The 54911-nt window shown below is 69.8% G+C and carries 59 protein-coding genes (2 of these 59 cut by a window edge); 30 read left to right on the top strand and 29 right to left on the bottom strand.

Annotated elements, in window-relative coordinates:
- From ACFWNN_RS31100 to ACFWNN_RS31090, 3 genes are all read left to right on the top strand, one after another.
- Positions 1–2092, top strand: the 3' portion of a protein-coding gene (locus tag ACFWNN_RS31100; RefSeq protein WP_382443487.1) for a sigma-70 family RNA polymerase sigma factor. Its footprint begins 158 nt before the window's first position; 2092 of the gene's 2250 nt are visible here — the last part of the coding sequence; its start codon lies beyond the left edge, outside the window; its stop codon occupies positions 2090–2092.
- A gap of 112 nt (positions 2093–2204) precedes the next feature.
- Positions 2205–2804, top strand: a complete 600-nt coding sequence (locus ACFWNN_RS31095; protein WP_382443538.1) for a GtrA family protein — start codon at positions 2205–2207, stop codon at positions 2802–2804.
- Positions 2734–3267 (top strand): GtrA family protein, encoded by a 534-nt coding sequence (locus tag ACFWNN_RS31090; protein WP_382443486.1) that lies wholly within the window; start codon positions 2734–2736, stop codon positions 3265–3267. Before ACFWNN_RS31095 ends, ACFWNN_RS31090 begins: the two co-directional genes overlap by 71 nt.
- A 435-nt stretch (positions 3268–3702) precedes the next feature.
- On the opposite strand, the gene ACFWNN_RS31085 is transcribed toward ACFWNN_RS31090, so the two are convergent.
- Positions 3703–4977: an ATP-binding protein gene (locus ACFWNN_RS31085; protein WP_382443485.1), complete on the bottom strand. Its 1275-nt coding sequence runs from the start codon at positions 4975–4977 to the stop codon at positions 3703–3705.
- Positions 4977–5651, bottom strand: a complete 675-nt coding sequence (locus ACFWNN_RS31080; RefSeq protein ID WP_285644049.1) for a response regulator transcription factor — start codon at positions 5649–5651, stop codon at positions 4977–4979. The genes ACFWNN_RS31085 and ACFWNN_RS31080 overlap by 1 nt, the downstream gene beginning before the upstream one ends.
- 32 nt (positions 5652–5683) lie before the next feature.
- On the opposite strand from ACFWNN_RS31080, the gene hisN reads away from it, so the two are divergent.
- Entirely contained in the window at positions 5684–6463 is a 780-nt protein-coding gene (gene hisN / locus ACFWNN_RS31075; protein WP_382443484.1) for a histidinol-phosphatase, read from the top strand.
- On the opposite strand, the gene ACFWNN_RS31070 is transcribed toward hisN, so the two are convergent.
- From ACFWNN_RS31070 to ACFWNN_RS31055, 4 genes are read right to left on the bottom strand one after another with little or no spacing between them, the layout of a single operon-like run.
- A complete protein-coding gene (locus tag ACFWNN_RS31070; RefSeq protein ID WP_382443483.1) occupies positions 6444–6698 on the bottom strand; it encodes a hypothetical protein in 255 nt (84 codons plus the stop codon). The genes hisN and ACFWNN_RS31070 overlap by 20 nt on opposite strands.
- Complete coding sequence (locus ACFWNN_RS31065) at positions 6695–9343, bottom strand: TNT domain-containing protein (RefSeq protein WP_382443482.1); 2649 nt, start codon at positions 9341–9343, stop codon at positions 6695–6697. Before ACFWNN_RS31065 ends, ACFWNN_RS31070 begins: the two co-directional genes overlap by 4 nt.
- A 1-nt stretch (position 9344) precedes the next feature.
- Positions 9345–9659: a WXG100 family type VII secretion target gene (locus ACFWNN_RS31060; protein WP_382443481.1), complete on the bottom strand. Its 315-nt coding sequence runs from the start codon at positions 9657–9659 to the stop codon at positions 9345–9347.
- Positions 9656–10141 carry a YbaB/EbfC family nucleoid-associated protein gene (locus ACFWNN_RS31055; protein ID WP_382443480.1) on the bottom strand — a complete coding sequence of 162 codons (486 nt, stop codon included), beginning with the start codon at positions 10139–10141 and terminating at the stop codon, positions 9656–9658. Before ACFWNN_RS31055 ends, ACFWNN_RS31060 begins: the two co-directional genes overlap by 4 nt.
- A gap of 97 nt (positions 10142–10238) precedes the next feature.
- On the opposite strand from ACFWNN_RS31055, the gene ACFWNN_RS31050 reads away from it, so the two are divergent.
- The gene (locus tag ACFWNN_RS31050; protein WP_382443479.1) at positions 10239–10676 is read left to right on the top strand and encodes a MaoC family dehydratase; all 438 of its coding nucleotides are present in this window, start codon (positions 10239–10241) and stop codon (positions 10674–10676) included.
- Between the two features lies 1 nt (position 10677).
- Here the strand turns inward: ACFWNN_RS31050 and ACFWNN_RS31045 are convergent, their stop codons facing one another.
- From ACFWNN_RS31045 to ACFWNN_RS31035, 3 genes are read right to left on the bottom strand one after another with little or no spacing between them, the layout of a single operon-like run.
- The gene (locus ACFWNN_RS31045) at positions 10678–11607 is read right to left on the bottom strand and encodes a hydroxymethylglutaryl-CoA lyase (protein WP_382443478.1); all 930 of its coding nucleotides are present in this window, start codon (positions 11605–11607) and stop codon (positions 10678–10680) included.
- A complete protein-coding gene (locus tag ACFWNN_RS31040; protein ID WP_285644059.1) occupies positions 11594–12118 on the bottom strand; it encodes a PH domain-containing protein in 525 nt (174 codons plus the stop codon). The genes ACFWNN_RS31045 and ACFWNN_RS31040 overlap by 14 nt, the downstream gene beginning before the upstream one ends.
- 14 nt (positions 12119–12132) lie before the next feature.
- A complete protein-coding gene (locus tag ACFWNN_RS31035; RefSeq protein WP_382443477.1) occupies positions 12133–12930 on the bottom strand; it encodes a biotin--[acetyl-CoA-carboxylase] ligase in 798 nt (265 codons plus the stop codon).
- Positions 12931–13047: 117 nt separating this feature from the next.
- Between ACFWNN_RS31035 and ACFWNN_RS31030 the strand changes: the two genes are divergently transcribed.
- Together ACFWNN_RS31030 and ACFWNN_RS31025 are read left to right on the top strand one after the other, a co-directional pair.
- Entirely contained in the window at positions 13048–14685 is a 1638-nt protein-coding gene (locus ACFWNN_RS31030; protein WP_382443476.1) for an acyl-CoA carboxylase subunit beta, read from the top strand.
- Entirely contained in the window at positions 14682–14906 is a 225-nt protein-coding gene (locus ACFWNN_RS31025; RefSeq protein ID WP_382443475.1) for an acyl-CoA carboxylase subunit epsilon, read from the top strand. Before ACFWNN_RS31030 ends, ACFWNN_RS31025 begins: the two co-directional genes overlap by 4 nt.
- A 63-nt stretch (positions 14907–14969) precedes the next feature.
- Here the strand turns inward: ACFWNN_RS31025 and ACFWNN_RS31020 are convergent, their stop codons facing one another.
- The 3 genes from ACFWNN_RS31020 to ACFWNN_RS31010 form a co-directional block, all read right to left on the bottom strand.
- On the bottom strand, positions 14970–15305 hold the full coding sequence (locus tag ACFWNN_RS31020; RefSeq protein ID WP_382443474.1) for a hypothetical protein: 336 nt from the start codon (positions 15303–15305) through the stop codon (positions 14970–14972).
- Positions 15302–16168 carry a hypothetical protein gene (locus tag ACFWNN_RS31015; RefSeq protein WP_382443473.1) on the bottom strand — a complete coding sequence of 289 codons (867 nt, stop codon included), beginning with the start codon at positions 16166–16168 and terminating at the stop codon, positions 15302–15304. The genes ACFWNN_RS31020 and ACFWNN_RS31015 overlap by 4 nt, the downstream gene beginning before the upstream one ends.
- Before the next feature lie 243 nt (positions 16169–16411).
- A complete protein-coding gene (locus ACFWNN_RS31010; protein WP_382443472.1) occupies positions 16412–16678 on the bottom strand; it encodes a hypothetical protein in 267 nt (88 codons plus the stop codon).
- A gap of 155 nt (positions 16679–16833) precedes the next feature.
- Here ACFWNN_RS31010 and ACFWNN_RS31005 point away from each other — a divergent pair, with 155 nt between their 5' ends.
- From ACFWNN_RS31005 to ACFWNN_RS30995, 3 genes are all read left to right on the top strand, one after another.
- Positions 16834–18285 carry an MFS transporter gene (locus ACFWNN_RS31005; RefSeq protein ID WP_382443537.1) on the top strand — a complete coding sequence of 484 codons (1452 nt, stop codon included), beginning with the start codon at positions 16834–16836 and terminating at the stop codon, positions 18283–18285.
- Positions 18245–18844, top strand: coding sequence for a Maf family protein (locus ACFWNN_RS31000; protein WP_382443471.1), 600 nt, complete (start codon positions 18245–18247; stop codon positions 18842–18844). Before ACFWNN_RS31005 ends, ACFWNN_RS31000 begins: the two co-directional genes overlap by 41 nt.
- 185 nt (positions 18845–19029) lie before the next feature.
- Complete coding sequence (locus tag ACFWNN_RS30995) at positions 19030–20316, top strand: dicarboxylate/amino acid:cation symporter (RefSeq protein WP_382443470.1); 1287 nt, start codon at positions 19030–19032, stop codon at positions 20314–20316.
- Here the strand turns inward: ACFWNN_RS30995 and ACFWNN_RS30990 are convergent.
- Entirely contained in the window at positions 20313–20969 is a 657-nt protein-coding gene (locus tag ACFWNN_RS30990) for a hypothetical protein (protein WP_382443469.1), read from the bottom strand. The genes ACFWNN_RS30995 and ACFWNN_RS30990 overlap by 4 nt on opposite strands.
- A gap of 134 nt (positions 20970–21103) precedes the next feature.
- On the opposite strand from ACFWNN_RS30990, the gene ACFWNN_RS30985 reads away from it, so the two are divergent.
- The 8 genes from ACFWNN_RS30985 to ACFWNN_RS30950 all read left to right on the top strand — a co-directional run bounded on the left by ACFWNN_RS30985 (position 21104) and on the right by ACFWNN_RS30950 (position 27743).
- Entirely contained in the window at positions 21104–22870 is a 1767-nt protein-coding gene (locus ACFWNN_RS30985) for an acetyl/propionyl/methylcrotonyl-CoA carboxylase subunit alpha (RefSeq protein ID WP_382443468.1), read from the top strand.
- Positions 22871–22913: 43 nt separating this feature from the next.
- Positions 22914–23300, top strand: coding sequence for a DUF1707 domain-containing protein (locus ACFWNN_RS30980; RefSeq protein ID WP_382443467.1), 387 nt, complete (start codon positions 22914–22916; stop codon positions 23298–23300).
- Positions 23279–24049: an HAD-IA family hydrolase gene (locus ACFWNN_RS30975; RefSeq protein ID WP_382443466.1), complete on the top strand. Its 771-nt coding sequence runs from the start codon at positions 23279–23281 to the stop codon at positions 24047–24049. Before ACFWNN_RS30980 ends, ACFWNN_RS30975 begins: the two co-directional genes overlap by 22 nt.
- Before the next feature lie 54 nt (positions 24050–24103).
- A complete protein-coding gene (locus ACFWNN_RS30970) occupies positions 24104–24670 on the top strand; it encodes a GNAT family N-acetyltransferase (protein WP_382443465.1) in 567 nt (188 codons plus the stop codon).
- A gap of 6 nt (positions 24671–24676) precedes the next feature.
- Entirely contained in the window at positions 24677–25261 is a 585-nt protein-coding gene (locus tag ACFWNN_RS30965; protein WP_382443464.1) for a DUF3558 domain-containing protein, read from the top strand.
- A 97-nt stretch (positions 25262–25358) separates the two neighbouring features.
- On the top strand, positions 25359–25724 hold the full coding sequence (locus ACFWNN_RS30960) for a transcriptional regulator (RefSeq protein WP_285644080.1): 366 nt from the start codon (positions 25359–25361) through the stop codon (positions 25722–25724).
- 1 nt (position 25725) lies between these two features.
- Positions 25726–26931, top strand: coding sequence for a PPE domain-containing protein (locus tag ACFWNN_RS30955; protein ID WP_382443463.1), 1206 nt, complete (start codon positions 25726–25728; stop codon positions 26929–26931).
- Positions 26931–27743, top strand: coding sequence for an ESX secretion-associated protein EspG (locus ACFWNN_RS30950; RefSeq protein WP_382443462.1), 813 nt, complete (start codon positions 26931–26933; stop codon positions 27741–27743). Before ACFWNN_RS30955 ends, ACFWNN_RS30950 begins: the two co-directional genes overlap by 1 nt.
- A 577-nt stretch (positions 27744–28320) precedes the next feature.
- On the opposite strand, the gene ACFWNN_RS30945 is transcribed toward ACFWNN_RS30950, so the two are convergent.
- Positions 28321–28770 (bottom strand): gamma-glutamylcyclotransferase family protein, encoded by a 450-nt coding sequence (locus ACFWNN_RS30945; protein WP_030478530.1) that lies wholly within the window; start codon positions 28768–28770, stop codon positions 28321–28323.
- Positions 28771–28879: 109 nt separating this feature from the next.
- Here ACFWNN_RS30945 and ACFWNN_RS30940 point away from each other — a divergent pair, with 109 nt between their 5' ends.
- The 3 genes from ACFWNN_RS30940 (at position 28880) to ACFWNN_RS30930 (ending at position 31526) form a co-directional block, all read left to right on the top strand.
- Positions 28880–30283, top strand: coding sequence for an NAD(P)H-quinone dehydrogenase (locus ACFWNN_RS30940; protein WP_382443461.1), 1404 nt, complete (start codon positions 28880–28882; stop codon positions 30281–30283).
- Positions 30284–30346: 63 nt separating this feature from the next.
- Positions 30347–30925 (top strand): hypothetical protein, encoded by a 579-nt coding sequence (locus tag ACFWNN_RS30935; RefSeq protein WP_382443460.1) that lies wholly within the window; start codon positions 30347–30349, stop codon positions 30923–30925.
- Positions 30926–31013: 88 nt separating this feature from the next.
- Entirely contained in the window at positions 31014–31526 is a 513-nt protein-coding gene (locus ACFWNN_RS30930; protein WP_382443536.1) for a sortase domain-bontaining protein, read from the top strand.
- A gap of 98 nt (positions 31527–31624) precedes the next feature.
- Here ACFWNN_RS30930 and glpK read toward each other — a convergent pair whose 3' ends face one another.
- Both glpK and ACFWNN_RS30920 read right to left on the bottom strand, forming a co-directional pair.
- A complete protein-coding gene (glpK, locus tag ACFWNN_RS30925) occupies positions 31625–33133 on the bottom strand; it encodes a glycerol kinase GlpK (protein WP_382443459.1) in 1509 nt (502 codons plus the stop codon).
- Positions 33134–33146: 13 nt separating this feature from the next.
- Complete coding sequence (locus ACFWNN_RS30920; RefSeq protein ID WP_382443458.1) at positions 33147–33890, bottom strand: MIP/aquaporin family protein; 744 nt, start codon at positions 33888–33890, stop codon at positions 33147–33149.
- A 286-nt stretch (positions 33891–34176) separates the two neighbouring features.
- On the opposite strand from ACFWNN_RS30920, the gene ACFWNN_RS30915 reads away from it, so the two are divergent.
- On the top strand, positions 34177–35886 hold the full coding sequence (locus ACFWNN_RS30915) for a glycerol-3-phosphate dehydrogenase/oxidase (protein ID WP_382443535.1): 1710 nt from the start codon (positions 34177–34179) through the stop codon (positions 35884–35886).
- Between the two features lie 19 nt (positions 35887–35905).
- The gene (locus tag ACFWNN_RS30910; RefSeq protein WP_382443457.1) at positions 35906–37318 is read left to right on the top strand and encodes an alkaline phosphatase D family protein; all 1413 of its coding nucleotides are present in this window, start codon (positions 35906–35908) and stop codon (positions 37316–37318) included.
- Here the strand turns inward: ACFWNN_RS30910 and ACFWNN_RS30905 are convergent.
- The 6 genes from ACFWNN_RS30905 to ACFWNN_RS30880 all read right to left on the bottom strand — a co-directional run bounded on the left by ACFWNN_RS30905 (position 37315) and on the right by ACFWNN_RS30880 (position 45227).
- The gene (locus ACFWNN_RS30905) at positions 37315–38592 is read right to left on the bottom strand and encodes a M20 family metallopeptidase (RefSeq protein WP_382443456.1); all 1278 of its coding nucleotides are present in this window, start codon (positions 38590–38592) and stop codon (positions 37315–37317) included. The genes ACFWNN_RS30910 and ACFWNN_RS30905 overlap by 4 nt on opposite strands.
- Entirely contained in the window at positions 38589–39761 is a 1173-nt protein-coding gene (locus ACFWNN_RS30900) for a M20 family metallopeptidase (RefSeq protein WP_382443455.1), read from the bottom strand. The genes ACFWNN_RS30905 and ACFWNN_RS30900 overlap by 4 nt, the downstream gene beginning before the upstream one ends.
- 208 nt (positions 39762–39969) lie before the next feature.
- A complete protein-coding gene (locus ACFWNN_RS30895; protein WP_382443454.1) occupies positions 39970–40260 on the bottom strand; it encodes a hypothetical protein in 291 nt (96 codons plus the stop codon).
- A 56-nt stretch (positions 40261–40316) separates the two neighbouring features.
- Positions 40317–41309: a methylmalonyl Co-A mutase-associated GTPase MeaB gene (meaB, locus tag ACFWNN_RS30890; protein ID WP_382443453.1), complete on the bottom strand. Its 993-nt coding sequence runs from the start codon at positions 41307–41309 to the stop codon at positions 40317–40319.
- The gene (gene scpA / locus ACFWNN_RS30885) at positions 41302–43437 is read right to left on the bottom strand and encodes a methylmalonyl-CoA mutase (protein WP_382443452.1); all 2136 of its coding nucleotides are present in this window, start codon (positions 43435–43437) and stop codon (positions 41302–41304) included. Before scpA ends, meaB begins: the two co-directional genes overlap by 8 nt.
- On the bottom strand, positions 43434–45227 hold the full coding sequence (locus ACFWNN_RS30880; RefSeq protein ID WP_382443451.1) for a methylmalonyl-CoA mutase family protein: 1794 nt from the start codon (positions 45225–45227) through the stop codon (positions 43434–43436). Before ACFWNN_RS30880 ends, scpA begins: the two co-directional genes overlap by 4 nt.
- A gap of 114 nt (positions 45228–45341) precedes the next feature.
- Here ACFWNN_RS30880 and ACFWNN_RS30875 point away from each other — a divergent pair, with 114 nt between their 5' ends.
- The 3 genes from ACFWNN_RS30875 to ACFWNN_RS30865 all read left to right on the top strand — a co-directional run bounded on the left by ACFWNN_RS30875 (position 45342) and on the right by ACFWNN_RS30865 (position 49519).
- Complete coding sequence (locus ACFWNN_RS30875; protein ID WP_382443450.1) at positions 45342–46955, top strand: serine/threonine-protein kinase; 1614 nt, start codon at positions 45342–45344, stop codon at positions 46953–46955.
- Between the two features lie 171 nt (positions 46956–47126).
- On the top strand, positions 47127–47918 hold the full coding sequence (locus ACFWNN_RS30870; RefSeq protein ID WP_382443449.1) for a purine-nucleoside phosphorylase: 792 nt from the start codon (positions 47127–47129) through the stop codon (positions 47916–47918).
- Entirely contained in the window at positions 47915–49519 is a 1605-nt protein-coding gene (locus tag ACFWNN_RS30865) for a phospho-sugar mutase (RefSeq protein ID WP_382443448.1), read from the top strand. The genes ACFWNN_RS30870 and ACFWNN_RS30865 overlap by 4 nt, the downstream gene beginning before the upstream one ends.
- On the opposite strand, the gene ACFWNN_RS30860 is transcribed toward ACFWNN_RS30865, so the two are convergent.
- Both ACFWNN_RS30860 and ACFWNN_RS30855 read right to left on the bottom strand, forming a co-directional pair.
- The gene (locus tag ACFWNN_RS30860) at positions 49516–49854 is read right to left on the bottom strand and encodes a hypothetical protein (RefSeq protein ID WP_382443447.1); all 339 of its coding nucleotides are present in this window, start codon (positions 49852–49854) and stop codon (positions 49516–49518) included. The genes ACFWNN_RS30865 and ACFWNN_RS30860 overlap by 4 nt on opposite strands.
- A 21-nt stretch (positions 49855–49875) precedes the next feature.
- Positions 49876–50502, bottom strand: coding sequence for a class I SAM-dependent methyltransferase (locus tag ACFWNN_RS30855; RefSeq protein ID WP_382443446.1), 627 nt, complete (start codon positions 50500–50502; stop codon positions 49876–49878).
- 20 nt (positions 50503–50522) lie between these two features.
- On the opposite strand from ACFWNN_RS30855, the gene ACFWNN_RS30850 reads away from it, so the two are divergent.
- From ACFWNN_RS30850 to ACFWNN_RS30840, 3 genes are all read left to right on the top strand, one after another.
- Positions 50523–50981, top strand: coding sequence for a hypothetical protein (locus ACFWNN_RS30850; protein WP_382443445.1), 459 nt, complete (start codon positions 50523–50525; stop codon positions 50979–50981).
- Between the two features lie 46 nt (positions 50982–51027).
- Positions 51028–51495 (top strand): hypothetical protein, encoded by a 468-nt coding sequence (locus ACFWNN_RS30845; RefSeq protein WP_382443444.1) that lies wholly within the window; start codon positions 51028–51030, stop codon positions 51493–51495.
- 64 nt (positions 51496–51559) lie between these two features.
- Complete coding sequence (locus ACFWNN_RS30840; RefSeq protein WP_382443443.1) at positions 51560–52012, top strand: flavodoxin family protein; 453 nt, start codon at positions 51560–51562, stop codon at positions 52010–52012.
- 70 nt (positions 52013–52082) lie between these two features.
- On the opposite strand, the gene ACFWNN_RS30835 is transcribed toward ACFWNN_RS30840, so the two are convergent.
- From ACFWNN_RS30835 to ACFWNN_RS30820, 4 genes are read right to left on the bottom strand one after another with little or no spacing between them, the layout of a single operon-like run.
- Positions 52083–53000: an aldo/keto reductase gene (locus ACFWNN_RS30835; RefSeq protein ID WP_382443534.1), complete on the bottom strand. Its 918-nt coding sequence runs from the start codon at positions 52998–53000 to the stop codon at positions 52083–52085.
- A gap of 47 nt (positions 53001–53047) precedes the next feature.
- Positions 53048–53425: a MerR family transcriptional regulator gene (locus ACFWNN_RS30830; protein WP_382443442.1), complete on the bottom strand. Its 378-nt coding sequence runs from the start codon at positions 53423–53425 to the stop codon at positions 53048–53050.
- A gap of 34 nt (positions 53426–53459) precedes the next feature.
- Entirely contained in the window at positions 53460–53846 is a 387-nt protein-coding gene (locus tag ACFWNN_RS30825) for a type II toxin-antitoxin system death-on-curing family toxin (RefSeq protein ID WP_089914793.1), read from the bottom strand.
- Between the two features lie 32 nt (positions 53847–53878).
- Complete coding sequence (locus ACFWNN_RS30820) at positions 53879–54085, bottom strand: type II toxin-antitoxin system VapB family antitoxin (RefSeq protein WP_382443441.1); 207 nt, start codon at positions 54083–54085, stop codon at positions 53879–53881.
- 55 nt (positions 54086–54140) lie between these two features.
- Between ACFWNN_RS30820 and ACFWNN_RS30815 the strand changes: the two genes are divergently transcribed.
- Positions 54141–54740, top strand: a complete 600-nt coding sequence (locus ACFWNN_RS30815; protein ID WP_382443440.1) for a TetR/AcrR family transcriptional regulator — start codon at positions 54141–54143, stop codon at positions 54738–54740.
- A gap of 92 nt (positions 54741–54832) precedes the next feature.
- On the opposite strand, the gene ACFWNN_RS30810 is transcribed toward ACFWNN_RS30815, so the two are convergent.
- A protein-coding gene (locus tag ACFWNN_RS30810; RefSeq protein WP_382443439.1) for a glycoside hydrolase family 18 protein crosses the window boundary here: on the bottom strand, positions 54833–54911 show its 3' portion. It continues 1223 nt past the right edge of the window; the window shows 79 of its 1302 coding nt (coding positions 1224–1302); its start codon lies off the right edge, out of view — the gene reads right to left on this strand; it ends in the stop codon at positions 54833–54835.

Raw genomic sequence — 54911 nt, 5'->3', positions numbered from 1 at the left:
CGACGACCTCGTCTCCGAGGCGTTCGCCAAGGTCCTGGACACGCTCCGGGCCGGTCGCGGGCCCGACTCGGCGTTCCGCGCGTACCTGCTCACGGCGTTGCGCCACACCGCGTACGACAAGACCCGCCGCGACAAGAAGGTCGACCTCACCGAGGACATGACCGAGGTCGCGCCGCCCGTCGCGTTCAGCGACACGGCGGTGGCCGGGCTCGAGAAGTCGATGGCCGCGCGGGCGTTCGCGGCCCTGCCCGAGCGCTGGCAGATGGTGCTGTGGCACACCGAGATCGAGGGCCAGTCGCCCGCCGAGGTCGCGCCCCTGCTCGGGCTGACGGCCAACGGCGTGTCCGCGCTCGCCTACCGCGCGCGTGAGGGTCTGAAGCAGCAGTACCTCCAGATGCACCTGGCCGAGACCGCCACGGAGCGGTGCAAGGCGACCGTCGACCGGCTGGGCGCGTGGACCCGCGGAGGGTTGTCCAAGCGCGAGGCGACGCAGGTCGAGGCGCACCTCGACGAGTGCGGGCGGTGCCGGGCGCTGGCCGCCGAGCTCGCGGACGTCAACGGGGCGCTGCGGATCTTCGTCGCGCCGCTCGTGCTGGGCATCGGCGCGACCGCGTACCTGGTCACGGCCGGGACGACCACCGCCGTCGTCGGCGCCGGTGCCGCCGCGGGTGGGGCCGGTGCCGTGGGTGCCGCGATTCCTCGTCAGCTCGCGACGGTCGGTGGGTCGGCGGCCGCGGTGGCCGCCGCCGTGGCGATCGCGCTGGCCGCCGCCGGTGGCGGGGAGCAGCAGGTGCCCGCCGTGCAGGCCGTGCAGCCGCCGCCCGCTCAGACGCAGGTGCAGACGCCCCGGCCGCCCGTTCCGCCGCAGCCCCCTGCTCCCACGCCTCCCGCGCCCAGTCCCACGACCGAACCGCCGGCGCCGACGACCGAGGAGCCTCCCCCGGTGGCTCCGCCCGCGCCGCCGCCCGCCCCCGAACCTCCCGCACCGGAGCCGCCCGCTCCGGCGCCGCCGTCGCTCACGCCGACAGTTCCGAGCGGGTACACGCTGACTCCTGGCGAGGAGCCCAAGGACTTCCCGATCACCGTGCGCAACACCGGTGGCACGGCCGCGCCGCCCGCGAGCATGGTGCTGAACCTGCCGCCCGGCGTCGTGTCGACGGGTGGGCCCGCCGGATTCGGCGGCATGCGCCTCGTGCAGCCGGACGGTTCCGCTGACCAGACCGTCCAGTGCCCCGCCGGGACCGGCACGATCACCTGCGTCACGCCCGCCGGGATCGCGCCGGGCGGGCAGGCGACGTTCCAGTTCCGGCTGCGGGCGACCGACACGGCCGTGCCGGGGACGATCACCGGTGTGATCAGCGCGGGCTCGGCGATCTCGGTCAACGTGAGCGTGCAGGTCAACGTGCCGCCGGTGAACGACGACATCGACCTGACGGTGCAGACCTGGCAGGACGTGTTCTGGTACCACCCGCGCACGGACGTCGAGGTGCGGAACAAGGGGCCTCGCGCAGGCACGTTGAAGCTCGACGTGACGTCCACGAAGAACCTCGTGGTGTTCGCGCCGTTCCGGCAGTGCCAGCAGCAGGGTGAGAACGCGATCCGCTGCGTCGCGGACCTGCCGCGGGACGAGCGGTTCCGGATGTCGTTCTGGGCGTTCGGGCGCGAGGGCGGCGAGATCACCGTGACGGCGACGCTCGGCAACGCCACGAAGTCCGTGACCGTGCCGGTGAAGGGGTGGCCCGGCAACCCGCCGGGCGAGGAGCCGCCGAACCCGCCGACGACGACGGTGACCACGCCGCCGACGCAGACCACGGAGCCGACCAAGCCGACCCGTCCGACCGAGCCGACGACGCCGTCGACGACCACGCCGGGGTCGACCACCGAGCCGACGAAGCCCACGGTGCCGGTGGAGACGCCGACCGTTCCGACGGTTCCGACCGTGCCCACTGTGCCGACGTTGCCGACGCCGACGTTGCCTCCGACGACCACGCCGCCGCGTTCGGAGGAGCCGTGCGAACCGCCGCACGGCCTGCTCCCCGGACTGATCGGCGGCATCATCGGCTGGCCGGACTGCGAACCCCCGCGAAGTTGATCAAATGTTGATCTTCGTTCGTCACTGAACGTGCAGGTGGCGCGCCTCTGGGTGGCGGAAAGTAACACCCGGAGGCAGCCGCCGTTACCTTGATCCGTAAGCTGGCGAGGTGCTGCCAGTCGTCCGCCGGGCCATGAGCCGGCTGCCCGAACCACTCCAGTTCCTGCTGCACAAGCACCGCGAGTTGATCAGATTCGCCCTGGTCGGCGGCACGACGTTCCTGATCGACAACGGCGTCTGGTACGCGCTCAAGCTCACCGTGCTGACCGACAAGGTCGTCACGGCGAAGGTCATCGGCGTCCTGGTGGCGATCATCGCCTCGTACGTCCTGTCCCGCGAGTGGTCCTTCCACACCCGCGGCGGCCGCGAACGCCACCACGAGGCAGCCCTGTTCTTCCTGGTCAGCGGCCTGGGCGTGGGCATCAACATCCTGCCGCTGTGGCTGTCGCGGCACCTGTTCGGCTTCCAGGCGCCGTTCGTCTCGGTGCTCACCGAAGAGGTCGCGGACTTCGTCTCCGGCTCCATCATCGGCATGCTGCTCGCCACGGGCTTCAAGTTCTGGGCCATGCGCCGCTGGGTCTTCCCCGACGCCGGCGCGCGTCCGGACCGCCGCGTTCACCCGATCTCCGTAGACTCGCCCCGTGTCCCTAGGCGAAACAGTGATCTCGCGGTTCCCGGAGCCAATTCGGTCGATCGCGCTGAAGCATCGTGAGCTAGTCAAGTTCGCCCTGGTCGGGGGCACCTGCTTCGTGATCGACACGGTCCTGTTCTTCGGGATCAAGACCGTGGTGCTGCCGAACAACCCCGTGACGGCGAAGATCATCGCGACGCTGGTGGCGACGATCGTGTCGTACATCCTGAATCGGGAGTGGTCGTTCCGGACCCGTGGGGGGCGGGAGCGGCATCACGAGGCTCTGTTGTTCTTCTTTGTGAACGGTGTCGGGATCGTGTTGAACTCGGCGCCGTTGTGGGTTTCGCGGTATTTGTTCCATCTTCAGGAGCCGCATGTTTCGCGGTTTGCTGAGGAGGTTTCGGACTTTTTGAGTGCGCAGATCATCGGGACGTTGATCGCTATGGCGTTTCGGTGGTATGGGTACAAGAACTGGGTGTTTCCCGAGGAGAACGTGCGGGGTGGGCGTTCGGATTCGGATGAGGAAGCTTTGGGGCATTCCTGAGTTTGTTGGTTCGGCTGCGGTTGCGAGGGTGGTCGGGTTGAGTCTCGACGAAAGACCCTGGGTGTGCGATTGCGGCTTGACTTCGGGGCCCTTGCGAGGCGCTCATCGGCCGGAAAAGGCCGGGCTGAAAAGCGCCCGGCCGAGCTCGAGAAGCTAGCACCTCGCACCCAAAGTCAAGCCCCAATCGCCTTGAGCGGTGGAACCGGCTCCCAGTCCTGCATCAGCCCGTTCGGGCTCGCTTCGCTTCGCAACGCCAGGTCTCGTAGGTGGTGGGCTTTGCGTTGACGGCAGCCGGTTGAGAGCGCGCGCCAGGCCAAGACGGTGGTCACCTTGCGTTCGCGACTGCGGTTTCGTCGGAGTGTCAGACCCCGTCTGTACGTTGGGTCGCGGGGGAGCCTGAGTGCGAGGGGACGCCTGCGTTAGCGTGCGCTGGGGCTAGCGCGGGGTGCTTGGGGTCTTCCAGGAGATGCCGACCACGTCCTGGGCCTTCGGTTTGGGCAGGAAGACCGCGAACGTCGCCGGGCGGGCCGTGGAGAGTTCCAGGCGGCCGCCGTCTGCGTCCACCAGGGCTCTGGCCAGGGCCAGGCCCACGCCTGTCGAGCCTCCGCCGGAGACTCCTCGTTCGAAGATGTGAGCTGCCAGGTCGTCGGGGACTCCTGCGCCTCCGTCGCTCACCTCCACCACGACGGTGCCCTCTTCGCTTCTCGCTGAGACGACCACTGAGCCTTCGCCGTGGCGCAGGGCGTTGTCCAGGAGGACGCCGATCGCTTCTCGCAGGCGGGCTGGAGTGGCTCTGGCCAGGAGGCCGTCCGGGACTCGGACTCGGAGGGCTCTGCCCTGGCTGCGCACCTGTTCGCGCCATTCCTCGGCGATCAGGGTGAGGGCCGGGCGGAGTTCCAGGGGTTCTGCGCCTACTGCTCGGGCTGCTCTCGCTGCTGCCAGGAGTTCGTCCAGGACTGCGGCCAGGCGTTCTGCCTGTTCCAGGGCTGCTCTGGCTTCGGCTGCCGTGTCTGGTTCCGGGTGTTCGGCGAGGGCTTCCAGGCGTAGTTGGAGGGCCGTCAGGCGGCTGCGAAGTTGGTGGGAGACGTCGCCCACCAGTTCGCGTTCGCGTTGGACCAGGCGGGCCAGGGCCGTCGCTGAGGTGTCCAGGGCTTCGGAGACCGCGTCGAGTTCCTGGATGTTGTAGCGCTGGCCGTCTGCCCTGAAGTCGCCTGCTCCCAGGCGGGAGGCTCTCGCTGCCACGTGGCCCAGGGGGCGGGCAAGCGTTTGCGCCGTTACCAGCGCGACGATGGTGCCGGTGCCCACGGAGACAGCGAGCAGGAGCAGGACCAGGCCTGCTACCTGGGCCTGTTGGGTGTGCATCGGGCCCGACGGGATCTCCAGGCGGACCGTGCCCTGCTGGGCGATGGGGAGTTCCACTGCCAGCGGGTCGTCGCCTGGCGATGGGCCGGTTACCTCGGTGTCGCCTCTGGAGGTGACGGTCAGGCGGCCGTCCGCCGGGATGGCGACCCGGACTCCCTCGATGCTCAGGGGTTCCTGCTTGGCCAGTTGGTCGTCGAGGGCCGTGGCGATCTGCTGGGCCTGCTGGTTGAGGGTGCCCTGGGCGGTGTCCTCGACCAGGGTCAGCGCCGAGTAGCCGAGGGGCAGGCCCAGGACGATGCCGGTGACGGCGACCGCGAGCAGGATCGCCCGCAGGATCCGGCGGCGCACTAGTCGGCGTTGAAGCGGAAGCCGCGGCCGCGGACGGTCGCGATTCGCTTCTCCGCGGAGTTCGGGGTGCCGTCGCCCAGCTTCCGGCGCAGCCAGGACATGTGCATGTCGAGGGTCTTGCTGCCCTTGAGGTCCGGGTCGTTCCAGACCTCGGAGAGGATCTCGTCGCGGCTCACGACCTGGCCCGCTCGCTGGATCAGGACCTTGAGGAGCTCGAACTCCTTGTTGGCCAGCTGGATCTCGCCGCCGTCGACGGTGACGCGGCGGGCGGCCAGGTCGACGCGGACGCCGTTGACCTCCAGGGTGCCGGGGGCCCGGCGGCGGAGCAGGGCTCGGATGCGTGCCATCAGCTCGGCCAGGCGGAACGGTTTGGCGACGTAGTCGTCGGCGCCCGCGTCGAGGCCCACCACGAAGTCGACCTCGTCGGCACGGGCGGTGAGCATCAGGACGGGGACGCTCCTGCCGCTCTGCCTCAGCCTCCTGCACACCTCGAGGCCGTCCATGCCGGGAAGGCCGAGGTCCAGCACCAGGAGGTCGATGCCTCCGGCGATGGCGGCCTCGAAGGCCTGCGGTCCGTCTCCGACGACCTGCACCGAATAGCCCTCCCGCGTCAGGGCGCGAGAGAGCGGTTCCGCGATGGCCGGGTCGTCCTCGGCCAGCAACACCACGCTCACGGGCCCCAGCGTATTCGTGGAACGATCGCCGCGTGTCACGCCACGATGCTGATCTCGAACTGGCCCTCCGCCTCGCCGACGCCGCCGACGCGATCACCGCGACCCGGTTCCGCGCTCACGACCTCGCCGTGGAGCGCAAGCCGGACCGCACGCCCGTCACCGACGCCGACGTCGCGGTCGAGGACGCGGTCCGCGCGTTGCTCGCCGCCGAACGTCCCGACGACGTCGTCATGGGCGAGGAGCGGGGCGGCACGCTGGACGCGTCCCGCGTCTGGGTGCTCGACCCGATCGACGGCACCAAGAACTTCCTGCGCGGCGTGCCGATCTGGGCCACGCTGATCGCCCTGGTGGTCGACGGCGTGCCGGTGGTCGGTGCGGTGTCCGCGCCCGCGCTCGGCCGTCGCTGGTGGGCGGCTGCCGGTGGGGGCGCGTTCGCGTCGGACGCGTCCGGTGAGCGCGCGATCTCCGTGTCCGGGGTGCGCGCGCTCGAGGACGCGTACGTGTCGACGACCGACATCAAGTCGTGGGTGACGTACCACTCACGTGAGGCGTGGCTGCGGTTGGTGGACGCGACCTGGGAGAGCCGCGCGTTCGGCGACTTCTACCAGCACTGCCTGGTCGCCGAGGGCGCGATCGACCTCGCACCCGAGTGCATCGCGAACCCGTGGGACATCGCCCCGTTCCAGGTCCTGGTGACCGAGGCGGGTGGCCGTTTCACCTCGCTCGACGGCGAGGAGCGCTACGACGCCGGCAGCGTGCTGACGTCGAACGGCCACCTGCACGAGGCCGCGCTCAAGCTGTTGGCACGGTAAGGCTTCCGCGCGCGACCTGGGCCCAGGCCAGCCGGCCGAAGAGGTAGTGGCACGCCACGCTCTCGTCGTCGAACCGGGCCCAGTCGTAGCGGTTGCCCTGCTCCTGCCAGAACACCTCGAAGCCCGTCTCGTCGGCGAGCAGGCACCAGCGCTGGTCCGTCTCCTCGCCGAGGCTGACGACGTCGTCCGGCACGCCGATCTTCGTCAGCCACTCGGGCAGCTGTTCGACGTTCATGCGGTGATCTCCGTGAGGTAGCCGAGCGCGACGAGGTCCGCGACGGGGTAGGTGGTGCGGTACCGGCTGCCGCCGCCGGGCTGGCCGAACCAGGGTGCGCTGATCGTGCGGTGCACCGGCAGGTCCTTCTCGACCCGGTACACCCGGTAGCCCTCGGCCGCGGCCTGTGGAGGCAGCGAGCGCTGGGCGAACGGGGTGCCGGCGGCGCTCAGCACACGGCCTTCCGGCGTGCCGAACCTGTCCAGCTCGGTGCCCGCCGTGAGGACCTCGGCCTGGCTGTCCTCGTAGCCGCCCTCGCGTTCGGCCGGCCAGCGCGGGGTGCCGTCCTCGTGCTGGAAGAGGACCTCCCAGTCGCGTTCGTGCATGCCGGCGAGCCCGTCGTGGCCTTCGAGCAGCGCCTGGACGGCCGGGTGATCCACGCCGAGCCCGTCGGACGGCGAGGTCGGCTGTGCGGTGGAGAGATCGACCGCCTGCGGGTGGTCGCCGGGCGCGAACCTCGGGACCGGCTGCTCCTCCGGGGCCTGCGGAGGCGGTGGGAGCTGGCGGGCCGGCTTCGGGGCGAGGCGGGGTGCCCTGCCCGCGCTGAGGAAGATGGCCATGAACCAGCTGCCCGCGGCCGCCGCCGTGTAGGTGTGCCGGGCGATCTCGCCCGCCAGGCCCGGGTCGGCCAGGGCCAGGTTCTCGCGGTTCTCCAGGCGGTCGCTCAGGGCGTGCGAAACGCTGTGCGTGCCGAAGTCCGCGGTGGTCGCCATGGGGCCCGCGGCCGGGCGGGCGCCGAGGTCGACGTCCGCGCCGGGGGCGGCCGGGGTGGCGATGGTGTCACCGAGCCGGCGTTCGCCCTGGTCGTCGACGGTGGTGAGGTCGCCGTCGAGGACGGTGTCGGCGGTGTCCTTCGACAGGTCCTTCGCGGTGGCGTCCTTGGCCGCCACCGGGCCCGACGCGGTCTGCGCCTGGGCCGCGGTCTGGCCCTGCGGTCCCGGCTGGGCACCGGACTGGCCGCCGAACTGGGCCGTCGTCGCCTGGGTGCCGGGCAGCAGCGGTGCGCCGGACTTGGCCGCAACGGCCTGGGCACCCTGCGCGCCCTGCTTGAGCTCGCCGGAACCGGACTTGAGCTCGCCCGCCTTCGCCTCGGCGGCGGCCTTCGGGTCGCTCGACTTGGCGTCGGTCGGCTTCGCGGCCTGCTGGCTCTGCTGGGCGGCCTGGGCCTGCTGGTTCGCCTGGGCCTGCTGGCCGGGCGTCTGCTGACCCACCACGGCGCCGGCCTGAGCCGCCGCCGCCGGAACGCCGCTGACGGCACCACCCACGGGGCCGCCGATCGGTCCGCCGACCGGCGCGCCACCCATCGGGCTGCCCAGCGCCGGACCGGCCGGGGCGGCCGGAGCGGCGGCTGCCGGAGCCGCCGCGGCTGCGGCGGGGGCCGCGGCAGCGGCCTGGCCGGGGAGTTCGCCGCCGCGGATCAGCGGCGAGTCGAGGACTGCGGCACCGGACGCCTGGGTCGTGCCCTCGGCGACGGGGCCGAGGGTGCCGTGGACGCTCGGGATCGTGTCCGCCACCGCGTGGGCGACCGGGGCGACGACGGGCTGGGCCGCGTTGGCCACCAGGCCGGGAAGAGGGGCCGGGCCCCTGCCCTCGCCGCGGCCCTGGTCGGCTCCGTTGCCGGGACCGTTGCCGTCGCCGAGGATCGGGCCGACGGCTTCGCGGCCGCCGGGCACCGTGTCCACCATCGGGTGCAGCGCCTGGGCGACGGGAGCGGCGGCCGGAGCTACGGTGTGCGCGATCGGCGCGGCGACCTCACCCACCGCACCCACGACCGGGGCGACGACGGGAGCGACCGGAGCCGTCACGGCGCCGACGACCGGGGCGACCGCTTCGGTCACCGGCGCGACGACCGCGGCGACCGGTGCGACAACGGGTGCCACTGCGCCCGCGACAGGTGCGACCGCGCCCGCGACGGGGGCGAGGACGTTGCCCGCGGCGTTCGTGACCGGGGCGGCCACGTCGGTGACCACGCCCGCGACGGGCGCGACCACTCCGCCGACGATGTTCGTGACGGGCGACAACAAGCCACCGCCGCCACCACCACCGCCGGGGCCGTGGGCTCCGGGCGCGGTGTTGACGGGCGGGGCGCCGCCCTGGGTCATGTCGATGCCGCTGTCCAGCCGGATGGCCGAGGTCAGCAGGGTGTTGAGGTTCGCGACGTTGGCGGCGGCGCCCTTGGTCAGGGTGTCGAGGCCCGCGAGGGCGTTGGGGTTGCCGGCGCTGGCCGAGGCCGTGGCGGCGTCGTTGTTCTTGGCCAGCGTGACCAGTTCGCGGACGATCTGGACCTTCGCGGCGCCCACCTGCACGGCGGCGTGCTCGAGGCGGTCGGCGGCGGCGTGGCAGCCCTTGGCGGCGCGCTGGAAGTCGCCGTCGGGGGCCACGACCTTGGCCCACCGGCCGCGCGCGGCGTCGCCGGTCGCGCCCGTCACGCCACCGAGCGCGCGGCTCGCGGCGCCGTCGGACGTGGTGCCCAGACTCTTGATCTTGTCGCCCGCCTCGCGCCACGCGGTGGCGCTGGAACGCATGGCGTCCTCGTCGGCCTTCGGCCACGTGACGCCCGCCTTGGCGGCGATGGCGGTGAGTTCGGCGGGAAGCTCGATGCCCATGTCAGCCGTCCAACCTTCTCATCCCGGACGCGTTGGTCTCCTCGACGTGCCGATACGTGGCGGCGGTGGAGGCGAGCTTGTCGCCCACGTCCCCCAGCGTCGCCGAAAGCCCCGACAGCGCACCGGAAGCGGCACCGGCGGGCTGCTCGTGCGAAGCGGCGAAGCTGCGGCCGATGGCGTCGTCTCCCCAGCAGGCGCCGAACCCGGCGAGGGCGCGGTCCAGCACGCCGGCGATCTCGGTCGCCTGCCCGGCGAAGCCCTTCATGTCGCGCGCGCCCGCGTCCAGCCGTTCGAGATCGGCCGAGTACCCGGTCATCGGACCCTCCTGTTGATGAGCTCGGAGTCGAGCCAGCTCTCCCGCTGTTCGTTGTCCTCGTCGTCGTCGGCCCGGCGGCGCACGGGCTGCTGCCCGAGGTCGACGGTCTCGTACTCGGAGATCTCGTACTCGGACGGCTGCAGGTCGGCGGTTCCGGCGACCAGCGCGGCGGGGTCCGTGGCGGTGGGCAGCACGGCGCTCAACGCCTGGTAGGTCTCCTCGGCCGCGCTCGCGGCGGCCGCGGCGACCGTCCGCACGATCAGCTCGGCCAACTGCTCCGGCCGATGCCTGCGGTACGCCATCTCGGAGAGTTCGAGGGCCACGAGCTTCCCGCCGGTGCCGACGGTCGCCTCGACCGTCCCGTCCGGACTGGAGGCGCGCCCGGACACGGCAGCGAGGTCGCGCTGCACCGACACCAGCTGTTCGCGGCTGCGCCGGTAGTCGGCCAGCAGCTCCTCGACCTGCGCACGGTGGTCGTCCACCGAGTCCCCCTCACACGCATAGCCCTGGGCTCGGGCTTTAGGACGCCGTCGACCGTAGATCGGTTCCCAGCGGATTCAGTTACGTAGAATCAACGAGATGATCGCCTTCGAGGATCTGCCCGCAGGCCGCATCATCCCGCTTGGCGACCTGACCGTCGACCGGGACGACATGCTGGACTTCGCGAAGAAGTTCGACCCGCAGCCCTTCCACCTCGACGAGGAAGCCGGGAGGAACTCGATTTTCGGCGGTTTGTCCGCATCCGGCTGGTACACCGCGTCGCTGTGGATGCGCCGCTGGGTGGACGTGGTCCTCGCCGACTCCACCTCGCAGGGCTCGCCGGGCGGCCGCGAGCTCTCGTGGCTCGCGCCCGTCTACCCCGGCGACACGCTGACGTTCGCGGCGGAGGTCCTGAGCGCTCGCCTGTCGAAGAAGCGCCCGGACCTCGGCCTGGTGGAGTTCGCGGGAACGGCGGTGAAGGGCGACCAGCCGGTCTTCCGGTTCATCGCGACGGGCATGTTCACCGCCCGCGGCTGACTTACTTGGAGAGCGCCCGCACCACGCGTGACGGGCTCGGCCGGCCGAGCTGCTCGGCCATCCACACCGACGTCTCGACGAGCTTGTCGAGGTCGACCCCGGTCTCGACGCCGAGGCCGTCGAGCATCCACACGAGGTCCTCGGTGGCGAGGTTCCCGGTGGCCGACTCGGCGTAGGGACACCCGCCCAGACCGCCGGCGGACGAGTCCACAGTCGTTACGCCGCAACGCAAAGCGGCGAGCGTGTTGGACAGCGCCTGCCCGTACGTGTCGTGGAAGTGCACGGCCAGCGAGGACACGTCGCGGAACCCGGCGAGCACCGACTCGACCTGTCCCGGCGTGGCCACGCCGATCGTGTCGCCCAGCGACACCTGCGAGCACCCCATGCCGAGCAGCCGTTCACCGACGGCCACGACCTGGGACTGCGCGACGGGCCCCTCCCAGGGGTCGCCGAAGCACATGGACACGTACCCGCGCACGGACATCCCGGCTTCGAGTGCGCGCGCCACGGTCGGTTCGAACATCTCGAACTGCGAGTCCAGCGTCCGGTTGAGGTTGCGCGACGCGAACGTCTCCGTGGCGGACGCGAAGATAGCGATGTGCGTGACGCCGGCTTCCAGAGCCCGGTCCAGCCCGCGCTCGTTCGGCACCAGCACGGGGTAGATCACGCCGGGAGCGGGCTTGAGCCCGGCCAGGACCTCGGCGGCGTCGGCCAGCTGCGGCACCCACTTCGGGTGCACGAACGACGTGGCCTCCAGAACGGACAGTCCGGAGGCGGCCAGCCGGTCCAGGAACTCCAGCTTCACCGCGACGGGCACGACCGCCGACTCGTTCTGCAGCCCGTCGCGCGCCCCGACCTCCCAGATCGTGACGGCGGACGGGAGGGACGCGCCGGGCACGACGTCCGGCAGGCCGACCTCACGCGCGCCCATCGAGCCGCCTCGGCTGGAAGTCGTCCTCGGGGTTGTCGTTGACCTCGCGGTAGAGCATGGTGTGCACCTTCTCGACGGACGGGATGTCGTCGAACTCGAGCGGCTCGTCCGAGGCCGACTCGATGATCAACGTGCCGCAGCCCAGCAGCCTGTCCACGAAAGAGTGCTCGAAGCGCACGCTGTTGACACGGGCCAAAGGGATGTCGAGGCCTGTGCGCTTGAACACGCCCTCGCGGTACATCACGCGGTCCGAAGTGATGATGAAGTGCGTCGTCCGCCAGCGCAGCAACGGCGTGACCGTCAGCCACAGCACCAGCACGACCGCGACGACGGCCAGCGCGATCAGGGCGATGAAGCCCCACGACTGGCCGCCGACGAGGCCCGCGAGATAGGTGCCCAGCGCGACCACCACCAGCAGCCAGAACACCGGGAAGATCAACATCTTCCAGTGGGGGTGCTTGTGGATCACGACGTGCTCGCCGGAGCTCAGCAGGTCGTCGGGGTACGCCATGGCGCCAACCCTAACTACGCCGGACGCAAATGCACCACGTCACCAGCGGACACGCCGTGGTCCACCCCATCGGTGCCGCGCACCACCAGCGTCCCGTCCGGCTCGATGCGCTGCGCAACTCCCTGAAGCTGAACACCACCTGAAAGTTCCACGCGGACGTTCTGGCCGAGCGTCGACGAGTGCTCGGCGTACTCCTCCAGCACCCCGGACTCCACGGCGTCGCCCTCGTTCTTGCGCCACACGCCTTCCAGCCCGGCCAGCTCGACCAGCAGCCGGAACGCGAGCTCGGTGCGGTCCAGCTCGTCCGCGCCCTGGTCCTCGAACGACGTGGGCGCGAGCCCGCCGGGCGCCGCCTCCACGCCGGCCGGCAGCTTCGCCACGTTCAGGCCGATGCCCACGACGACCGAGCCGTCGGCGGTGATCTCGGAGAGGATGCCCGCGCCCTTGCCGGGCGTGGAGCCGAGCAGCAGGTCGTTGGGCCACTTCAGGGTCGCCTCGACACCGACCGACTGGGCGACGCGCACGAGCGCCAGCCCGGCGATCAGGTTGAGCCACGGCAGCCGCGCGGGAGCCACGTCCGGCCGGAACAGCACGCTGACGTAGAGGCCGCCCTGCGGCGACGACCAGCTGCGGCCGCGGCGGCCCTGCCCGGCGGTCTGCTCCAGCGCGATCAGCACGGTGCGGTCGGCGGCACCGGAGTCCGCGAGGTCCGCGTTGGTGGAGGCCGTGCTCTCGACGACGTCGAGGGCGGCGAACGGGCCGTTGGGTGCGACGAGCCTGGAGCGCAGCTCTGCGGCGTCGAGTGTGGTCATCGGGCCAGGCTATTGGAAGCGAAGAGAGTACGTGCGATCAGAGATGACCAACAGGTTGCCGTGACCTGGACAACTGCACGGGGCAGTTCAGCAATGGTCTCGTTAGGCTGCGAGCCCATGAGCAGTGCGACCGAGCCGATCGGGAACGTCCCCGCGAACGCGCCCGACGTCCACACCACCGCGGGCAAGCTCGTTGACCTCTACCGGCGCAACGACGAGGCGGTTCACGCCGGCTCGGAACGCGCTGTCGAGAAGCAGCACGCGAAGGGCAAGAAGACAGCCCGCGAGCGCATCGACCTCCTGCTCGACCCCGGCTCGTTCGTCGAGCTGGACGAGCTCGCCCGGCACCGCTCGACCAACTTCGGCCAGGAGAAGAACCGTCCCTACGGCGACGGCGTCGTGACGGGCTACGGCACCGTCGACGGCCGTCCGGTGTGCGTGTTCTCCCAGGACGTCACGGTCTTCGGCGGCTCGCTCGGCGAGGTCTACGGCGAGAAGATCGTCAAGGTCATGGATCTGGCGATCAAGACGGGCCGCCCGATCGTCGGCATCAACGAGGGTGGCGGCGCGCGCATCCAGGAGGGCGTCGTCTCGCTCGGCCTCTACGGCGAGATCTTCTCCCGCAACGTCAAGGCGTCCGGCGTGATCCCGCAGATCTCGCTGATCATGGGCTCGAACGCCGGCGGGCACGTCTACTCCCCCGCGCTGACCGACTTCGTGGTGATGGTCGACCAGACCTCGCACATGTTCATCACCGGCCCGGACGTCATCAAGACCGTCACCGGTGAAGACGTGACGATGGAGGAGCTGGGCGGCGGTCGCACGCACAACACCAAGTCCGGCAACGCCCACTACCTCGGCTCCGACGAGGAAGACGCGATCGCGTACGTCAAGGAACTGCTGTCGTACCTGCCGTCGAACAACCTGAGCGAGACCCCGGCGTTCGAGGGCACGCTCGCCCAGGGCGCGATCTCCGACTCGATCACCGACGAGGACCGCGAGCTCGACACGCTCATCCCGGACTCCGCGAACCAGCCGTACGACATGCACGAGGTCATCAACCGCGTGCTCGACGACGGCGACTTCCTCGAGGTGCAGCCGCTGTTCGCGCCGAACATCCTGGTCGGCTTCGGCCGCGTGGACGGGCAGTCGGTGGGCGTCGTCGCGAACCAGCCCACCCAGTTCGCGGGCTGCCTCGACATCGACGCCTCCGAGAAGGCCGCGCGGTTCGTGCGCACCTGCGACGCGTTCAACATCCCCGTGCTCACGTTCGTGGACGTGCCCGGCTTCCTGCCCGGCACGGACCAGGAGTGGAACGGCATCATCCGGCGCGGCGCCAAGCTGATCTACGCCTACGCCGAGGCCACCGTGCCGCTGGTCACCGTCATCACGCGCAAGGCGTACGGCGGCGCGTACGACGTCATGGGCTCCAAGCACCTCGGCGCCGACATCAACCTCGCGTGGCCGACCGCGCAGATCGCCGTCATGGGCGCTTCGGGCGCGGCGAACATCGTGCACCGCAAGACGCTGGCCGCGGCCGGTGCCGCCGGTGAGGACGTCGACGCGTTGCGGGCCCAGCTCCAGCAGGAGTACGAGGACACGCTCTGCAACCCGTACGTGGCGGCCGAGCGCGGGTACGTCGACTCGGTGATCCCGCCGTCGTTCACGCGTGGGTACGTCGCGCGCGCGTTGGCGATGCTGCGGGACAAGCGTGAGACGCTGCCGCCCAAGAAGCACGGGAACATCCCGCTGTGACCGCGCCGGAGGAGAACGTGCCGCTGCTGAAGGTGGTCAAGGGCACGCCCGACGACCACCAGCTGGCCGCGTTGACCGCCGTCGTCGCCGGGCTGGCCGCGGCCGCGCCCGTCGAGGAGGCGCCGCAGCGGCGTTCGGAGTGGGCGAACCCGGCTCGCCGGGTGCGCCGGCCGGTGCAGCACGGGCCGGGCGCCTGGAAGGCGTCCGGGTTCCCCGGCTGAGGGGATCAAGCTTTGAAACGCCTTTTCAACGCCAAGGCTTGATCCCCTCAGGTCCAACGACGACTACGCCTGTCGCACGACCCAGGCAACCGCGACGACTGCACCTGTCAGCACCACGACCGCGAACGCCGCGCGCAGCCACGGCGTCCAGGAGTTGCCGAAGATCGTGGGGCGGAAGAAGTCCAGCACCGCCACCACGATCATGGCCAACGAACTCGCGGCGGGTTCCTGCACGTCCTGCAGCGATCGCGAATCGATGGGTATCGTGCCGGTGGGCTGCTGCTCCATTTCCTCGGTGACCTGGGGAGAGTCGGTGTTCGGCCCACCTGACCGCCCGTTGCCGCGGGCCTGGTCATGGGGCGGGGTCCCGTCCGGGGCCCCGTCCACCCTCGGCCTCACCGCGCACCACCGAGCGCAGCGGCCGCCTGCGCCGCCCTGATCCGGACAGCTTTCCGGGTCTTGCCCTGCAGGACCATCCGGTCATGCGTGCCGAACGGACTCGCCAGCGCACGGTGGTGGACTTCTCTCCGGCCGGCCGGATGCCGGTGATCAACGATCTTCTGGACCCGTTTCAGCAGGACCCCCGCCTGCTCAAGCTCCCGGTAGCCGCGTTCGGCGGTCCGTTCGCTGAACCCGTAGTACTGGGCCATCCGCTCCAACGGAACTGTGAATGTGGGGGTGTCAGGGCTCTGCGTGTCGTGGAGGAGCACGAGCAGCATCGCCTTGCCCGGCAACGCGAGCCGGTCACTCAGGCTCGATGCCCAGTAGTCGTGAGGCAGGACGAAGAAGCCGGGTCCGGCTTCCTCGGGGTCCTCTCCAGCGCGGTTCCAGGGCTCGCCGCTGCCGGTCTCCATGAGAGGGCTGACGACTGTGCGCCGCCCCTCCTGCTCACGCTTCACCAGCCCGAACTCGTCCAGGACCGCGAACGCCTTGCTCGCCGCGTTCGGCGTGCACGGCTCCGAGACCGACAGGAGCCGGGCCCAGGTCCGGATGTCCAGAGGGTCGTTCTCGACGATCGGCCAGAGTGCATGTAGGAGCAGAAGGGAGTCGAGAGCGCGCCGCTGTCGACTGGTGACGAAGTCGGACAGCACCGATTCCCGGTCCGCACCTCGCTCCCCTCGCCGTTTCTGGACGAACTCCTTACGGAACGGAACGAAGCCTCGCTTCGCCTTCTTCAGCAGGGCTGTGCGCGTCTCAGCCGGACTCGGCTCTGGCACATCGTCAATGCCCTCGAACGGGTCGAAGGTCTTAGCTCGTTGCATGAGGGCAAAGGTAGGCCAGTCAGATGCTGCGACCAAGCTGATGCACGGCCGATGAGTGCTCTGCCAGGTGCCAGTATGAGTAGACCTCTGGCATGTCGTCGTGGGAGGCCAATTTGGTAGACCACTGGAACACCTGTCACGTGCTGGTGCCCAGGCGGCCGAGATCGTGTCTCCCGGTCCCCAGCCCCCTCGACACCACGACTTTCTCACAGCTTTGTCAGGCGCAGGGGCCACCCGACCTCCTCAGCAGTCCACCCGCCGGCTCGACACCGTGAGCCCCACGGCGACCTCGCGGCACCGCGTCTCGCCGTCCACCTGGAGCTTCAACGTCCAGAACGCGCTGCCGTACGCCTGAGTCCGCCGCAGCACCTCGACGCCGGCGTGGTTGAGCGCTGTTCCGGACCGCACGGCGGGCACGACCTGGCTCAGCAGGGCGTTCTCCGCGCGGTCGGCCGTGTCGGCGAACGGCCAGACGGGCACCCCGTAGCCGATCGGGTCACTCGCGAGCACGCTTCCAACGCCCCACGATCCAATGAGTCCGCCGATGACGACGAAAAGTGCCGCGATCCGTCTGCGCTTACCCTCGCGATCGGAACCGCGTTCGGTGAGGACAAGCACCCAGCGCTTCACTCTGCCGAGAGTGCCGACCGAAGAGGTGATCGCGCATCAGCAGTACTACTCAATCGGACCGTGCGAACTGGCGGACCGTCTACGCGCTGTGCGTCGGCTTCTTCATGACGCTGCTGGACACGACCATCGTCAACGTCGCGCTGCCGTCGATGATCACCGACCTCGGCGCCTCGCTGAACGACGTCATCTGGGTGGTGAGCGCGTACCTGCTGGCGTTCGCGGTGCCGTTGTTGCTGACCGGGCGGCTGGGTGACCGGTTCGGGCCGAAGCGGCTCTACGGGATCGGGCTCGTGCTGTTCCTCGGCGCCTCGCTGGCGTGCGGGCTGGCGACGAGCGCGGAGGCGTTGATCGCGGCCCGGGTGTTCCAGGGGCTCGGGGCGGCGGCCATGACGCCGCAGACGATGGCGTTCATCACGCACCTGTTCCCGCCGGCCAAGCGGGGTGCGGCGCTCGGCATGTGGGGGTCGGTGGCCGGGCTCGCGACGATCTCCGGGCCGTTGCTCGGCGGGGTGCTGGTCACGCACCTCGGCTGGGAGTGGATCTTCTTCGTGAACCTGCCGATCGGCGTGCTGGCGCTGGTCCTGCTGTTCCTGTGGGTGCCCGACCTGCAGCCGGGGCGGGCGCCGAAGTTCGACGTGCTCGGGGTCGTGCTGTGCTGCCTGGGGCTCGGGCTGCTGGTGTTCGGCATCCAGAACGGCGAGCACTACCAGTGGGGCCGGGTCGCCGGGCCGATCACGGTCGCCGAGATCATCGCGGCCGGGGTGGTGTTCCTCGCCCTGTTCGTGGCGTGGCAGGCGTCGGCGCGCAACCCCGAGCCGTTGATGCCGCTGCGGATCTTCCGCAACCGCAACTTCTCGCTCGGCAACGTCGCCAACATCGCCATCGGCATCACCGTGACGGGCGTGTTCGTGCCGCTGGCGTTGTTCCTGCAGACCGTGCCGAAGCTGTCGCCGCTGATGACGGGCCTGGTCACGGCACCGGCGTCGCTGATGTCCGGGGTGGTGGCGATCTTCGCCGGGCGGTGGTCGAACCGCGCGGACGCCAAGTACCTGCCGATCATCGGGTTCGCGTTGATGGCGGCAGGGATCCTCGCGATGACGTTCCTGCTGAGCGACGGGTCGCAGTGGGTGCTGCTGCCGTCGATGGTGTTGCTGGGCGTCGGCATGGGCATGGTGTTCTCGCCGCTGACGAACATCTCCACGCGCACGCTCGACCGGTCGTTGCTCGGCGCGGGGTCGGGCATCTACAACACGTCACGGCAGTTCGGGAACGTGCTGGGCAGCGCGGTCACGGCGGCGGTGCTGCAGATCGTGCTGGCGGCGACCGGGGACTTCACCTCGGCCGTGCGGGCCGCGTTCTACCTGCTGCTGGGGGTCACCGCGCTCGGGATCGTGGCGGCTCTCGCCTTCCGGCAGGTCGCCGCTCCCGGCGTGACAGACTCGCCGCGTGCGTCTGATCCTGGCCTCCCAGTCACCCGCCCGTCTTAGCGTCCTGCGGTCGGCGGGCGTCGAGCCCGTCGTCCGGGTCTCCGGCGTCGACGAGGACGCGCTGATCGCGTCGCTCGCCGACCCCACGCCGGAGGAGACGGTCGTCGCGCTGTCCGCCGCCAAGGCCGAGGCGATCGAGCACGACGACGAGTGTGTAGTCGTCGGCTGCGACTCGATGCTGCTCTTCGAGGGCGAGCTCGTGGGCAAGCCCGGCACGGCCGAGGTCGCGCGCGAGCGGTGGCGGCGGGTCGCGGGCAAGAGCGGTGTGCTGATCACCGGCCACACCGTGCTGAAGGTGTCCGGTGGCGAGGTCGTCGACCGGGCGAGCGCCGCCGAGTCGACGACGGTGCGGTTCGGCACGCCGTCGGACGAGGAGCTGGAGGCGTACATCGCGACGGGCGAGCCGTTGCACGTCGCCGGCGGGTTCACCATCGACGGCCTGGGTGGCTGGTTCATCGACGGCATCGAGGGCGACCACACGTCGGTGATCGGCATCAGCCTGCCGCTCACCCGAAGGCTGCTCGGCCAGGTGGGCGTTTCCGTGTCCACACTCTGGTAGACGCTGGTCACAGTTCACCTGATCGGGGAAGACTTGCCCTCAACGCCGGCGTTGGGGGCTAGCGGTGAACGAGTACTTGACGCGTCGCAGGCACATCGACCTGGCACGCAGGACGAGCACGGGTTGTCGGAGCTAACGCCTCCGCCACCCCTCACCCAGCTCATCCCTGCCCAGGAGATGCTCCGATGTCGTTCGTCCAGACGTACCGCAAACCCAAGGTCTTCGGCTTCACCGTGCTCGGCGCGCTCGTCCTCGGCGCGCTGGCCGGCTGGCTCGGCAAGGGCACGTGGCTCGCGCCCGTCCTCGCCAAGATCGGCTCCACGTTCACCGCGCTGCTGCAGCTGACCGTCATCCCGCTGGTGTTCACCGCGATCGTGGTCGGCATCGCGTCGCTGCGGAACCTCGGCGGCGGCCGCACCGCCGCCCGGCTCGGCGGCAAGACGTTCCTGTGGTTCGCCATCACGTCGTTCATCGCGGTGCTGATCGGCATCGCGGTCGCCTCGATCCTCAAGCCCGGCGCCGGGCTGCAGATCGAACCCGCCGCCGGTGCCGTCGACAAGCTCGCCAAGCGGGCGTCCGGCTCGTGGCAGGCGCTGCTCGACAACCTGGTGCCCACCAACATCTTCAGCGCGTTCACCGAGGGCGACGTGCTGCAGGTCGTGTTCATCGCCGTGCTGGTCGGGTTCGCCGCCTACGCGCTCGGCGACAGGGCCGCGCCGTTCACGAACCTGGTGAAGTCCTTCTTCGAGATCGTCCAGAAGGTCGTCGGCTGGATCATCCTGCTGGCGCCGATCGGCATCTTCGGCCTCATCGGCAACGCCGTCGCGTCGTACGGCAACTCCTTCGTGAAGCCGCTGTTCTCGTTGATCCTCGCCGTGTACCTCGGTTCGGCGCTGGTGCTGTTCGTGGTCTACCCGTTCCTGCTGAAGTTCGTCGGCAAGACCTCGCCGGTCGAGTTCTTCCGCAAGGCGGGCACCGCACTGCAGTTCGCGTTCGTCTCGCGGTCGTCGGGCGCCACGCTTCCGTTGTCCCGCAAGGCAGCCACTGACCTCGGCGTGCCGACCGAGTACGCGAACTTCGCCGTGCCGCTCGGCACCACGACCAAGATGGACGGCTGCGCCGCGGTCTACCCGGCCGTCGCGACGATCTTCATCGCGAACCTCTTCGGCATCCAGCTCTCGGTGTGGCAGTACGTCGCGATCGTGCTCGTCGCGGTGTTCGGCGCGCTCGCCACGGCCGGCACCACCGGCTGGTACACGATGCTCACGCTGACCCTGAGCGTCGTCGGCCTGCCGCCGCAGGTGATCGCGACCGGTGTGGCCGTGGTCTACGCGATCGACCCGATCCTCGACATGATGCGCACCGCGACCAACGTGGCCGGGCAGATCACCGTGCCGGTCGTCGTGGCCCGCACCGAGCACCTGATCGAGGAGCCCGCCGCCGCGGACAAGCCGGAGCTCGTCACCGCCTAGGAATCAGCGCACGGACGCAACTGCGACAACTTCGGCACCGGTGTGGGCCAGCCAGGAAGCTGCTCCCGCGCCGGTGCCGGTGTCGTACAGCCGACGTTCGCGCCCAGGGCCGAGAACACCTGCACGAACGAGTCGTTGCACTGGCCGTCGCACGCGCGCTGGGCCGAGACGACGTCCGCCGTCCCGTCCTCGTTGACGTCGTGCAGCCCCAGGTACCCAGCGCTCGACAGGTAGGGAGTCTGCGCGCGCGACCAGGTGCCGTCCTTGCGGATCAGCACCTCGCCCCGGACCTTGCCGCCGTCCTCACCGCGCACCAGGCACACGCTGACCGGCGCGTCCGCGCACTGCAGCGACTTGTCGGTGATCACCGCCCCCAGCTCGGCGATGGTCATCTCGAAGACGTACGGACCGGACTCTCCGGACACCCTGATCCGCCCGCCGCCCGTTCCGGCGAGCAGCTCCACGAGGTCCTTGCCGACCGATTTGCCGATCACCACCTGGCAGACGGAGGTACCGCAGCGCATTCCGGCGTCCGATCCTGATTGACCTGAATCGGTGTTGTCGGGTCTCTGGAAATAGGCGAACACCACCCCTGCGATGACGACCACGGCGGCTACGACGGCGATCACCTGCACGGACCTGGTTCCTCCCACGTCGCTGATTGTGCTCGATGGGCTCACGATTGATGTGAAGTGAGGCGTCTCTCCCTCTCGGAGTTCTTCGATTTCCGTAGACTGCGGCACCAGCCAGAGCCGTAATTAACCGGTCCAGCAGGAGGTACGACGCCGTGTCGCTGCGCAAGGTGCTCATCGCGAACCGCGGTGAGATCGCCGTCCGGGTCATCCGAGCCTGCCGTGACGCCGGACTGACGAGCGTCGCCGTCTACGCCGATCCCGACCGCGACGCGCCGTTCGTGCGGCTCGCCGACGAGGCGTTCGCGCTGGGCGGCAACACCCCCGGTGAGAGCTACCTGTCGTTCGAGAAGGTGCTGGAGGCCGCCGCGCAGTCCGGCGCCGACTCCGTGCACCCCGGTTACGGCTTCCTGTCCGAGAACGCCGACTTCGCGCAGGCCGTGATCGACGCCGGGCTGACGTGGATCGGCCCGACGCCGCAGGCGATCCGCGACCTCGGTGACAAGGTGACCGCGCGGCACATCGCGATGCGCGCGGGCGCGCCGCTGGTGCCCGGCACCAAGGACCCGGTCAACGGGCCGGACGAGATCATCGCCTTCGCGGAGGAGCACGGGCTGCCGGTCGCGATCAAGGCCGCGTTCGGCGGTGGCGGTCGTGGCCTCAAGGTCGCCCGCACGATGGAGGAGATCCCCGAGCTGTTCGACTCGGCGGTCCGCGAGGCCGTCTCGGCGTTCGGCCGCGGCGAGTGCTTCGTCGAGCGCTACCTGGACAAGCCGCGCCACGTCGAGGCGCAGGTCCTCGCCGACACGCACGGCACGGTGATCGTCGTCGGCACGCGCGACTGTTCTCTTCAGCGCCGTCACCAGAAGCTGGTGGAGGAGGCGCCCGCGCCGTTCCTGACCGACGAGCAGCGCGCCACGATCCACTCCTCGGCCAAGGCGATCTGCCTGGAGGCCGGGTACCACGGCGCCGGCACGGTCGAGTACCTCGTCGGGCTGGACGGGTCGATCTCGTTCCTGGAGGTCAACACGCGCCTGCAGGTCGAACACCCGGTGTCGGAGGAGACGACGGGCCTCGACCTGGTGCGCGAGCAGTTCCGCATCGCCGCCGGCGAGAAGCTGCGGTTCACCGAGGACCCGACGCCCCGTGCGCACTCCATCGAGTTCCGGATCAACGGTGAGGACGCCGGTCGCGGCTTCCTGCCCGCGCCGGGCACGGTGACGTCGTTCGTGGCGCCGTCCGGTCCCGGTGTGCGCGTCGACGCCGGTGTCGAGAGCGGTTCGGTGATCGGCGGGCAGTTCGACTCGTTGCTGGCCAAGCTGATCGTCACCGGCGAGACCCGCGAGGAGGCGCTCGCGCGGTCGCGGCGGGCGCTGGACGAGATGGTCGTCGAGGGCATGGCGACCGTGCTGCCGTTCCACCGGGTGATCGTGCGGGACGCGGCGTTCACGGCCGAGAAGCCCGAGGGCTTCACCGTGCACACGCGGTGGATCGAGACGGAGTTCGACAACCAGATCGCGCCGTTCGCCGGGTCGGCCGAGGCCGCCGACGAGGAGACGCCCCGCCAGACCGTGGTGGTCGAGGTGGGCGGGCGTCGCCTGGAGGTGTCGCTGCCGGGTGACCTCGCGGTGGGTTCTCGTCCTGCTGCGGCCGCGGCGAAGAAGCCCAAGGCGAAGCGTGCCGGTGGCAGTGCGGCCGCGGTGTCGGGTGACGCGGTGGCGGCGCCGATGCAGGGCACGATCGTGAAGGTGGCCGTCGAGGACGGGCAGACCGTCAAGGCCGGCGAGCTGATCGTGGTGCTGGAGGCCATGAAGATGGAGAACCCGGTGACGGCGCACAAGGCCGGCACCGTGACGGGTCTCGCGGCGGCGCCCGGCGACCCGATCACCCAGGGCACTGTGATCTGCGAGCTGAAGGACTGAGTGTTCGCTTTCCCCGCCGGGTCGCTCACCTACGATTGAGCTCGTGAGCGACCCGTCGAGGGACATCCGCATCGGTGACACCGAGCGTCAGCAGGCGTTGCAGGTGCTCGGCGAGCACATGAGCGCGGGCCGCATCGACATCACCGAGTACGGCGAGCGGTCCGCGAAGATCACCACCGCGAAGACCCGCGGCGAGCTGATGGCGTTGTTCTACGACCTGCCCGACCCGCGGCCGCAGTTCGTCGCGCCCGTGCCGATGTTCAACGAGCCCGCCAAGGCGCCCGCGCGCCGGTGGGAGAGCGCGGTCGTGCCCGTCGTGGGCATCGCGACGGTGATCCTCTTCTTCGCGCTGGTGAAGAACCCGCTGATCTTCCTGCTGGTGCCCGCCGTGGCGATCCTGTGGGGCACGTGGAACGGACGCCGGCGCTGAAACCCCTGCTGTTGCTGGACCTCGACGGCGTCCTGCGGTCGTTCCCGCCGATCGCGCCCGAGGTCGCCGCACGCGCGTTCGAGCCGTCGTTGCTGCTGCGTGCCGTCACCGGCGAGATCACCGACGAGCAGTGGCGTGCCGAGGCCGGGTTCCCGGTCGCTGTGGGCGAGGTGATCGCCGAGGCGCTGGCGTTGGTGCGGGTGGCACGGCGGCAGTGCTTCGTGGCGTTGCTGACCAACGCGACCACGCGGCTGGAGGCGGACCTGGCGACGCTCGGCCTCGACGCCGAGGTCGACGCGGTCTTCAACTCCGCACGGCTCGGCCTCGCCAAGCCGGACCTCGCCGTCTACCGGCGCGTGCTCGACGAGCTCGGTTACTCGTCCGGCGTGTTCTGCGACGACACCGCGGCGAACGTGGAGGCGGCCCGTGCGGCCGGGCTGGACGGCGTGCACGTGCCGGACACGGCGGCGTTGCGAACGGCGCTGGCCGTGCGCGGGCTGATCCCACCGACGGTGCTGCTGATCCTGCCGGACCGCGACGAGGCCGAGGAGCTGGCGGCGGACCTGCTGGAGGACGGCTGGGGCCCGTGCCACGTGCACCGGGACATGCTGGCGGGTGAGGACGACGCCGAGGCCGTGGACTGGGTGATCGAGCTGACGACGGCGCCGGACGGCCTGCCCGCGTCGGCGCACCGGCCGGAGCTCGACGAGATCGCGGAACGGTGCGAAGGCTTCACCGGCGACGCGTAGTCCACCTCGTGGCGCAACACCCCGGCTTCACCCGCTCCGATTAGCCTCCTCGCCGTGGAGCCAGTCGAGATCAACGCGGGTGAGTACTACCTGCGCGCCTTCCGCAGCGACGACCGCATCGACGACGTGCCGGCGTTGGCCGAGGCGTTCGCCGACCAGGAGACCCGCCGCTACATGCCCCGGCTGACCGGCCAGGACGCGCCGTCCGCCGAGACGCTCGTGATGCTGCTCGCCGACGGCTGGGAGAAGGACTACCGCTGGTCGTGGGCGGTGTGCGAGGCGGTGACGGCCGAGGTGTGGGCCGGGATCGTGATCCACAACGTCGACCACCACCTGGCGTCCGCCGAGGTGATGTGCTGGAGCCAGCCCGCGCACCGCGGGAAGGGCGTGCTGCCGAAGGCGCTCAACTCCGTGCTCGGCTGGGTCTACGGCGCGATGGACATCCACCGCGTGACCTACCGGCACGCGGTGTCGAACACGGCGTCGCAGCGGGTCGCGGAGAAGTGCGGATTCACTCTTGAGGGTCGTCTTCGCGAGGAGGCGATGGTCGATGATCAGCGCGAAGACCAGTTGCTGTGGTCACGACTGGCGTCGGATCCCTTCCCAGAGCAGCTACGGTGACCGGCCATGCGGACCACGGGGCTCCTCATCGTCGTGCTGGCGCTGGCCGGGTGCACGGCTCCGCCTGAGCAGAGTTCGCTGACCTCCGCGCCGCCTCCGCCGCCCTCACCGACGACGTCGTCGGCGCAGATGGACTTCCCGCAACGGCCGCGCGCGGTGCCGCTGGACACCGTCGAGCCGTGCGGGATCCTGTCGCCCGACCAGCTGACCTCGCTGAGCCTCGACAACCCGCCCAGCGCGTACGTCGAGCCGAGCTTCGGCGGCGCGCGGGCGTGCACGATCCGCAGCACGACGAGCGGCAACGTGGCCCGGCTCGCGCTCGTGACGGTGTCCGGCGCCGACGTGTGGCTGTCGGAGAACGCCCAGGTCGACTACACCGTCAGCGCGATCGAGGGGTTCGCGGCGATTACTGTCCGCACACCCGACGTGAACGACGTCTGCAACGTCGAGATAGACGTCGCCGATGGGCAGTTCCTCGACGTGATGTTCCGCGACGGCGGCAATTCCAGTGCGGTGCAACAAGATCATCTTTGCCTCGGTGCCCAGCGTGTGGCAGAGGCCGCGATGGCCAGTTTGCTCCAGAAGCGCTGACCCACACGGGCGGATGTCACTGATCGCACTCCCCAGCGTTACCTTCGGTGGTTAGAGTGTCGAAGCGCTTGTAGGCACAATCGCCGGAGGTTTCACCATGCCGCCAGGGGGACGCAGCGGGGCCGACGCCTCGCCGCCGGCCGCGCACCAGCTGAACGTGGAGCCGGAGGCGATCCCCGCGCTGCGCAACACGTTCTCGGCGGCCCTGATCAAGCTGGACAAGCAGATCGAGATGGCGATCACCGAGTTCCGCGTGCGGCCGTGGGCGGGCGACCCCGTCAGCGCCGAGGCGGCCGAGAAGTTCAACGACCGGTCGATCTCGGACGGCGACTCGGCGCTCCAGGCGTTGCTGAACTACCAGCGGCAGCTCAAGACCGCGATGGACAACCTCAACCAGATCGAGCGGCAGTACAACGTGGTCGAGGGTGACAACACCGGCATGATGAACAAGAGCGGGTGCTGACATGGCCGACCACCGCTGGCAGGGCTACAGCCACAAAGAGCTGTACGAACGCATCCACTCCGGTCCGGGTGCCTCCGCGTCCTTCGCGTCGATGCAGCGCTGGGAAGGCGTCTCGTCGGCGTTGACGGAGATCAACGACGACCTGCACAAGGGCATCACGCTCTCCGGCGCGAAGTGGCAGGGCAAGGCCGCCGAGATCGCGCAGTCGGGCCTGAACCCCGTCGCCGCCTGGGCCGACAGCGCCCGCAGCGGCGCCGACGTGATGCGCGTCTCAGCCGAGCTCCAGGCCGGGTACGTCGCGAAGGCCCGCGCCGACATGCCGAAGCCGGTCGCCGTGACCGCCGAGCAGCCCGGCGCGCTCGTCACCGGCATCACCCACCTCTTCGGTGGCCAGACCGACCACGAGAAGCAGGAGGCGGCCCAGGACGCCGCCGAGCGCCGCGCCCGTGAGGTCATGTCCACCTACGCGTCGTCCACGACGGCGAACACCTCGACGCTCGGCCAGTTCAGCCAGCCCCCGCAGCTCCAGATCAGCGGCACCGGCGTCGCCCACGGCGGCGGCGCGCAGATCGGCACGGCGGGCGTCTGGGGCGTCGGCCCGAACGGCACCGGCCCCGGCGGCACCCGTGGCCGCACCACCACCCCGAGCACCCGAGGCACCGCGGCGGCCCCGCCCCCGCGCCCCGGCTCGACCGCGCCGGGCTCCACGACCAGCACCGCGGGCACCGGCACCACGGCCCCGGCCGCGAAGGGCACCCACTCGACCACGACGTCGATCGGCACCGGAGGCCCTGGCGGCACCGGAGTCGCCGGCGCGGGCCTCCCCGGCCAGCGCACCGGGACCCGTTCGGGCTCCGGCTCCGGCGCCGAGGTGAAGCAGATGGAGGACGGCGCGACCGCGACCTCCAGCGCGGCCGCGGCGGGCACCGTCATGAACGCGGGCCACGCGGCAGGCGTCTCCCACGGCGCAGGCGGGACCATGGGCCCGCTGGGCACCGTGGGCGGCCAGAACAACAACGACCAGGTCCGAGCCCGTGCCGTGCCGATGCCCCAGTCCTTCGACCCGTTCGGCGGCATGGGCCCGCGCAAGGGCGAGGAAGAGGAGGACCTGGAGCACAAGGCCGCCGACTACCTGCGCGAACGCGATGACATCTACGGCGTCGGCAGCTACGCGCTGCCCGTGATCGGGGAGAGCACGACCGACTGATGACTCTGTTCGGCTTGGACGCCGGGTCGAGCGACACGCGCGACCCGGTGATCATCTCCACGCTGGAGTTCGACGTCCTCTGGGACCACCTGGGCCTCGAAACGATGCCGCTCGTCCTCAAGGTCCCCTCACCGGGCAAGACCACCGACGAACGCCGCACCATCGAGGACCAGGTCTGGCGCCAGCTGGGAGCACGGGGCCTGGGAGGCCCCCGCTCCCTGGACCCGACCCTGGAAGACCTCCTGCACGTCCTGAACCGCCCGCAACAGGAGATCGACGCCCGGATGTGGCTGCACGACCGCAGCCTCCGCCTCCTCGCCTGCGGCAAGGGCCAGGCAGGCGTCCTGGCCGTCCTGGACGGCACCCAACTGATCCTCCGCCCGGCCGAAGCCGACGGCCTCCCCCGAGAGGCCCTGACGGCCCTCCCGGCGGCCCCGGCAGGCGAGGGCCACTCGATCACCCTCCCGTCCGCAGACCTGGACGCGGCAGCCTCCGCCGCAACCACCCCGGAAGACCTCGAAACGGGCCTCCAAGGCCTGCTCAGGGGCAACGACGCCCATACCCTGGCCGAGATGGTCCGCGACGCCACCAACAGAGGCCAGTTCGGCGCAGCGGCCCGCGACAAGTGGGGCAAACGAGTCCGCCCGGACCGAGTGGTCGCCTTCTACGACACCCCGAAGGGCCGCTACCTCCAGATGAGGCGCTCGACCGAGGGCCAGCCGCCGTGGTCGACCATCACGCCGGTCGACTACCGCCGCCTGCACCACCACCTGGTCGAACTGCTGGCAGAAGCAGCAGGCACCGGCCGCTGAGCGGCACGGCAGGCTCACGCAGAGGTCCCCTCGGGCTCAGGCTCCCCCGCGACCCAACGTACCGACGAGGTCTGACAGTCCGGCTGGGCGAATGGCCGGGGCGAGGTTGCCGTGCGCAGTGGTCGGGGCGTGGGGCTGGGCGTGTGGGTCGGTGGTGAGCCAAGACGGGGTGGGGCCAAGACTCAGGTCACTAATGGCTTGAGGACACGCGAAGCCGAAGGCGAGCCCGTCCGAGCGCGCGTACGGCGATGGCGCAGCCGAGCATCCCTGCCTCAACGCAATGCCGAAGGCGAGGCGTCCCTCCTGGGCGCACCACATCAAGCGGTAATGACGTGACGTACCTGCACAAACGCGCCCACGCTGCAAAGAGATTGGGGCTTGACTTTGGGTGCGAGGTGCTAGCTTCTCGAGCTCGGCCGGGCGCTTTTCAGCCCGGCCTTTTCCGGCCGACCAGCGCCTCGCAAGGGCCCCGAAGTCAAGCCCCAATCTCTATCGTCGCGCAGCGGCGATGACGTGACCAAGGCTCGTCCGCAGTTGTCTTTGCACCCAAACCCAACCACACGCCAAAGGCGAGGACTCAGGGCCCGATCCCCTGACAAGGCCGGGTCCGCAGGTCGTTCACGTAGTCATCAGGCGCCCCAGCAGCCTCAGCCGCATCGGCGACCACCCCGATGTACCGGGCAGAGGGCAACCCACCCTCATACGCGTCCAACACGTAGAGCCAGGCCACCACAGACCCCTCCAGGGTCTGCACCCGCAGCCGGATCTTCTTGTAGAGCCCGAGCGCGCCCTCCCACCGGTCCAGCCGCGACTCATCGCGCGGCGACACGTCGTAGAGCACGCAGAACGTCTGGTGGTCGGGCTCCTCGACGATCGTCGCGAGGGCTCCCTCCCAGCCGAGGTCCTCGCCACCGAACGTCATGCGCCAACCAACGAGCCAGCCGGTCCCCGCGAGCGGGGAGTACGGGGCTCGCTCCATCATCTGGTTCGGATCCATGTTCGACCCGTACGCGGCATAGAGCGGCACGTCCGACAGCGTAGCGGCGCGGCGATCAGCTTTCGGTACTGACGACACGGTCGATTCGGTCAACGCGTACGGTTGAGCCGCCCAACAAGCCCGTGGAAGGGAACTGATCGTGACCCGCATCGTCATCATCGGCGGCGGACCCGCAGGTTACGAAGCAGCCCTGGTCGCGGCGCAGCACGGCGCCGACGTGACCGTGGTCGAGACCGACGGGGCCGGTGGCGCGTGCGTGTTGTACGACTGCGTGCCGTCCAAGACGTTCATCGCTTCGGCGGGGGCCCGCAGTGCCTTCCGCAACGCCGGTGAGCTGGGGATTCAGACTCACAACGAGCTCGCGACCGTGGATCTGCCGGTCGTACACGGACGGGTGAAGGGGCTTGCGCTCGCGCAGTCCGCGGACGTCCGGGCGCGCCTCCAGCGGGAAGGCGTGCGGCTCATCAACGGGCTCGCGAAGTTCTGCGACGACTCGCGCGGGCTCGCCCAGCACCGGGTCGTGGCGACCGCCGCGGACGGGTCCGAAGAGGTTCTGAACGCCGATGTGGTGCTCATCGCAACCGGTGCGACCCCGCGCGTGTTGCAGGGCGCCGAGCCCGACGGCAAGCGGATCCTCACCTGGCGGCAGATCTACGACCTGCCCGAGCTGCCCGAACACCTCGCGGTGATCGGGTCCGGCGTCACCGGTGTCGAGTTCGCGAGCGCCTACACCGAGATGGGCGTGAAGGTGACGATGGTCTCCAGCCGGGACCGCGTCCTGCCGCACGAGGACGCCGACGCGGCCGCCGTGCTGGAGGACGTGTTCGCCGAGCGCGGTACCGCCGTCGTCAAGCACGCGCGCGCCGACCGGGTCGAGAACACCGGCGACGGCGTCCTGATCCACCTGGAAGACGGTCGCACGATCGAGGCGTCGCACGCCCTGATGACCGTCGGTTCGGTGCCGAACACGAGCGACATCGGCCTGGACAAGATCGGCATCGACCTCGGCCGCGGCGGCTACATCCCCGTCGACCGGGTCAGCCGCACGAACGTGAGCGGTGTCTACGCGGCCGGCGACTGCACCGGTGTGCTGCTGCTCGCCTCGGTCGCCGCCATGCAGGGACGCATCGCGATGTGGCACGCGCTGGGCGAGGGCGTCAGCCCGATCAAGCTCAAGACCGTCGCCGCGAACGTCTTCACCAACCCGGAGATCGCGAGCGTCGGCATCAGCCAGCAGGCGATCGACTCGGGCGAGGTGCCGGCGCGCACGATCATGCTGCCGCTCGCCACGAACCCCCGCTCCAAGATGGAGGGGCTGCGCCGCGGTTTCGTGAAGCTCTTCTGCCGTCCGGCCACCGGCGTGGTCATCGGCGGTGTCGTGGTGGCGCCGAACGCGTCCGAGCTCATCCTCCCGATCGCGCTCGCCGTGCAGAACCAGCTGACCGTCGAGCACCTCGCGACGACGTTCTCGGTCTACCCGTCGCTGTCCGGCTCGATCACCGAGGCCGGCCGCCAGCTCATGAGGCACGACGACCTCGACTGACCACGGCAACCTCCCCCGGGGTTCGTGCGTGTCCTAGGACACAACGACCCTGGGGAGGACGTCGTGAAGAAGAAGCTCGCAACGCTTCTGGCCGCACTCACCCTGCTCGCAGTCGCCCCGGTGACCGCACAGGCGCAGGACGACGTGGTGCTGAGCGTGCACGTCCAGGGTCCGCTCGTCGACTCCACGGTGAGCGTGTCGCTGCTCGGCTGCACCACCCCGACCACCGCGACCTCACCCGGCTTCGTCGCTCCGGTGAAGCTGGAACCCGACGAGTTCGGTGTCACCGGCACCGTCCAGGTGGTCTCCCAGGCGGGCGGCTACACCGCGACGGCGGACTGCGACGGCACGACCTACTCGACCCAGTTCGTCGTGCGGACCCCGTCGCTCAACGAGTGGAGCCTCGAACCGGTCGTCGACCCGGGCGGAGACGTCTACTCCAGGCTCTTCCCGTACGCGTGCAACTACCAGGGCGCCATCACCTCGCCCGGTTTCTCCGAACCGCTCATCCTCCAGCGCACCAGCCGACCCTGGGTCGAGGGCACCGTCAAGGCGGTCACGAAGCCGGGAACCTACCGGGCCTACCTGTTCTGCGAGGGCGTGTGGCGGCCCTACAACAAGCTGTTCACGGTGAGGGGATGAACCGGTTTTCGATCAGTCGCGATTGGACGCGCAACTAAGCCACCACATGTGCGTCAATGAAGACGTGGGGACTCGTGTCTTGATCGCGGTGCTGTGCGTGGCACTGGCCACAGCCTGTTCGCAGGCGCCCGCACCGAAGCCGTCAGCGGCGACGAGCGAAGCCGCTCCGCCGCCGGTGGTGTCACCTCTCGGCAACTCCGATCCGATGGAGCTGAGAATCGAGCGGATCGGCGTGCGTTCGTCGCTCGTCGCACTGGGCCTCGACGCTCACGGCGTCGTGCAGATGCCGCCCGCCAACGAGGGCATGCAGGCCGGTTGGTACCAGACGCAACCGGAGCAGTGGATCATCGTGGGCCGGATCGAGAGCAACAACGCCAGAGGTGTTTTCTTCCGTCTGAACGATCTCGGGGAGGGCGACCTCCTCGAAGTGCCCAAAAAGGACGGTTCGGTGGCCAGGTTCACCGTGTCGCGCACCGAGAGGATCATCCGCGACGACTTCTTCGCCGAAGCCGTCGCGCGCGACAACACCGAGCCAGGGCTGCGGCTGATCACGTGTGGCACTCGCGACAACGTGATCGTTCATGCCGTTGCTTCGTCCTGATTCGGCGAAGCCCAATCAGGACGAAGCAACGGCCGACATCTTTAGAAGTCAGCACAGTCCCGGCTCAGTAACCCTCAAAGGCAAGGCAGAGCCGAAACTCAGTCCTCGACCCAGTCGAAGGTCTTCGACACGGCCTTCTTCCAGTTCGCGTACTCGGAAGCGCGGCGGGAGTCCTCCATCTGCGGCTCCCACTGCTTGTCCTGCGCCCAGTTGTCGCGGATGTCGTCCTCGGTCTTCCAGAACCCGACCGCGAGCCCGGCCGCGTAGGCGGCGCCCAGCGCCGTCGTCTCGTTGACCACGGGCCGGATGACCGGCACGCCGAGGATGTCCGCCTGGAACTGCATCAGCAGCTCGTTCACGACCATGCCGCCGTCGACCTTCAACGCCGTCAGGTCGACGCCCGAGTCGGCGTTCATCGCGTCGAGCACCTCCCGCGTCTGGAACGCCGTCGCCTCCAGCACGGCCCGCGCGAGGTGGCCCTTGTTGACGAACCGCGTCAGCCCGACGATCGCGCCGCGGGCGTCAGAACGCCAGTAGGGCGCGAAAAGCCCGGAGAACGCGGGCACGAAGTACGCGCCGCCGTTGTCCTCGACGGACCGCGCGTGCTCCTCGATCTCGGCCGCGGACCCGATCATGCCGAGGTTGTCCCGCAACCACTGCACCAGCGACCCGGTGACCGCGATCGAGCCTTCCAGCGCGTACACCGGAGCGGCGTCGCCGATCTTGTAGCAGACGGTGGTGAGCAACCCGTTCTCGCTCATCACCTTCTCGGTGCCGGTGTTCAGCAGCATGAAGTTGCCGGTGCCGTAGGTGTTCTTGGCCTCACCGGGCGACAGGCAGGCCTGCCCGAACGTCGCCGCCTGCTGGTCGCCGAGGATGCCCGCGATCGGCACGCCGGCGAGCGCACCGCGTTCCCGCACCTGGCCGTAGACCTCGGACGACGACCGGATCTCCGGCAGCATCGACATCGGAATGCCCATGTCGGAGGCGATCGACGAGTCCCACTGCAACGTGTCGAGGTCCATCAGCATGGTGCGCGAGGCGTTCGTGGGGTCGGTGACGTGCACGCCGCCGTCCGTCCCGCCGGTCATGTTCCACAGCACCCACGTGTCCATGTTGCCGAACAGCAGGTCGCCCGCCTCGGCCCGCTCGCGGGCACCCTCGACGTTGTCGAGGATCCAGCGGACCTTGGGGCCGGAGAAGTAGGTGGCGAGCGGCAACCCGACCTTCGCCCGGTACCGCTCCTGCCCACCGCCCAGCGCGCCGAGCTCAGCGACGATCTTGTCCGTGCGGGTGTCCTGCCACACGATGGCGTTGTAGACGGGCTCGCCGGTGTTCTTGTCCCACACCACCGCGGTCTCGCGCTGGTTGGTGATGCCCACCGCGACGATGTCCGAAGTGGACAGATCGGCCTTCGCGAGCGCACCGGCGGCGACCTGTCGGGTGTTCTGCCAGACCTCGGCCGGGTCGTGCTCGACCCATCCCGCACGAGGGAAGATCTGCTCGTGCTCCTTCTGGTCGACCGACACCACCCGCCCGGAGTGGTCGAAGATCATGCACCGGGTCGACGTGGTGCCCTGGTCGATCGCGGCCACGTACTGCGTCATGCGAGAAGTCCTTTCAGACCGGGAGAACCAGGAAGAGCAACGCGGCGAGCGCGCCACCCAGGAGCGGGCCTGCGACCGGGATCCACGAGTAGCCCCAGTTCGCGTTGCCCTTGTTGCGGATCGGCATCATGAACGCGTAGGCGATGCGCGGACCGAGGTCGCGCGCCGGGTTGATGGCGTAGCCGGTCGGGCCACCGAGCGACGTACCGATCACGAGGACCACGAACGCGACACCCGCGTACCCGAGCGCCGAGTTGCCGAACTGCGGGATGCCGTCGACGGACTCCTTGGCGCCCGGCGACAACAGGATCCACAGCACGAGCACGAACGTGCCGATGACCTCGGAGACGAGGTTCCACGGCACGCTCGGCACGGTCGGGCCGGTCGAGAAGATGCCGAGGGTGTTCTGCGGCTCGTCGTGCGTGTCGAACTGCATCTTGTAGGTGGCCCAGCAGAGCATCGCGCCGATGATGGCGCCGACCATCTGCCCGAGGATGTACACGGGAACGTCGGCCCACGGCGTCTTCTCTGCGATGGCGAGGCCGAAGGTGACGGCGGGGTTGAGGTGAGCACCGCTCGGACTGGCGATGCTGGCGCCGGCGAAGACCGCGAAGGCCCAGCCGACGTTGACGAACAGGAAGCCCGTGCTGTTGCCGAGCGTGTCCTTGAGCACCTGGTTCGCGACAACACCGGTACCGAGGAGGATGAGGACCGCTGTCCCCAGCATCTCCCAGACGAAGATCGAGCCTGCACTCATCCGTCGACCTCCACTCGTTTGCGGCCGAGACGGACGCGCAAACCCGAGGTCAGGGCCGCGCCGCCCGCCTACAACGTGCTCGGACGCTATCCCCGAGCTGATCACTTGTCTACGCCATCTACCTGCACTAGGGCCATTTGTAGGCCTTAGGAACCTGGGCCGCGCGCCCGTGGGCGAACGGCGGTTCGTGCAGGTAACGTGATCCGCGAGTCGTCACAGGGAGGCGCCTGTCGTGGCCACGCGAAAGAGCTCACCGGCAACACCGAACGTCCCCAGCGCTCCGCCGATCACCGGCAGGCTGGGCCCGGCCGAACGCGAGGAGTCGTGGCAACGCCTCGGCGCCGAGACCTTCGACCTCGTGGTCGTCGGTGGTGGTGTCGTCGGCGTCGGCGCGGCGCTCGACGCGGCCACCCGCGGCCTGCGGGTCGCCCTCGTCGAGGCGCGCGACCTGGCGTCCGGCACGTCGAGCCGCAGCTCCAAGCTCTTCCACGGCGGCCTGCGCTACCTGGAGCAGCTCGAGTTCGGTCTGGTCCGCGAGGCGTTGCGCGAACGCGAGCTCATGCTCACGCGGATCGCGCCGCACCTGGTGAAGCCCGTCGCGTTCCTCTACCCGCTGTCGAACCGGGTCTGGGAACGCCCGTACACGGCCGCCGGTCTGTTCCTCTACGACACGATGGGCGGCGCCCGGTCCGTGCCGGGGCAGAAGCACCTCACGAAGGCGGGCGCGCTGCGGCTCGTCCCGGCGATGAAGCGCGACGCGCTGATCGGCGGAATCCGTTACTACGACGCCCAAGCGGACGACGCGCGGCACACGATGATGGTCGGCCGGACGGCCGCCCACTACGGCGCTGTCGTGCGCACGTCGACGCAGGTGGTCGGCTTCCTGCGGGAGGCGGACCGGGTGTCCGGCGTGCGGGTCCGCGACGTCGAGGACGGGCGCGAGGTCGACGTCCGGGCGCACGCGGTGATCAACGCGACCGGCGTGTGGACCGATGAGCTGCAACGGCTTTCGGGCTCGCGCGGCCGGTTCCGGGTGCGGGCGTCGAAGGGCGTGCACATCGTGGTCCCGCGCGACCGGATCGTCGCCGAGGCCGGGATGATCCTGCGCACCGAGAAGTCCGTGCTGTTCGTGATCCCGTGGCGCAACCACTGGATCGTCGGCACCACCGACACGGACTGGAACCTCGACCTGGCACACCCCGCGGCCACCAAGCACGACATCGACTACATCCTCGAACACGTCAACTCGGTCCTCGCGACGCCGTTGACGCACGACGACATCGAGGGCGTCTACGCGGGCCTGCGGCCGTTGCTGGCGGGCGAGAACGACTCGACGTCGAAGCTCTCGCGCGAGCACGCGGTCGCCAGGGTCGCACCGGGGCTGGTCGCGATCGCGGGCGGCAAGTACACGACGTACCGGGTGATGGGCGCGGACGCGGTGGACGCGGCGCACGTCGACCTGCCTGGCCGGATCCAGCCGTCGATCACGGACAAGGTGCCGCTGGTCGGCGCCGACGGCTACCACGCGCTGGTCAACCAGGCCGACCAGTTGGCCGCCAAGCACGGCCTGCACCCGTACCGCGTCCGGCACCTGCTCGACCGCTACGGCTCGCTGGTGCACGAGGTCCTGTCGCTCGCGGCGGACAACCCGGACCTGCTCAAGCCGATCCCGGCGTCCCCCGATTACCTCCAGGTGGAGGCGGTGTACGCGGTCTCGCACGAGGGCGCGATGCACCTGGAGGACGTGCTGACCAGGCGCACCCGCATCTCCATCGAGTACGCCCACCGCGGCGTCGACTCGGCGGAGGCGGTGGCGCGGCTGGTCGCGCCGATCCTCGGCTGGGACGAGGACGCGATCAAGCGCGAGGTCGAGGTCTACAACGCGCGCGTCGAGGCCGAACGCACCTCGCAGACCAAGCCGGACGACCAGGCGGCGGACGCCGTGCGGGCGGCGGCTCCGGAAGCGCGTCCTCAGTTGACCGAACCGGTGAGCTGATCTTCGGCAGAATGCGGGCATGACTGGGGTTGGCAGAAGAACCTTCCTGATGGGTGCCGCCGTGGCCGGTGCCGCCGCTTCGACCGGCACCGCCCACGCCGCACCGGCCGAGTTCGCGCACGGGGTCGCGTCCGGTGACCCGTTGCCCGACGGCGTCCTGCTGTGGACGCGCGTGGTCACGTCGGCCGCGATCCGCTGGGAGGTCGCCGCCGACCAGCGGTTCCTCCACGTGGTGAAGCGCGGTGTCACGCGCACGTCGGCGGCCCGCGACCACACGGTGAAGGTCGAGGTCCAGGGCCTGCGGCCGAACCACCGCTACTGGTACCGGTTCCGCGTCGGCAACGTCGTGTCGCCGGTCGGCAGGACCAAGACCGCGGGCTGCGGGTCCGAGCTGAACTTCGGCGTCGCGTCGTGCGCGAACTGGCCCGCCGGGCACTTCGCCGGCTACGGGTACCTGGCCCGCCAGGACCTCGACGCGGTGATCCACCTCGGCGACTACATCTACGAGAACCTCGACGGCACGGTCCGGCCGCACGAACCGGCGCACCGGTGCGTCACGCTCGACGACTACCGGCAGCGGCACGCGCAGTACAAGACGGACCGGCACGTGCAGGCCCTGCACGCCGCGCACGCCATGATCGCGACCTGGGACGACCACGAGTCGGCCGACAACTCGTCCAGCATCGGCTCGCCGCAGCACGACCCGGCCACCGAGGGCCCGTGGGGTGCCCGGCTGGCCGCCGCGACGCAGGCCTACTTCGAGTGGATGCCCGTGCGTGAGGGCAAGCTCGACCGCACGTTCCGCTTCGGTGACCTGGCGACGCTGACGATGCTCGACCTGCGCTCGTACCGGACCGACACGACGATCCTCGGCGCCGCCCAGCGCGACCGGCTGATCAGCACGCTGAGCACCGACGGCGCGCGCTGGCAGCTCGTCGGGAACTCGGTGATGATCAGCCCGCTGAAGGTGCCGCCGCTGCCGGGCCTGCCACCGTCGAACCCCGACCAGTGGGACGGCTTCCCCGTCGACCGGGAGCTGGTGCTGAGGTCGCTGGGAGACCGGAAGAACACCGTCTTCCTGACCGGTGACATCCACAGCTCGTGGGCGAACGAGGTGCCGCTCGGCGGCCAGTCGGTGGCCACGGAGTACGTCGTGACGTCACTGACCTCGGACAACTTCGACGACCTGCTGAAGGTGCCGCCGCGCACCGCGTCGTTGCAGGTGGAGGCCGCGTTCCAGGCTCTGAACCCGCACGTGCGGTTCGTCGAGCTGGACTCGCACGGCGTGTCGACGCTGCGCGTGACGGCCGACGAGGTGCGGTTCGACTGGCACTACGTGGCGGACAAGAAGGACCCGGACAGCGCTGTGGCGCGTGCGCATTCGTTCCGCACGCGCCACAACACTGCTCAGACCGAAAGGGTTCCGCTTTAGGCGAGAGCGGCCAGCGCGGTGTGCACCATCACGCGGACGCCGGCGAGGAGCGCGCGCTCGTCGAGGTCGAACGTGGGCTGGTGCAGATCGCGCTGCTTCTCCTGGCCGTTCCACACGCCGAGGCGTGCGAACGAACCGGGCACGTGCTCCAGGTACCAGCCGAAGTCCTCACCACCGGAGGACTGCTCGGTGCCTGCGAGCGCGTCGTCGCCCAGTGCGGCCTCGATGCCGGCACGCAGGATCTGGGTCGACTCGCGGTCGTTGACCACCGGCGGCACGCCGCGGCGGTGGTGCAGGTCGAAACCGACGCCCGTCGGGGCCAGCAGGCCCGTGACGAGGTCCTTGACCAGGGGCTCCAGCTCGGCCCAGATGTCGCGGTCGCCGGTGCGCAGTGTGCCGCGCACCAGGCCGTCCTGCGGGACGGCGTTGGGCGCCTCACCCGCGTGGACGGCGCCCCACACCAGGACGGTGCCGGAGCGGGGGTCGACGCGGCGCGACAGCATCGTCGGCAGGCCGGTGATGACCGTGCCGAGGGCGTGCACCAGGTCCGCGGTGAGGTGCGGGCGCGAGGTGTGGCCGCCGGGCGACGAGAGCCGGAGCTCCAGCAGGTCGGAGGCCGACGTGATGGCGCCGATGCGGGTGCCGATGCGGCCGACCTGCAGGCGCGGGTCGCAGTGCAGGCCGAAGATCCGCTCGACGCCGTCGAGCCCGCCCGCGGCGAGCACGTCGAGCGCACCGCCCGGCATGACCTCCTCCGCCGGCTGGAAGACCAGCCGGATGCGGCCCGGCAGTTCCGTCGCGGACGCGAGCGCCAGCGCGGTGCCGATCAGGACCGTCGTGTGGGCGTCGTGACCGCACGCGTGCGACACACCGTCCACAGTGGAGCCGAACGGCAGGCCGGTGTTCTCGTGCAGCGGCAGGGCGTCCATGTCCGCGCGGAGTGCCACGCAGCGGGGGCCGTTGCCGATGTCGCAGATCAGGCCGGTGCCGCCGGGGAGGATGCGCGGCTTGAGGCCGACCTCGCGCAGCAGCTTCGCCACGAGCTCGGTGGTGTTGTACTCGCGCCGGGAGAGCTCCGGGTTGGCGTGGATGTGCCTGCGCCAGGCGACGACGTCGGCGGCGTGCGCCTTCAGCCAGTCGTCCAGCCAGGCAGGGCCACGGCCTTCTCCGAGATCATCCACAGGAGACATGCTCACCCCGGTGGGGTCGACGAGCATCTCAGGGGACGCTTTCACAGTTGAGGAGCCCGAAGGCCGGGAGTCCAGAACCGTCATGCCGCACCTCCGCGGGCCAGCAGCCGTGCTCGCTGCCGGGAATCGGTGGCTGTCGCGATCGTCGTCCAAGCCATGGCAAGTGCTCCGTCGAGGAGCGCACGGTCGGCCGACGCCGAGGCACAGGCGGTCGCGAACTCTTGTTGGTGGTTCACCGCGTCTCCGCAGTCGATGGCGATGGTCGGGTGGATGGCGGGCAACACTCTGGTGACGTTGCCCATGTCGGTGCTCCCGATCTTCTCCCGCTGTTCCTGTTCCGGCGAGAGCGGTCGTCTGCCCAGCTCGGTGGCCGCACGCCGGTAGGCGTCCGCGAGCCACGGGTCGGGAGTCAACTCGGCGTAGATCGGTGAGACCTGCACCACCTCATGGGTGCAGCCGGTCGCGAGCGCACCGGCTGAGAAGCAGTCCCGAATTCGGTTCTCCAGGCGCTGCAACGATTCCAGGTTTTCCGCCCTCACGTCGAACATCGCTGACGCGCGGGCGGGTATTACGTTCGGCACGGTACCGCCGTTGGTGACGATGCCGCTCACCATCTGGCCGGGCTCGAAGTGCTGCCGCAGCAGGCTGATCGACATCTGCGCGATCGTCACCGCGTCCGCGGCGTTGACGCCGAGGTGCGGAGCGGCCGCCGCGTGCGACGGCTTGCCCTTGTAGTGCACTTCCAGGTCCGTGATGGCCAGCGACTTCGCGGCACACGACTCGTACGGCGCGGGGTGCACCATCATCGAGAGCGAGACGTCGTCGAACACGCCCCGTTCCAGCATGAGCACCTTGCCGCCGCCGACCTCTTCCGCCGGGGTGCCGATCACCTTGATGGTGACACCCAACTGGTCGGCGACGTCACGCAGAGCGAACGCCGTGCCGACCGAAGCGGCGGCGATGACGTTGTGCCCGCACGCGTGCCCGACCTCGGGCAGCGCGTCGTACTCGGCGCACAGGCCCAGGACGAGCTCGCCGCTGCCGAACGTCGCGACGAACGCGGTGTCCAGGTCAGCAACTCCGCGTTCGACCTCGAAACCCTCCTTGACCAGCAAGGAGGTGATCTTCTCGACGCTGCGATGCTCCTCGAAGGCGAGCTCGGGCTCGGCGTGGATCGAGTGCGACAGGTCCAGCAGCGCGTCGGAGTACCGCTCGACGGTCGAGCGTGTGCTGATCTTCAAGTCGGTACCCATTGGCCACCATCCTGCATCACCACTTGACGGACGCGGTGCGCTGATGATGATCAACCGGACGGCCGGTCGCAGCGCTGCGCCGAGCGGCGAGCGAGTTTCGGTCTGACCGATCAACGATGACGCAAATGGTCGAGAGATACGCTTAACTTTGACTATTACATCCCAGCATCTGGGACGGGTCGTCTCACCTCGAACGACGAGCGGCAGGTCACTTCTTGGCCGCGCGCTCCTTGCGCCACTTCGCCCACCGCTTCTTGTTGCGGTAGTAGACCAGCGCGAACAGGACGACGGCGATGCCGCCGATCCACAGCTTGCGCTTGGTCTCCTCACGAGCTTCAGGCGACGGCTCCTGCGGCGCGTTCACGTCGGGCGCCGGGTTGACAGTCGTCTGCTGAGCGGCCGCGACAGGCGTGTTCGCCGCCTCTTGCGCGGACGCCACTCCGGCGATCCCGAGAACGCTCATCAGCGAGAACACGCAGGCCAGCAGCAACCTCGACATGGCCTGAACTCTACCTCGAATACCACGATCGACTGTCACCCAAACTAGTTAAGCGCCTACCGAGAGTCCGATTGGAACGCCTTCAAAATCTGCTCGGCCGCCAGGGTCGCGGTGAGCTCTCCTAGTCGGACCTTCTCTTCGAGAGAGGGGGCGAGCGACCGCACGGCGGCGCTCTCGCGCACCTGCCGCCACAGTTCGTCGTGGACCATCATCCAGGTCCAGTCGACCTGCTGACGTCGACGTCGCTCGTCCAGTTCACCGGCGTCCTTCAGCGTCCGCTGGTGTTCCAGCACGCGGGACCACAGGTCGTCGAGACCGGTTCCGGTGAGACCTGAGCACGTGAGCACCGGCGGGTGCCACAGCGCGTCCGGCGGGCGCAGCAGCTTGAGCGCCCCGGCCAGTTCGCGCGCGGCCTTGCGGGCGTCCAGCTCGTGGTCGCCGTCGGCCTTGTTGACCGCGATGACGTCCGCGAGCTCCAGGATGCCCTTCTTGATCCCCTGGAGCTGGTCGCCGGTGCGCGCGAGCGTGAGGAACAGCGAGCAGTCCGTCATGTTGGCGACGGCCACCTCGGACTGCCCGACGCCGACCGTCTCGACCAGCACGACGTCGAACCCGGCCGCCTCGACCAGCACGATCGTCTCGCGGGTGGCCTGCGCGACGCCGCCGAGCGTGCCGGACGTGGGCGAGGGCCGGATGAACGCGCTGCGGTCGACCGACAGCCGCTGCATGCGCGTCTTGTCGCCCAGAATGCTGCCGCCGGTGCGGGTCGAGGACGGGTCGACGGCGAGCACCGCGACCCGGTGGCCCTGCGCGGTCAGCATGGTGCCGAGGGCGTCGATGAACGTCGACTTGCCGACGCCGGGGACCCCGGTGATGCCGACGCGGATCGCGTCGCCCGCCTTCGGCAGCAGCTCGACCAGCAGCTCCTGGGCCTTGGCCCGGTGGTCCGATCGCTTGGACTCGACGAGGGTGATGGCGCGTGCGAGCACGCCCCTGTTGCCGTCGAGCACGCCCTTGGTGAGCTCGGCGACGTCGATCGTCCTAGCCATGGTGGCCGAGTTGCTTCGCGAGCTTCACCAGCAGGTCCTTGGCCGCGTCCGCGATGACCGTGCCGGGCGGGAAGATCGCCGCCGCGCCCGCCGCGTACAGCTCGTCGAAGTCCTGCGGCGGGATCACGCCACCGACGACGATCATGATGTCCTCGCGGCCGAGCTTGGTCAGTTCCTCCCTGAGGGCCGGGACGAGCGTGAGGTGACCGGCGGCGAGCGAGCTGACGCCGACGATGTGCACGTCGGCCTCCACGGCCTGGAGCGCGACCTCCTCCGGCGTCTGGAACAGCGGGCCGACGTCGACGTCGAAGCCGAGGTCCGCGAACGCCGTGGCGATCACCTTCTGGCCGCGGTCGTGCCCGTCCTGCCCCATCTTGGCGACGAGGATGCGCGGGCGGCGGCCTTCCTCCTCCGCGAACGTCTCGACGACCTCGCGGCAGGCGTCCACGTTGGACACGGAGCCGACCTCCTGCCGGTACACCCCTGAGATGGTGCGGATCTGCGCGCTGTGCCGGCCCCACACCTTGCCGAGCGACTCGGAGATCTCGCCGACGGTGGCCTTGGCGCGGGCGGCGTTGATCGCCAGCTCCAGCAGGTTGCCCTCGCCGTTCGCCGCGTTCGTCAGGGCGTTCAGCGCACTGTCCACAGCGGACTGGTCGCGTTCTTCCCTGAGCCTGCGCAACTTTTCGAGCTGCTGCGCGCGCACGCCCGCGTTGTCGACCTTGAGGACCTCGATCTGCTCGTCGTTGGTCACCAGGTACTTGTTGACGCCGATGACGGGCTGCCGGCCGGAGTCGATGCGCGCCTGGGTGCGGGCCGCCGCCTCCTCGATGCGCAGCTTGGGGATGCCCTCGTCGATCGCGCGGGCCATGCCGCCGGCCTTCTCGACCTCGGTGATGTGCTCCCACGCCTTGGCGGCGAGCTCGTTCGTGAGGCGCTCGACGTACGCGCTGCCGCCCCACGGGTCGATGACGCGCGTGGTGCCCGATTCCTGTTGCAGCAGCAGCTGCGTGTTGCGTGCGATGCGTGCCGAGAAGTCCGTCGGCAACGCGAGCGCTTCGTCCAACGCGTTGGTGTGCAACGACTGCGTGTGCCCCTGCGTCGCCGCCATCGCCTCGACGCACGTGCGCGCGACGTTGTTGAACACGTCCTGCGCGGTGAGGCTCCACCCGCTCGTCTGGCAGTGGGTGCGCAGGCTCAGCGACTTCTGGGACTTCGGCTGGAAGTCGTTGACCAGCTTGGCCCAGAGCAGCCGTGCGGCCCGCATCTTGGCGATCTCCATGAAGTAGTTCATGCCGATCGCCCAGAAGAAGCTGAGCCGAGGCGCGAACTTGTCGACGTCCAGCCCTGCTTCCCGGCCGGCGCGGATGTACTCGACGCCGTCCGCCAGCGTGTACGCCAGCTCCAGGTCTGCCGTCGCCCCGGCCTCCTGCATGTGGTAGCCGGAGATGGAGATGGAGTTGTACTTCGGCATGTGCTGGGACGTGAAGGAGAAGATGTCGGAGATGATCCGCATCGACTGCTTGGGCGGGTAGATGTAGGTGTTGCGGACCATGAACTCCTTGAGGATGTCGTTCTGGATCGTCCCCATGAGCTGCTCCGGCTTCACCCCCTGCTCCTCCGCCGCCACCACGAACAGCGCGAGGATCGGCAGCACCGCGCCGTTCATCGTCATCGACACGGACATCTTGTCGAGCGGGATGCCGTCGAACAGCGTGCGCATGTCGTAGATGGAGTCGATGGCCACGCCCGCCATGCCGACGTCACCGGCGACGCGCGGGTGGTCCGAGTCGTAGCCGCGGTGCGTCGCGAGGTCGAACGCCACTGAGAGGCCTTTTTGGCCGGCCGCGAGGTTGCGGCGGTAGAAGGCGTTCGACTCCTCGGCGGTGGAGAAGCCCGCGTACTGGCGGACGGTCCACGGCTGGTTGACGTACATCGTGGGGTATGGGCCGCGGAGGAACGGCGCGACACCTGGATAGGTTTGGAGGAAGTCCAAGCCCTCGGTGTCCTCCGGGCCGTAGACCGGCTTGACCGCGATGCCTTCCGGGGTCTCCCAGTTCGGGAGGTCGGTCTCGTACTTGGCCTGCGGGAGGGGGCCGAGGTCGATGTCCGCGAAGTTGGGGATCATCGCTCCACTCCCAGGAAGTCGTAGGTGGTGTTGAGGATTTCCAGCGCCGGGCAGCCCATGAAGACGAAGCCGTCGACGTCGGCGTCGGTCTTCTTGCCCGCGAGGAGTACCCGTTCGGCGCCCGCTTTGCGCAGGGCTTCGACGGTCGCTGTCGCCTGGTCCGCGTAGCTGGTGTCGCTGCCGCAGAGGACGGCGATCTTCGCGCCGGACTGCTCGAAGCGTTCGGCCACTTCTTCGGGGGTCTTGGTGGGGCCCGCGTTGGGGGTGGCGAAGCCGCCGGCGTTGAAGAGGTTGGCGGCGAAGGTGGCGCGTGCGGTGTGGGCGGCCACCGGGCCGAGGGTGGCCAGGAAGACCTGGGGGCGTTCGGGCTGGGCGTCGGCGAGGTCGCGCAGCTCTTCGAAGGCCTGTGCATAACGCACCCGCGGCAGCCCGAAACTGTCAGACCTGCCTGAGAAACTTGGAGTGGGGGGCGAATCCCCCCTGGGGGCCTGCGAGTCGGAATCGATCCCGAAGGCAGGGACGGAGGCGGGCTCGCTGGCGGGCACGGGTTCGCGGACGACCGGCTTCTCGGTGAGGTTCGGGAACTCGCTGACGCCCGTGATCGGGTCGCTGCGGTCCGCCAGCCGAGCCGACCGCGCGGCCCACGTCGAGGCGATCCGCGTCGCCACCAGCGACCCGGCCTCGGCGATCCCCCCGGCCCGTTCGATCTCCTGGAACCAGGCCCAGGCCTGCACGGCCAGCCCGTCCGTCAGCTGCTCCACGTACCAGGACCCGGCGGCCGGATCGATCACCTCACCGAGGTGCGACTCCTCCAGCAGCAGGTTCTGCGTGTTCCGCGCGATCCGCCGGGCGAACTCGTCCGGCAGCCCGATGGCCGCGTCGAAGGGCTGCACCGTCACCGCGTCGGCGCCGCCGAGACCGGCCGCCAGGCAGGCGATGGTCGTGCGCAGCATGTTCACCCACGGATCGCGGCGGGTCATCATCGCCGACGACGTGACGACGTGCTGCTGTTGCACAGCGGAGACCCCGGACACCTCGGCCACCCGAGCCCACAACCGTCGCGCCGCACGCAGCTTGGCGATCGTCGAGAACTGGTCGGCCGTGGCGGCGAAGCGGAACTCCAGCTGCGCGAACGCGTCGGAGACCGAAAGCCCCGCGCCGGTCAGCGCGCGCAGGTAGGAGACGGCCAGCGCCAGCGACGCGCCCAGCTCCTCCGCGTCGGAGCCGCCGGCGTCGTGGAACGGCAGCGCGTCCACCACGACGGTCCGCAGCTCCGGGAACTCGGACCGCGCCTCCAGGACCACGTCGAGCGCTGGGCCGAAGGGCACCAGGCCCAGGTTGCCGCGCACCTCCGAGGCCAGCACCGGCGCCTGCGAGTACACCCGCAGCATCGCGCGGGCCAGCTCCACCGAACCGTCGAGCACCACGGGTGCGAGGTCCAGGTAGACGCCGTCGAGGAGGCGTTCCAGCGACGACGGGGGCACGGCGAGCCACAACGAGGTGACGCCGCCCTCCAGGTCGTTCATCAGCGCCACCGGATCAGGAACGGTGTGGCGCTGCCGGACGTCCCAGCCCTGCCGGACGGGCGCCAGCGCGTACGGCACCGGCGGCTCGTCGGAGCGGGTGTAGAGAGGCTGGAGCTCCAGGCCGTCGTACGTCTTCGTGACCAGCGAGTCGTAGCTCGCGCCGGTCTTGCGGAGGACGGCGTCGACCAGCTCACGCCACTGCTCCCGCGACGCCGCGGGGAACTCGTTCGGGCGGAATTCGGCGGGCAAGGCCAACTCCATCATGCGTTGCAGTGTTACCGACCGGTACCGACACGGCTATGTGAGGTTCACCGCCGTTAACGATGCAGTCAGTGTGTCAGGAAGAATGGAAACGTGGAGAACGGTGACCAGGATCGCTTGATCGCGGCTAGGTACCGGCTGCTGCACCTGCTGGGCCAGGGCTCGATGGGCACCGTCTGGGCCGCCCACGACGAGGTGCTGCGCAGGCAGGTCGCGGTCAAGGGAATCCTGCGGCCTCCGGGCATGCCCGACGTCGAGGCCGACCTGCTGCGGGAGCGCACGATGCGCGAGGCGCGGGCCATCGCCGCGCTCTCCCACCCGAACCTCGTCACGCTCTACGACGTCGTCCAGCACGACGGCGACCCGTACGTGGTGATGGAGCTGGTGCCGTCGCGCAGTCTCGGCGAGGTGCTGCAGGAGCAGGGCTGTCTCACCGAGAAGCAGGGCGCGGCCGTGCTGGACGCGGTGGCCGCGGCGCTCGAGTCCGCGCACCGGGCCGGCATCACGCACCGGGACGTGAAGCCCGGCAACGTGCTCATCGCGGACGACGGCCGGGTGAAGCTCACCGACTTCGGCATCGCGCGCAACGTCGCCGAAGCCACCATGACCGCGCGCGGCATCACGCTCGGCACGCCCGCCTACATCGCGCCCGAGGTGGCGCAGGGCGGTGACGTGTCGCCGGCCGCGGACCGGTGGTCGCTCGGCGCGACCATGTGGGCCGCGATGGCGGGCGAGCCGCCGTACGTGGGCAAGAACGTCATGCAGACGATCAACTCGGTGATCCACGGCGAGGTGCCGGTGCCGGCGGGCGCGGGCAGGCTCTCCCCCGTGATCAGCGGGTTGATGCGGAAGGACGCCGACGACCGGCTGTCGCTCGTCGACGTCCGCAAGCAGGTCTACGCGCTGCTGCCGGAGCCGGGCACCGACGCGTTCGAGGTGCGCAACCCGGTGCCGCTGCCGATCGTCGTGCGGCCCAAGCCCAAGATCGAACCGGACGCGCCGCTGGCCGACGACCCCGGCCCGTTGCCGTTCCTCGTCACCAAGCCCATCGAGCCGACGCGCCGACGCGGCCGGGTCGCGACGACGTTCGTGCTGGTCGCGGCCGTGCTGCTGTTCGTGGTGGGGTCGGGCGGCGGGTTCGCGCTGACCAGGTACGCGGCGGGCGCGCCGCTGCTGCCGCCGACCGAGCAGACGCAGGTCACGCTCCCGACCCTGCCCACGTCGGCGACGCTGCAGCAACGCACCGCGTCGGCCGCGTTCGCGAACGGCGACCAGGGCGGCAAGTTCACGATCAGCGTCGAGCAGAGCTGGTCCACCTACGCCGAGCAGCGCGCCGCCGACTCGTGGTTCCCGGCGTCCGCGGTGGTGCGCTTCGTGTCCGGCAGCGGCGCGTACGAGGTGACGGTCCGGCGGTTCCCCGAGTTCTACCCGAAGCGCGACATCGAGGCGTACGTCCTCGGCGTGGTCGCGCACTGGCCCAACTCGTTCTTCGGCGGCGAGCAGGTGGCGACGCCGAACCTCGCGGGGCCGCGCAGCGAGGACAGCATCCAGCTCGTCTACAAGACCGTCGAGGGCGAGGGCCGGGACGCGCTGCGGAGGTCGCACTTCTCGCGGGTGCTGCCCTACGGCAACGACCTGTGGGTGGTCGAGGTGACCGTGCCCACGGAGCAGGAGGACGAGGCTCGCGCACGACTCTTCGACGCGATCGCCTCGACGTTCGCCCCGGTTTAAGCCGTGTCCTGCGGGTCAGTCCGCGATAGTCACGCCCGAGGGGGTCCCTGACAGCACCGCCGCGAACCCCGAATACGCCCGGTATGAGGGGTTCGCGGCGGCACCGCCATGAACCCGCTCGGACGCGACTCTCATCGAACAGACCCACAGGACACGGCTTAAGCTCTCGCGGTGACTCCAGAAGAGCTGGCCGGCAAGGCCGCGGAAGAGATCCAGAGCCGCACCGGCAACGCGAAGCACGACATCGCCATCGTGCTCGGCTCCGGCTGGCGGCCCGCCGCCGACGTGATCGGTGACCCGGTCACGGAGATCCCGGTGGGCGAGCTGACGGGCTTCGAGGCGCCGACCGCGCTCGGCCACGGCGGCACCATCCGTTCCGTCGAGGTCGGCGGTAAGAAGGTCCTCGTCGTGCTCGGCCGCACCCACGGCTACGAGGGCAAGGGCATCCAGAAGGTCGTCCACGGCGTGCGCACGGTCGCGGCCGCGGGCGTGTCGACGGTCGTGCTCACGAACGCGGCCGGTGGCCTGCGGCAGGGCATGTCCGTCGGGCAGCCGGTGCTGATCTCCGACCACCTGAACCTGACGGCGCTGTCGCCGCTGGTCGGGGCGCGGTTCGTGGACCTCACGGACCTGTACTCGCCGCGGCTGCGGGCGGTGGCCCAGCAGATCGACTCCTCGCTCGAGGAAGGCGTGTACGCGGGTCTGCCCGGGCCGCACTTCGAGACGCCCGCCGAGATCCGGATGCTGCGCACGATGGGCGCGGACCTGGTCGGCATGTCGACCGTGCACGAGGCGATCGCCGCCCGTGCCGAGGGCGTCGAGGTGTTCGGGTTGTCGCTGGTCACGAACCTCGCGGCGGGCATCACCGGTGAGCCGCTGAACCACCAGGAGGTGCTGGAGGCCGGTGCCGCGGCCGCCGAGCGCATGGGCACGCTGCTGCGCGAGCTGGTGGCGCGGGCATGAGCCTGACGCCGGCACTGCGCGACGCGACGTTCCGGTGGATCGCTGACGACCCGTCGGACGCGACCCGAACCGAGCTGCAGACCGTGTTGGCGCGGGCGATGGGCGGCGACGCCGCCGCGTTGGAGGACCTCCAGGACCGCATGGCCGGACCGCTCACGTTCGGCACGGCCGGGCTGCGCGGGCCGGTGCGGGCGGGCACGAACGGCATGAACGTCGCCACCGTGGTCCGCACGACCGCGGGGCTGGCGGCGTGGCTGGGGTCGTCGTCCGGCCTGGTGTTCGTGGGCCGCGACGCCCGGCACGGCTCGGAGGACTTCGCCGTGGCCGCCGCCGAGGTGATGGCGGCGGCGGGGTTCGAGGTGCGGCTGCTGCCGGGGCCGTTGCCGACGCCCGTGCTGGCGTACCTGGTGCGCGCACACGGCGCGGTGGCGGGGATCCAGATCACCGCGTCGCACAACCCGCCCGCGGACAACGGCTACAAGCTGTACCTGAGTGGCGGTTCGCAGATCGTGCCGCCGTCGGACGGCGAGATCGAGAAGGCGATCGAGGCGGTTCCGGCGGCGGTGTCCGTGCCGCGGAACTTCACGTACACAACGCTTTCCGACGCGGACGTGGACGCGTACCTGGACCGGGTGGCGTCGCTGCCGCGCGGCAACTCGCGTGACCTGAAGATCGCGCTGACGCCGATGCACGGCGTGGGCGGCGCGTTCGCCGTGGAAGCGTTGCGGCGCGCGGGTTTCACCGACGTGCACGTGGTGCGGTCGCAGGCGGTGCCGGACCCGGACTTCCCGACCGTGGTGTTCCCGAACCCGGAGGAGCCTGGCGCGTCCGACGAGCTGCTCGCTCTCGCGGCGTCGGTCGGCGCGGACCTGGCCATCGCGCTGGACCCGGACGCGGATCGGTGTGCGCTGGGCATTCGTGACGGTTCTGGATGGCGCATGCTGCGTGGCGACGAAACGGGCGTGCTGCTCGGTTCGCTCGTGCTGTCGACCACGGAGTCCACGGATCCGTTGGTGGCAACGACGATCGTGTCGTCGTCGTTGTTGAAGTCGATCGCAGCCGCACACGGCGCGAGGTACGCGGAGACGTTGACGGGCTTCAAGTGGCTGGCGCGCGCGGGCGAGGGACTGGTGTTCGCCTACGAGGAAGCGCTGGGCAACTGCGTGGACCCGGAGTTCGTGGCGGACAAGGACGGCATCTCGGCCGCCGTCGTCGCCGCGGACCTCGCCGCGGGCCTGAAGGCGTCCGGGCGGACGTTGCTGGACGCGCTGGACCAGCTCGCGCTGGACCACGGCCTGCACCTGACCGACCAGGTCTCGTTGCGGTACACCGATCTCAGCCTGATCGGCGCGACGATGGCGCGTCTTCGTTCGGCGCCGCCCGCGGAGTTCTCCTCCGAGGACCTGCTGCCCGGCGCGGACGTGCTGCGCTGGACCGCGGACGGCGTGCGGGTGATCGTGCGCCCGTCCGGCACCGAGCCGAAGCTCAAGGCGTACCTGGAGATCGTCGAGCCGGTCACGGACGGACTGGAGTCCGCCCGTGCGTCGGGCAAGGCCAGGTTGGCCGATCTGCGGGAACGGGTGACGGAGCTCGTCAGCTAGGCGGTCAGCAGAGCGACCGCCAGCGCGAGCACAGCGAGGACGAATCCCCCGCCGGCCACGAGGTAGGCCCTTCTGGTCGGCGGGGCGACCGCGTTGCGACGACCTTCGGTGACGGCCGCCACGGCGATCCGCACGAAGATGTACGCGATCGCGCAGAGCCCCACGCCGAGCCCGAACAACATCGTGTTGATGTCCCACGGGCTGTGGTCGAACCCCGGCCACACGGACGCGAAGAGGGGCCCGATCCCGATCATGCCGACGCTGATCCCGAGGCCGAAACCCCAGGTGATGCGGCGCTGACGAGGACTGGTGTGCATTAGGGCGGTGGTCTTCATGGTCCCTCCTGTGTACACCCTTTAGGACGTGCTTCCGGCCGTGGGGTTCCGTTTGTTCATCAACAAGAACGCCTGCGGCCCGCCTTCGTCCACACCCTTCTGACGTTGCAACCGCGCCAGTTCGTTGAACCCGGCTTCGGTCGCGTTGCTCACGGTCTCGTCCATGTCGTGCCAGTGCACTTCCAGATCGACGTCGTGGCCGTAGGCGTGGGTGAGCGGCGTGGTGCGGTTCCCCAGTTTGAAGGCGTGCAGGAGATGTCCGCCAGGCCTGAGGACCCGGTGGAACTCCGGCCACGGCACCTCATTCGCCGCCATGTGGACTGTCGAGTACCAGACGACCGCGCCGCCGAGGCTGTTCTCGGGGAGATCGAGCTTCGTCATGTCGCCCTGGGTGAACGTGAGGTGCGGGTACAGCTTTCTTGCCTGATCGAGCATGCCGTCGGAGAGGTCGATGCCGGAGGCGTCGAGGCCTAGTTCGTGCAGGTGCTGGGTGATGCGGCCGGTGCCGCAGCCGATGTCCGCGACCGGCCCTTCGGTGAGCTCGGCGAAGGCGCGCATGATCGCGGCGTCGAGCGGGCGGCCGTCGTGCGCGTCCGGGATGAGGCGGGCGTAGTCGGCGGCGACGATGTCGTAGGAGGCGCGGGTCATGGTCATCTATGTTGCCGCCCATGGACTACACGCGGCGTGATCTCGCGCTCGCCTACCTCAACGCGCACCCCGTGCACTCCTGCGGGCCGACCGACCCCGACTCGTACTACGTGCGACTGAAGACCTACCGCGAGGAACTGCTGCGAGGCCTCTGCCGGCTGTTCGAGTTCAGCCTCGACGACGAGATGTGGCTCAAGTTCTTCCTCCACGGCGTCACGCGCTCCTACCGCGGCAACACCCACCCGTTCGCCGGCATGCTGGAGGGAGGCCTGCTTCTCGAGCGCGTCAAAGGGTCCGGCGCGATGGAGATCGCCGCCGAACTGCAGGAGATGCACGAGAAGGCAGCGGAGCGGCACCTCGACCTCACCGAGAAGATCCTGGCGCTGGCCAAGCCGGACAACGGTGAGGTCGTCACCAGCGAGCAGCTCAGGGCGATCGGCGTGAACGACGTGGAGCCGCGCGACCCCGACTTCGGCTGATAAATGCGGTGGGGGCGCGGGGGCAAGGTCATCTAGGTTGCCGACCATGGACTACACGCGACGCGACCTCGCGCAGGCCGTGCTCGACGCGCACCCGGACAGCAAGCGCGGCCTCAACATGTTCTACGGCGCGTTCAGCGACGACATGAAGGCGTTCCAGGTCCGGCTGGCCGAGGGCCTGCAGAAGGCCTTCGGCGTGAACCTCACGAAGCTCGACGCCTTCACCGTGATGATCAGGAGCACTGTCGACTCGAACGCCGCGATCACCGGGCCTGGGAGCGGTTTTGGGGAGTTCAGCCTGATCGCGAAGAAGGTGGAGGGCAGCCGCGTCATCGAGCGGATGCAGAAGATCGGTGAGCTGAACACCCGGTCCCGGGAGATCCACCTCGACATGGTCGACGAGCTGCTGGGGTTGATGGAGCCGCCGGTCGAGGTGGTGACGTCGGAGGACCTGCGGGCGATCGGGGTGGACGACACGCCGCCGGACACCAACGACTACGAGATGGACTACTGAGCTCACGGTTCGCTCCGCCTCGGACGAGGTTGCGGAGCGGCGGATCAGCCGTCAGCGTGGCGGCATGCCTCGCCTGTTGATCGTCCACCACACGCCGTCGCCCGCCCTCCAGGCGATGTTCGAGGCCGTGCTCGCCGGCGCCTCCACCCCCGAGATCGAGGGTGTCGAGGTCGTGCGCAAAGCCGCGTTGTCCACAACCGCTGTGGATGTCCTGGAGGCCGACGGCTTCGTGCTGGGGACGCCCGCCAACCTCGGCTACATGAGCGGTGCGTTGAAGCACTTCTTCGACACCGTCTACTACCCGTGTCTCGACTCCACGAGAGGCAGGCCGTACGGGCTTTACGTGCACGGCAACAACGACACGGTGGGGGCGGTGCGCAGCGTGGAGACCGCTGCGACCGGGTTGGGGTGGGAGAAGGTGGCCTCGCACGTCACCGTGACGGGTGACGTGGGCAAGGTCCAGGAAGAGGCCTGCTGGGAGCTCGGCGCGACTGTTGCGGCCCAGTTGTCCACATGAATCCAGGGTTGTCCACAGCCTCTTGTCCCCACCCTGTGGACAACCCTGGGGACATCTTCGAACGTGTGTTCTAACGGCCGATCGAGCTCATGTCGGGGTAGCGGTCGCCGGCCACGGCCTCGACGGGCACCGCCGCCTCGATCGCGGCCAGGTCGTCGGCGGACAACGACAACGACGCCGCCGCGACGTTCTCCTCCAGGTACTTGATCCGCTTCGTGCCGGGGATCGGCACGACGTCGTCGCCGCGGTGCTGGACCCACGCCAGGGCGAGCTGGCCCGCGGTCACGCCCCGCTCGGCGGCCAGCGCACGGAGCGCTTCGACCATGCGGAGGTTCGTGTCGAGGTTCGAGCCCGAGAAGCGCGGGTTCGCGGCACGGAAGTCGCCTGCGCCGAAGTCTGCGGACGACGTGAAACGGCCGGTCAGGACGCCACGGCCGAGCGGCGAGTACGGCACGATGCCGATGCCCAGTTCGCGGGCGGTCGGCACGATCTCGGCCTCGATGTCGCGCGACCACAGCGACCACTCGCTCTGCAAAGCGGTGATCGGGTGCACAGAAGAAGCGCGGCGCAGGGTCTCCGGGCCCGCCTCGGACAGGCCCAGGAAACGCACCTTGCCCTCGGTGACCAGCTCGGACATCGCGCCGACGGTCTCCTCGATCGGCGCGTTCGTCGAGACGCGGTGCAGGTAGTAGAGGTCGATCACGTCCACGCCGAGGCGCTTCAGCGACCCCTCCACCGAGGCGCGCACGTACTCGCGGTCACCTCGCAGCGAGCGGCCGCCCTCCGGGTCCCGCACGATGCCGAACTTCGTGGCCAGCACCACGTCGGAACGGCGGCCCGCGATCGCGCGGCCCACCAGCTCCTCGTTCAGATAGGGCCCGTACATGTCGGCGGTGTCGAGCAGGGTGACGCCGAGCTCCAGGGCCCGGTGGATCACCGCGATCGACTCGGACTCGTCGCCCGCGCCGTAGAACTCCGACATCCCCATGCAGCCGAGCCCCTGCGGCCCGACCTCCAACGATCCCAACAAACGGCTCACGCCGTCGCCTCCAAGTCACGCTCGACCACCGCGTAGTGGTCGATCTTGTAGTCGAGCACTTCCAGGTGCGTCCGCAGCTCCGCGATGCGGGCGCGGACGTCGTCGCGGTGCTCGACGAGGATCTGCTTGCGGCGGCCTGCGGTCAGGTCGCCTCTGTGCCGCAGCTGCGCGAACTCGCGCATCATGCGGATCGGCATGCCGGTCGTGCGCAGGCGCGTCACGAACGCCAGCCAGCCGAGGTCCTCTTCCGAGTAGCTGCGGCGGCCGCCCGAGTCACGCGCGGGCGGGTCGACGAGCCCGATTCGTTCGTAATAGCGCAAGGTGTCGATGGACAACCCACTGCGCTGCGCGGCTTGGGCTATCGAGTAACTCACGTGCTCGACGCTAAGACCTGGAGTGCACTCTAGGTCAAGCGGAATCCTTCGAGATGCCCCACGCCTCGAGGTGGCCGGCCATCTCCGGCACGTCGATCTTGTCCCGGCCGAGGGCGCGGACCAGGTCCAGCGCGTCGTCCTCGTCGGCGTCGATCCAGTAGCCGTTGATGTCGCACATCGTGACGGCGGCGACCCAGGCCAGCCGCCAGTTGCCCTCGACCAGAGGGCGGGTTCGGACGATCGAGTCGAGCAGAGCGGAGGACTTCAGCCACAGCGTGTCGTACGCCTCCACGCCGAGGACGGTGGCGCGGGGACGGTACGCCGCGGTGTCCAGCAGGCCGATGTCCCGGACGAGGAGATCGCCACCGGTCACGGCCGTGGCCAGCACTAAGAGGTCCCCGGCGTCGAGGTAGGAGATCACGGCACCCAGTTGATCACAGAGGTCTGACAGTTTCAGGAAGAACCGAGCCTATCCAAAAGACCTCGGTACTTGGGCAGGACTCGCCCCAGAACCTCGCCGAGCTTCTCTTCCTGCTGCATGCGCTGGTAACGATCCGCGATCGCCAGCCGCACGACCTCCTGCTTGGAGCGACCCTCGGACTGCGCCAGCTCAGCGAGCCGCAGGTTCTCCTCGTCGGTCAACCGCAAGGTCATCGCCATCGTCCGACGGTATCAACCTGATACCACTCAGGCCAGCCACCGTTAGGATTGCGTGATGCCGCGCCCCAAGACCCACGATGACGCTCTGCGACGGCGTCTGCTCCAGCGGGCGGGCGAGCTGCTCAGCACCGAGGGTCCCGCCGGGGTGAGCCTGCGCAAGATCGCCACGGACGTCAACACCTCGACCACCGCGGTCTATTCCCTCTTCGGCGGAAAACCAGCGCTGCTCGAGGCGCTCTACGACGAGGCGTTCACGCGGTTCGGGAGGAGCCTCGCGGCGGTGCCGGTGACGGACGACCCGGTCGAGGACCTGCTGCGGATCGGGCTCGCGTACCGGCGCAGCGCACTGGAGGACCCGCAGTTCTACTCGGTGCTGTACTCGAAGGTGGTCGAGCCGACGAAGGAGATGAGCCGCGCCGCGGGCCGGACGTTCGCGCCGGTGATCAACGCGGTGCGGCGCGCGGTCGAGCAGGGCGTCTACCTCGGCGAGGAGCCCGAGCAGATCGCCATGTCGATGTGGGGCCTCGCGCACGGCCTGGTGAGCCTGGAGCTCAACGGCAACCTGCCACCCGGCATCGACGCGGCCAGCACGTACGAACTGGCGTTGCGCGCGCACGGCAGGGGCTGGCGCACGGATGCCGGGAAAATCCTTTAGAAATCACGGAATCCGGGGAGGCGGCCGCCGCGAAACCTCCCCGGACCCGCTGAACTGTCCGGTTAGGACAGTTCGTCTTCGGTGGTGCGGCCTTACTTCAGGGCGCCGTCGAGCGCCTTGATCAGTTCACCCTGCGGCGTGTCGCCGTCGAGCGACCAGATCATCGCGCCG

Origin of the sequence: Lentzea sp. NPDC058450, from assembly GCF_042721395.1 — a bacterium.
In the GTDB taxonomy this organism is placed as follows: domain Bacteria; phylum Actinomycetota; class Actinomycetes; order Mycobacteriales; family Pseudonocardiaceae; genus Lentzea.
This window is presented reverse-complemented; position numbering and strand designations above follow the sequence as displayed.

Excerpts from the sequence above, each read along its gene's own strand:
- ACFWNN_RS30955 (WP_382443463.1), top strand. The coding sequence starts at position 25,726 with ATGGCCGACCACCGCTGGCAGGGCTACAGCCACAAAGAGCTGTACGAA.
- ACFWNN_RS30855 (WP_382443446.1), bottom strand. The coding sequence starts at position 50,502 with ATGACCCGCGCCTCCTACGACATCGTCGCCGCCGACTACGCCCGCCTC.
- ACFWNN_RS30880 (WP_382443451.1), bottom strand. The coding sequence starts at position 45,227 with ATGATGGAGTTGGCCTTGCCCGCCGAATTCCGCCCGAACGAGTTCCCC.
- ACFWNN_RS30845 (WP_382443444.1), top strand. The coding sequence starts at position 51,028 with ATGGACTACACGCGACGCGACCTCGCGCAGGCCGTGCTCGACGCGCAC.
- glpK (WP_382443459.1), bottom strand. The coding sequence starts at position 33,133 with ATGACGCAGTACGTGGCCGCGATCGACCAGGGCACCACGTCGACCCGG.
- ACFWNN_RS31030 (WP_382443476.1), top strand. The coding sequence starts at position 13,048 with ATGAGCAGTGCGACCGAGCCGATCGGGAACGTCCCCGCGAACGCGCCC.
- ACFWNN_RS30820 (WP_382443441.1), bottom strand. The coding sequence starts at position 54,085 with ATGGCGATGACCTTGCGGTTGACCGACGAGGAGAACCTGCGGCTCGCT.
- ACFWNN_RS31045 (WP_382443478.1), bottom strand. The coding sequence starts at position 11,607 with ATGGGCGCGCGTGAGGTCGGCCTGCCGGACGTCGTGCCCGGCGCGTCC.
- ACFWNN_RS30835 (WP_382443534.1), bottom strand. The coding sequence starts at position 53,000 with ATGGGGATGTCGGAGTTCTACGGCGCGGGCGACGAGTCCGAGTCGATC.
- ACFWNN_RS31060 (WP_382443481.1), bottom strand. The coding sequence starts at position 9,659 with ATGACCGGGTACTCGGCCGATCTCGAACGGCTGGACGCGGGCGCGCGC.
- ACFWNN_RS30960 (WP_285644080.1), top strand. The coding sequence starts at position 25,359 with ATGCCGCCAGGGGGACGCAGCGGGGCCGACGCCTCGCCGCCGGCCGCG.
- ACFWNN_RS30860 (WP_382443447.1), bottom strand. The coding sequence starts at position 49,854 with ATGAAGACCACCGCCCTAATGCACACCAGTCCTCGTCAGCGCCGCATC.
- ACFWNN_RS30900 (WP_382443455.1), bottom strand. The coding sequence starts at position 39,761 with ATGGGTACCGACTTGAAGATCAGCACACGCTCGACCGTCGAGCGGTAC.
- scpA (WP_382443452.1), bottom strand. The coding sequence starts at position 43,437 with ATGATCCCCAACTTCGCGGACATCGACCTCGGCCCCCTCCCGCAGGCC.
- ACFWNN_RS31035 (WP_382443477.1), bottom strand. The coding sequence starts at position 12,930 with ATGACCACACTCGACGCCGCAGAGCTGCGCTCCAGGCTCGTCGCACCC.
- ACFWNN_RS31050 (WP_382443479.1), top strand. The coding sequence starts at position 10,239 with ATGATCGCCTTCGAGGATCTGCCCGCAGGCCGCATCATCCCGCTTGGC.
- ACFWNN_RS30920 (WP_382443458.1), bottom strand. The coding sequence starts at position 33,890 with ATGAGTGCAGGCTCGATCTTCGTCTGGGAGATGCTGGGGACAGCGGTC.
- ACFWNN_RS31040 (WP_285644059.1), bottom strand. The coding sequence starts at position 12,118 with ATGGCGTACCCCGACGACCTGCTGAGCTCCGGCGAGCACGTCGTGATC.
- ACFWNN_RS30840 (WP_382443443.1), top strand. The coding sequence starts at position 51,560 with ATGCCTCGCCTGTTGATCGTCCACCACACGCCGTCGCCCGCCCTCCAG.
- ACFWNN_RS31065 (WP_382443482.1), bottom strand. The coding sequence starts at position 9,343 with ATGGGCATCGAGCTTCCCGCCGAACTCACCGCCATCGCCGCCAAGGCG.
- ACFWNN_RS30865 (WP_382443448.1), top strand. The coding sequence starts at position 47,915 with ATGAGCCTGACGCCGGCACTGCGCGACGCGACGTTCCGGTGGATCGCT.
- ACFWNN_RS30995 (WP_382443470.1), top strand. The coding sequence starts at position 19,030 with ATGTCGTTCGTCCAGACGTACCGCAAACCCAAGGTCTTCGGCTTCACC.
- ACFWNN_RS30895 (WP_382443454.1), bottom strand. The coding sequence starts at position 40,260 with ATGTCGAGGTTGCTGCTGGCCTGCGTGTTCTCGCTGATGAGCGTTCTC.
- ACFWNN_RS31070 (WP_382443483.1), bottom strand. The coding sequence starts at position 6,698 with ATGAACGTCGAACAGCTGCCCGAGTGGCTGACGAAGATCGGCGTGCCG.
- ACFWNN_RS30905 (WP_382443456.1), bottom strand. The coding sequence starts at position 38,592 with ATGACGGTTCTGGACTCCCGGCCTTCGGGCTCCTCAACTGTGAAAGCG.
- ACFWNN_RS30950 (WP_382443462.1), top strand. The coding sequence starts at position 26,931 with ATGACTCTGTTCGGCTTGGACGCCGGGTCGAGCGACACGCGCGACCCG.
- ACFWNN_RS30815 (WP_382443440.1), top strand. The coding sequence starts at position 54,141 with ATGCCGCGCCCCAAGACCCACGATGACGCTCTGCGACGGCGTCTGCTC.
- meaB (WP_382443453.1), bottom strand. The coding sequence starts at position 41,309 with ATGGCTAGGACGATCGACGTCGCCGAGCTCACCAAGGGCGTGCTCGAC.
- ACFWNN_RS30965 (WP_382443464.1), top strand. The coding sequence starts at position 24,677 with ATGCGGACCACGGGGCTCCTCATCGTCGTGCTGGCGCTGGCCGGGTGC.
- ACFWNN_RS31015 (WP_382443473.1), bottom strand. The coding sequence starts at position 16,168 with ATGCAACGAGCTAAGACCTTCGACCCGTTCGAGGGCATTGACGATGTG.
- ACFWNN_RS30850 (WP_382443445.1), top strand. The coding sequence starts at position 50,523 with ATGGACTACACGCGGCGTGATCTCGCGCTCGCCTACCTCAACGCGCAC.
- ACFWNN_RS30910 (WP_382443457.1), top strand. The coding sequence starts at position 35,906 with ATGACTGGGGTTGGCAGAAGAACCTTCCTGATGGGTGCCGCCGTGGCC.